Here is a 56,330-nt window from a genome sequence, read left to right on the forward strand (position 1 = left end):
GATGAGCGAGCGCAGCGAGCGAATCATCAGGCTCAGTGCGGTGGTGGCTCATCGCGACGCCGAGCGAAGCGAGGTGGCGCGATGAGCAGGCTGTGGCGGGCGAGCCCGCTGACGTACTTCGCCCTGATCGCCGCCGCGGTCCTGTCGGTCTTCCCGATCTACTGGATGTTCGTGGTGGCCAGCCGGTCCAGCGACGCGATGGGGCAGCTGCCACCCCCGGTGACCCCCGGCGGCAACCTGGGCGCCAACATCTCCCGGCTGTTCGCCAACACCGACGCCTACTTCCTGGCCGGTCTGATCAACTCGGCGATCGTCGCCACGGTGGTCACCATCTCGGTGGTGCTCTTCTCCACACTGGCCGGATTCGCCTTCGCCAAGCTGCGTTTCCGGGGCAGCAACGCACTATTGATGATCATCATCGCGACCATGATGGTGCCCACCCAGCTCGGCATCATCCCGCTGTACATGCTGATGACGAAGCTGGACCTGAACGACCGGCTGCCGGCCGTGATCCTGCCCGCGCTGGTGACCGGGTTCGGGGTGTTCATGATGCGGCAGTACGCCGGGCAGGCGGTCAGCAGCGAGCTGATCGAGGCAGCCCGGGTGGACGGTTGCGGTACCGCCCGCATCTACTGGAACGTGGTGGTGCCGGCATTGCGGCCGGCCGCCGCCGTGCTCGGTCTACTCACCTTCATGACCACCTGGAACGACTTCCTCTGGCCTTACGCGGTACTCAACGACCCGGAGAATCCCACCGTGCAGCTATCGTTGCGGGCCCTGTCCGACGGTTACTACCAGGACATGTCCCAGGTCTTCACCGGCACGGCCATCGCCACACTGCCCCTGCTGCTGGTATTCGTCCTCTTCGGTCGCCAGATCATTGGCGGGATCATGGAAGGTGCGGTCAAGGCGTGACTGAGTTGAGATTTCCGGACAACTTTCTCTGGGGTGCGGCCACCGCGGCGTACCAGATCGAGGGGGCGTCCCGCGACGACGGGCGCGGCGAGTCGATCTGGGACACCTTCAGCCGTACCCCGGGCAAGGTGCACGCCGGCCACACCGGGGACGTCGCCTGCGACCACTACCACAGGTACGCCGAAGACGTCGCGCTGATGGCGGAGCTGGGGTTGCAGGCGTACCGCTTCTCGGTGTCCTGGCCCCGTATCCAGCCCGACGGCAGCGGCCCGATCAACCCACGTGGCCTGGACTTCTACGACCGACTGACGGACGCGCTGCTGGGCCGGGGCATCGACCCGATCATCACGCTCTACCACTGGGACCTGCCGCAGACGTTGCAGGATCGGGGCGGGTGGACCAGCCGTGACACCGCGGAGCACTTCGCCACCTACGCCGCCGCCGTGTACGCCCGACTCGGCGACCGGATCGGCACCTGGACGACGCTCAACGAGCCGTGGTGCTCGGCCTATCTCGGCTACGGCAACGGGGTGCACGCACCCGGGGTGCAGGACCCGGGCGCGGCCTTCGCCGCCGTACACCATCTGCTGCTCGCGCACGGCCTGGCCGCTCAGGCGCTGCGCGCGGGCGGCGCCGGCCGGGTCGGGGTCACCCTCAATCCCGCCGACGTACGCGCCGCCGATCCGAACAGCGCGGCCGACGCCGCCGCCGTACGCCTCGTCGACGGCCTGCACAACCGGATCTTCTTCGATCCGCTGTTGGCCGGGGGGTACCCGGACGACGTCCGCGAGCACGTGGCGCGGATGGTCGAGCCGGTGTTCGTGCAGGACGGCGACGAGAAGATCATCGCGGCGCCGATCGACCTGCTCGGGATCAACTACTACGCGCCGACCTACGTCGCCGGGCGGCCGGACGGTGCCGGTGGTGGCGGGGCGTACCCCGGCACCGAGGGAGTGCAGTTCCTGGCACCGGTCGGGCCATTGACCGACATGGGCTGGATGATCGAACCCGCGGGGCTGACCCGGTTGCTGGAACGCATCGCCACCGACTATCCGGGGGTGCCGCTGCTGATCACCGAGAACGGCGCCGCCTTCCCGGACAAGTCCACCACGGACCTGACCAGCCCGGTTCAGGACACCGACCGGATCGCGTACCTCGACGGCCACCTGCGCGCGGCCCACGAGGCCATCGCCCGGGGCGTCGACCTGCGCGGCTATCTCGTATGGTCATTGCTTGACAACTTCGAGTGGGCCGAGGGGTACCGCAAGCGGTTCGGCATCGTGCACGTCGACTACCTCACTCAGCGGCGTACACCGAAGTCCAGCGCCCGGTGGTACCAGGAGGTGATCTCCCGGAACGGGCTGTGACGAGGTGGTGGTTTCTCCGATGACGGGGGCTCAGCGGCCCACTCTGGAAGCGGTGGCACGACGGGCCGGGGTGTCCCGGGCCACCGTTTCCCGGGTGGTCAACGGCTCGACCACGGTCGCCGAGCCGATCCAGGAGGCCGTCCGCCAGGCGGTCGCCGAACTGGGATACGTACCGAACCTGGCCGCACGCACCCTCGTCACCCAGCGGACCGACTCGATCGCCCTGGTCATGCCGGAGGAGGCCACCCGGGTCTTCTCCGACGACCAGGTGTTCCCCGGGATCATCCGCGGTGCCGCGCAGGAGTTGGAGGCCGCCGACAAGCAGCTGGTGCTGATGCTGGCCGGCTCGCCGGCCGGGCATGAGCGGGTCGCCCGGTACACCACCGGTCGGCACGTCGACGGCGTGCTGTTCGCCTCGCTGCACGGTGCTGATCCGCTGCCCGCCCGACTGGCCGCGCTGGGCATCCCGGTGGTGTGCAGTGGTCGGCCACTCGACGGGGCGGATGTGCCGTACATCGATGTCGACCAGGTCGGCGGGGTCACCCGCGCGGTGCGGCACCTGATCGACAGCGGCCGACGCCGCATCGCCACCATCGCCGGGCCACAGGACATGGTCGCCGGCATCGAGCGGCTGGCCGGCTACCGGGACACCGTCACCGCCGCGGGGCTGCCCGAGATGGTGGCGGTGGGCGACTTCACCCGCGAGTCCGGGGCGGCGGCGATGCGCGAACTGCTCGCCGCCCACCCCGACCTGGACGCCGTCTTCGCCGCGTCGGACCTGATGGCGCACGCCGCCCTGCGTACGCTGCGCGAGGCGGGGCGGCGGGTGCCCGACGATGTGGCGGTGATCGGCTTCGACGACATCGAGACCGCCGCGTACACCGATCCGCCGTTGACCACCGTGCGGCAACCGATCGTCGAGCTGGGCCGGCAGGGCACCCGCCTGCTGCTCCGCCTCGCCGCCGGTGAACAGGTCGAACCGGCCCTGATCCTCCCCACTGAGTTGATCATCCGCGACTCCGCCTGAAGTGTAAGGAAGGGCACCTTGTTAACACCTCCGGTAGAGGAAGGGCCCCTTGTTAACGGCTGCCCGGCTTAGAGCGACCGGCAGTAGGGCGGTGGAGGCGAGGCGGGTCTTGGCCGAGGGTGGCAAGGCGGAGGAGGAGGCCATGCCGGTGTTGCATGGCCGACGACGACAACGCCGCCAGCCGAAGTGCCAGGGCGCGCCGCAGCCCCGCCAGCCCTACTGCCGGTCGCTCTTAATCCGTGGTGCGTAGCGGGCCGGGCTGGCTAGCCTCCGGCGCATGTCCGATCCGATCCGCCTGCTGCCCGTACCCACCCTCAGCGCCGCCCCCTACGCCTACCTGGCCACCGTGGAACCCGGCACCCGTCTGATCTTCACCGCAGGCGCCTGCCCGCTGGATGCCGACGGAGACACCGTCGCTCCCGGCGATCACGCGGCTCAGGCCCGGCAGGTCATGACCAACCTGGAGACCGCCCTGCGCGCCGCCGGTGCCACCCTCGCCGACGTAGTCAAGAGCACCGTGTATGTGGCGTCGTCCGAGCAGGCCGACCTGGTCGCGGTCTGGGAGGTCGTGCGGGCGGCCTTCGGCGACCACGACGCGCCCAGCACCCTGCTCGGCGTGGCGGTGCTCGGCTACCACGACCAGCTCGTCGAGGTCGAGGTGATCGCCGCCGTACCGGCCCGCTGACCGTCCGAGCCCATCCGCCCGGCACAGGCTGACAATCCCGGCGTACGCCCGACACCGGCCGGCACCGCGCCGAGCGCCGCCGGACCCACTCAACCTGCGGCGAACAGAAAGGTGGGTAGATTTATTGTCGTTCCAGCGACAATAAATCTACCCACCTCGCGGTTCAATCGTCTTGTGCGGATGCCCCGAGATGACGCCGACCCGTTGCAGTGGCTGCTGTTCGAGCAGTCGGGGATCCTCACCTGGGCGCAGGCCACGGCCGCGCTGAGCCCCGCCAAGGTGCGCCACCTGCTGGTGTCCGCACGGTGGAGCCGGGTGTGCCGGGGCGTCCTACGGGCCGAGCCACCCGGTGGACCGTACTCCCGGGAACAGGGCTGGTGGGTGGCGGTGCTCGCGGCCGGGGAGGGCGCGGTCCTCGCCGGGCTGGCCTCGGCCACGGCGGGCGGGCTGCGCGGCGCCTGGCGTCACGAGACCGTCGACGTGCTGATCCCGCACCATCGCCACCGCGCCGACCTGCTGCGCCGGCTTCCACTCGGCCTGCCTGCGGTCCGGGTACGCCGGGCTCGCCACCTGCCCGACTCCGACCGCCAGCGGGGCCGCCCCGACCGTACGTCGATGGCACGGTCCCTGGTCGACGCGGCACAGTGGGTGCGTACCGACGAGGAAGCGCAACAGATCCTCGCGGCCGGCTGCCAACAGCGGCGGGTGACCCCGGCGGAGATCGGGGCGGTGCTGGACCGGATGCCTCAGGCCCGCCGGGGCGCGCTGATCCGGGAGACGCTGCACGACATCGCGGGCGGGGCGGAGGCACTCTCCGAGATCGACCTGGCCCGGTTGTGCCGCCGCCACGGGCTGCCGCCGCCGCAGGGACAACATCGGCGGCGGGACTCCGACGGGCGGGTGCGCTACCTGGACGCCTACTGGCCGCGCTGGCGGCTGCACGTGGAGGTCGACGGCGGCCACCACATGGACGTCCGGCACTGGGCCGCTGACCTGCGCCGACAGAACCGAATCTGGATCGAGGGCGACCGCATCCTCCGTTTCACCGCCTTCGACGTGCGCCACCGTCAGGCCGAAGTGGCAGCCCAGCTCCGCGCGGCCCTGGCGGCCGCCGGCTGGCAAGGCTGAGCTGGGGGTACGTCTCGTCCAGCCACCACCCTGTGGCGACGAACCTGACACGGACTCGCTCGTCTCGGCCCGATGCCCGACCCACCGCGCCTCAGCCGGCACCGCCCCGCCGACGTCACCGCCCGCCCGAAGCCGCAGCACCACCCGCCCAAGGCTGCGGCACCACCCCGTCGACATCGCGGCACCACCCGACCAACGTCGCGGCACCACCCGACCGAAGCCGCGGCAGCGCCGCCCCGCAGACGTTGCGAACCGTCGGCAGCAGGGGGTGAACAGGGGAGGTGGGGAGAGTTGTTGTCGCTGGGGCGACAACAACTCTCCCCACCTCGCGCGATAACCCGAGGCGGAGCCGGCGGTGGACCGGCTAACCTCCGCCGGATGCCTGAAGCACCGTTCCTCATCCGCCCGGCCCGGCCCGACGATGCCCCGGCGGTGGTCGCGCTGCGGAGACTCGTGTTTCCCTTCCTGCTCCGGGGTGTCGCGTCCACCCGGCAGTTGATCGCCTCACCGCCCCCGGGTCTGCACTGGACCGGTTTCGTCGCCGAGGTCGACGAGCACATCGTGGGCTGGGTGTGCGCGTCGCGCAACGAGCACACCGCCGAGGCGGTCGGCGAGGTGTCGCTGCTGCACGTCCACCCTGACCAGCGGCGACGCGGGATCGGCAGTGCGCTGCTGGCTCAGGCGGAGACCCACCTCGCCCCGCTCGGTCTGACCCGGCTGCACGGGCGCGCGCTGCCGGAGGCGCTGCCGTTCGCCCGCCGGCACCAGTTCACGCCGAGCCGCGAGGAGCACTTCTCGGCCCTGGACCTGCACACGCTGCCCCCCTTGCCGACACCACCCGACGGCGTCCGGCTGGTCCCGCTGGCGGACGTCGACCCGCGTCGCGTGCACCAGGTGGACGTGGCGTCCAGTGCCGACGAGCCGGGCGACGTCGTGTCCGGCGCGATCGGCTACTCCGACTGGCTCGCCACGACCTGGGACAACGTCGGCCTGGACCGGGAGGCCAGCACCGGGGTCGAGGTCGACGGTGAGCTGGCCGCGATCAGCCTGGTGAAGCGGGACGGTACGCGGATGTGGTCGGATTACACCGGCACGGTGCCGCAGCACCGGGGACGTGGACTGGCCCGGCTGGTCAAGCTGGCCGCGCTGCACCGCGCGGCACAGGGCGGGGTCACCACCGCGTACACCGGGAACGACGCGGCGAACGCGCCGATGCTGGCGGTCAACACCCGGCTCGGTTATCGGCAGGTCGCCACTCAGTGGTCCTGCGTACGAGAGTGCTGAACAGTCGCGTCAGCCTGTCGAGTGGACCCGCTCGGCGACGGCGAAGGTGTCCGGGCCGAACAACACCAGACGTGCCTCGGTGACATGTGTCGGGGTCGCCGCGCGCAGCACCGACAGTGCCTGACCGACCGCGTCGTCGACCGGCCAGCCGTAGATTCCGGCGGAGATCAGCGGGAAGGCGACCGTGGCCGCGCCCAGATCGTCGGCGACGGCGAGGCTGTTGACGTAGCAGGCGCGCAGGAGCGGGGCACGGTCCTCTGTGTCCGACCAGACCGGCCCGACCGTGTGCACCACCCAGCGGGCCGGCAGGTCACCGGCGGTGGTGGCCACCGCCTGCCCGGTCGGCAGGCCCCGGCCGTACCGGGAGGCGCGCAGCGCGCGGCACTCGGCGAGAATGGCCGGTCCGCCCCGGCGGTGGATGGCACCGTCGACTCCCCCGCCGCCGAGCAGCGAGGAGTTGGCGGCGTTGACCACCGCGTCCACCCGCTCGGCCGTGATGTCCCCTTCGACCAGGGTGATGTCCATGATCACGCCTCCACGATGGGTTGGCCGAGCGAGCGGCGGGCCAGCAGGGCGGCGCCGGCCACCGCCGCCGGCATCAGCAGGACGGCACCGAGGGGGATCAGGAAGCAGACGAACACGGCCACGCCGAAGCCGAGCGCGGTGGGACGGTCCGCCTTCAACACGGCCCGACGGTCCCGCAGCCCTCTGCCTCGGCGGTAGAAGGGTGCGCCCACCAGTTCCACGGCGAGCAGCCATCCGCCCACCGCCGCACCGATCACCGGTACGACGGTCTGACCGAGCAGCGGGATGAAACCGGCGGCGAACAGGGGGATGCCCACCAGGACGGCCAGGGCCACCAGGCGGATCGAGTCGGCGGCGCTGCGCCGCAGTGACGCCCAGAAGGGCACCTCCACGGCGTCGGGGGTGCCGCCGTAGCGCTGCTCCACCCGCTCGGAGATCTTCTCGTAGAACGGGTCGCCGATGACCAGCGTGACCGCCGTGAAGGTGAGCACCGTGAGCAGGCCGCCCAGGCCGAGGATCGCCAGGCCGGCGACCGCCCGAACCGCGTTGCGCCCGGTCGTCGTCCAGTCGTCGGCGAACGGGGTCACCAGCCGGGCCAGGTCTCCGACGAAGTACACCAGGATGACGTACGCGGTGAGGAAGATCGCCCCGGAGATCAGTGCGGGCACGATGCCGAGCAGCATCAGGCCAGGGCTGCGGACGTACAGGGCGATGCCGCGCAGCAGCAGCGCGGCGCCGCCGACGAACCGGCGACCGCTGCCGACCGCGGCACCGGGGATCGCGGATGCGTTCACATCGCAGAGCCTAGTGCGGTGTCCAGGGCCGCCTGGACCTCGCCGCGACACCGGCGGCGTTCCTGGACACCGCACCGGTCACCGCCGCCGCATCAACCAGTTGACGGATCCCCGAGATCAACCGGGGCCGACCACGAGCGTCTCCCGTTGGTCGATTCGCCGCCGGCCCGTCGACGCGACGCTGGGCAGGTACGGGAAAGCAGCGGCGAGAGGCGGGGCGATGTCGGTCATCGAGGTGACCAATCTGCACAAGCGGTACGGCGGGACGGTGGCGGTGTCGGACGTGTCCTTCACCGTGGCGGCCGGGGAGATCTTCGGCGTACTCGGCCCGAACGGCGCTGGTAAGACCACCACTGTGGAGTGCCTCGCCGGGCTGCGCGTCCCTGACGGGGGCGAGGTGTCGGTCCTCGGGCTCGACCCTCGCCGGGACGTCACCCGGCTGCGTCAGCAGGTCGGGGTGCAGCTCCAGGAGAGCCAACTGCCGGACCGGTTGCGGGTCACGGAGGCACTGGAACTGTATGCGTCGTTCTACCGCGAACCGGACGACCCGGCCCGGTTGATCGAGGAACTGGGTCTGGGCGAGAAGCGGAAGACCCCGTACGCGAAGCTCTCCGGCGGGCAGAAGCAGCGGTTGTCGATCGCGCTGGCGCTGGTCGGCAACCCGAAGATCGCCATTCTGGACGAGCTGACCACCGGGCTGGACCCGCAGGCCCGACGGGACACGTGGGGCCTGATCGAACGGGTACGGGACCGCGGCGTGACGGTCGTGCTGGTCACCCACTTCATGGAGGAGGCCGAGCGGCTCTGCGACCGGATCGCCGTCATCGACAGGGGACGGGTGGCGGCGCTGGGCAGCCCGGCCGCGCTGGTCGCGGCGGTCGCCCCGGAGCAGCGGATCCGGTTCCGGCCGTCCGTACCGCTCGACGACCAGCTTCTCGCCGACCTGCCGCAGGTGACCGCGGTGACCCGCAGTGGCAGCCAGGTGGTGGTGACCGGCACCGGTGACGTGCTGCACGCGGTCACGTCGGTCCTCGCCCGCAACCAGATCATCGCCGCCGACCTGAGGCTGGAACAGGCCACGCTGGACGACGCCTTCGTCGAGCTGACCGGCCACCGGCTCACCGACTGAGGGGAACAGATGCACGCCTTCGGCCAGATCCTCAAGACCGAGACCAAGCTCTACCTGCGGGACATCCCATCGTTACTGCTCATCCTTCTGCTGCCCACCGTCATCCTGGTGGTGCTCGGGCTGGTTCCGACACTGCGCGTACCCGATCCGAAATTCGGCGGGGTGTCCTTCATCACGTACTTCACTCCCTCGCTGCTGGTGGCGTCGCTGGCGATGGTCGCGGTGAACATCCTGCCGTCGGTACTGGCCACCTACCGGGAGCGCGGCATCCTGCGGCGACTGGCCACCACTCCGATCAACCCGGCGGCCCTGCTGCTCGCCCAGCTCCTCCTCGCCCTCGCCGGGATCGTGGCCAGCGCGGTGCTGCTCGCCCTGGTCGCCCGGCTCGCGTTCGGCTCGCCGCTGCCGCAGCACCCGCTCGGCTTCGCCGCCGCGCTCCTGCTGGGCACCGCGGCCCTGCTCGCGCTGGGACTGCTGGTCGCGGCGGTGGCCCGCACCAACAGGTCGGCCCAGGCCCTGACCGTACCGCTGTTCATGCTGGTCATGTTCTTCGGCGGGGTCTACCTGCCACGGTTCATGTTGCCCGACCTCGTGGCCGACCTCGGCGCCTACACCCCACCCGGTGTGCAGGCACTGCTCGACGCCTGGACCGGCACCGCCCCGCACCCGCTGCACCTGGGGATAATGGCGACGATCGCCCTGGCGGCCGGCGCCGGCGCGGCGAAACTGTTCCGCTGGGAGTGAGCAGGGTCGATGGTCTGCCACCGCGAGCCCGACGATCAGACGGCCACCTGGAGGGTGCAGGAGGCGAAGCTCCACCGCGTGCTGCCCTACATGGGGATGTTCGTCGGGACGCTGCTGGCCGTCACCGTGCCGACACCCCACGACTTTCCCTTGCGGGTCACGCTGGTCATCGCCGCGGCGGCCACCTGCTGGGTCGCCTGGTTCATCACCCTGCACCAGGACTGGCAGGGCCGGCGCACGCTGATGGCGTGCTACTACGTCGGGATGCTGGCGTTCGCCGCCGCGCTGGTGACGGCCAGCCCGTGGTACGGCTTCTTCGCCGGCATCGGCTACGTGCACGCCTTCTTCGCCCTGCAGGGCAGGTGGCGGATGGTGGGCGTGGCCGTCACCGGTGTGCTGGTCGCCACCTCGCAGAGCGGCGGCCTGCCGTTCGTGTCGTCGTCGTGGCCGCTCTGGCTGGTGATGGTGTTGTTCAACCTCGTGGTCGGCGGTGGCGTGACCTGGTTCAGTTCCGTCGCCGAGCGCGACGACGCAAATCGTAAGCGGTTGGTGGCGGAGCTGACCTCGGCCAACGAACGGCTCGCCGAGACCGTACGGGAGAACGAGGGGCTGCACGCGCAGCTCATCACACAGGCCCGGGAGGCCGGTGTGCTGGACGAGCGCCAGCGGATGGCCCGGGAGATCCACGACACCCTGGCTCAGGGGCTGGCCGGCATCATCACCCAGTTGGAGGCGGCCGAGCAGTCCCGGGACCGTTCGGCCGACTGGCTCCGGCACGTGGACAACGCGCTGGACCTGGCTCGGGAAAGCCTCACCGAGGCACGCCGGTCGGTCCGGGCGGTACGTCCGGAGCCGCTGGAGACCGCCCGGCTGCCCGACGCGCTCGCCGAGCTGGGCGGGCGCTGGTCGACCCGGCACCAGGTGCCGGCGAGCGTCCACACCACCGGCACGCCCCGTCCGCTGCACCCGGAGATAGAGGTGACGCTGCTCCGGGCCGCCCAGGAGGCGTTGACCAACGTGGCCCGGCACGCCGACGCGTCGCGGGTCGGGCTCACCCTGTCGTACATGTCGGACGTGGTGACGCTGGACGTCCGCGACGACGGGTCGGGGTTCGACGTCGGCGGTGACGTCGAACCGGATCGGGACGGCGGCTACGGCCTCACCGCGATGCGGCAGCGGGTCACCCGGGTCGGCGGTCAGCTGGCCGTCGAGTCCGAACCGGGCGCCGGCACCGCCGTCTCCGCGTCCGTGCCGGCACTGCCCGGAGCCGCCGCATGACCGACCTGGTACGCCTCCTTATCGTCGACGACCATCCGGTGGTCCGGGACGGGCTGCGGGGCATGTTCACCGGCGACCCCGGGTTCGAGGTGCTCGGCGAGGCGGCCGACGGTGCCGAGGCGCTGGCCCTGGCCGAGGCGCTGCGGCCGGACGTGGTGCTGATGGACCTGCGGATGCCCGGCATGGACGGGGTGACCGCGATCGGGCGGCTGGCGGCCTCCGGCAGCCCGGTGAAGGTACTGGTGCTGACCACCTACGACACGGACGCCGACGTGTTGCCGGCGATCGAGGCGGGCGCCACCGGCTACCTGCTCAAGGACGCGCCCCGCGAGGAGCTGATCCGGGCGGTACGCGCCGCCGCCCGGGGTGAGTCGGTGCTCTCCCCCAGCGTCGCCGGGCGACTGATGGGGCGGCTGCGGACCCCGCGTACGCCGGCCGAGGAGCCGCTGAGCCAACGTGAACTCGAAGTGCTCACCCTGGTGGCCCGAGGATCGTCCAACCGCGAAGCCGCCGCCCGGCTGTTCATCAGCGAGGCCACCGTCAAGACCCATCTGCTGCACGTCTACGCCAAGCTCGGGGTCAACGACCGGGCGGCAGCGGTGGCCGCCGCGTACGACCGGGGACTGCTCACCCCCGGCGGGCGGTGACCGGTGCGCGCCGCACGGCTGCTCTCGTTGCTGCTGTTGTTGCAGGCCAGGGAGGTGATGACGGCGGCGGAACTGGCCCGGGAACTGGAGGTCTCGGAGCGGACGGTCTACCGGGACGTGCTGGCGCTCTCCGCCGCAGGGGTGCCGGTCTACGCCGACCGGGGGCGGGCGGGTGGTTACCGGCTGCTCGGCGGCTACCGGACCCGGCTGACCGGGATGACCCGCGACGAGGCGGAGGCGTTGTTCCTCGCCGGGCTGCCCGGACCGGCTGGTGACATGGGGTTGACCGACGCGGTGGCGGCGGCGCAGCTCAAGGTGCTCGCCGCGCTGCCGCCGAGCCTGCGCGACGCCCCGGTACGCACCGGCCAGCGGTTTCACCTGGACGTGCCGGGCTGGTACCACCACCAGAACGCCCCGCCGCCGTGGCTGACCGAGTTGGCCGGTGCGGTCTGGCGGGACCGGGTCGTGACGCTCCGCTACCGGCGCGGGGAACACGAGGTGACCCGCCGGGTCCACCCGTACGGTCTGGTCCTCAAGAGCGGGACCTGGTACCTCGTCGGTCGGGTCGGCGAGGATGTCCGCACCTACCGGGTGGACCGGGTGATCGCCGTCGAGCAGCACGAGGAGGGTTTCGACCGGGAGCCGGATTTCGACCTGGCCGCCCACTGGCAGCGCCAGGCCGCGTCGTTCCTGCGGAGCATGCTGCGGGCCGAGGCGACGCTCCGGCTGAGCCCCGTCGGCCTGCGCAGGCTCCGACACCTGGTCGACGCACCTTTCGGGTACGACGAGGCGGTCGCCGCCGCGACCGGACCCGACGCGCAGGGCTGGCTGACGATCCGGCTGCCCGTCGAGTCCGTCGAGGTGGCGTACACCCAGTTGCTCGGGCTCGGCCCGGAGGTCGAGGTGCTCGACCCGCCCGAACTGCGGGCGTTGCTGGCCGAGGCGGCCACCCGGGCCGTGGCTCTCTACTCCACCGACCGGAGACCGCCGACCGACGAGGACAGCCGGCCGGCGATCAGCGGTAACCGGTGACGTCGGCGGGACGACCGGCGTCGACCACCTCGCTGATGTAGCGGAAGGCGTCCGGCTGGCTGCCGTCGACATCGGTGAAGCCGTACACCTTGGCCAGTTCTCCGGCGGAGACGGACTGGCCGCTCCAGCGCGCCCGGTCCGGGTCGGCGGCGAGCGCGGCGACGGCCCGCCCGACGAACGCCGGTGTTTCCGAGATCAGGAAGTGCGGGTCCTTGGCCGCGCCGTCGCGCCAGTTGGCCTCGGTGACGCCGAAGTGCTCCAGCATCGCCTCCGACCGCAGCCAGCCCGGGCTGAGCGCCACCGCCGTTCCGCCGTACGGCTTGAGTTCATGCGCCCAGCTGAAGGCGAGCCGGTTGACCGAGGTCTTGGCCAGGTCGTAGAAGACCGAGAGCCGGTAGTTGTCGTCGTTGTACGCCTTCGTGCCGTCCCCGATCTCCACCACCAGCCCTCCGGGCCGGCGGATCAGCAGCGGTAGTGCGAAGTGACTGGTGATCACGTGCGTGTCGACCGCCAGCCGCAGCGTACGGAAACCGGCGTCGAGGGGCTGTTCCCAGACCGGCTTCTCCCAGGTGATCAGCGGATCGGCGCCCCACACGTCGTTGACCAGCACGTCGAGCCGGCCATGCTCGGCGTCGATCCGCTCGACGAGGGCCCGCACCTCGTCGGGCACCAGATGATCGGTGCGGACCGCGATGCCGATGCCGCCGGCTGCGGTGACCAGTTCGGCGGTCTCCTCGATGGTTTCCGGGCGGTCCAGTTCGGAACGGCCGGCGCGGCTGCTGCGGCCGGTCGCGTACACGGTGGCGCCCGCCGCGCCGAGTTGCACGGCGAGCTGCCGGCCAGCGCCCCGGGTCGCCCCGGCGACCAGCGCCACCCGCCCTGTCAGCGATGTCGTCATGACCGCCACGTTGCCAGGAATACCTGACATCCGAGGTCAGGTATTGCGACTCACGTCAAATGGCATGGGCCACCTCTGCTTGCCTAATTGACGCCGTTGAGGAAGTCGGCGATTCGGCCACGCAGGTCGGCGCGATCCGTCCAGAGCACACCGGGACGGTCGTACCGGTGCAGGGTGGCCCGGGGCAGCACGGCCGCGAGCTGCTCGGCCACCTCCACCGGGTGCAGGTCGTCGCCCTCGGCGGCGATCACCAGCGCCGGCGCAGTCACCCGGGCCAGCACGCTGACGTCGGGCAGCGGAGCCTGCTCGGGCAGGTCGACCAGCCCGGCGGCGAGTCCGTCGCGCAGCAGGTGGTCCAGCCGTTGCCGTAGGTAGGCCCAGCCGGCCGGGGTGTTGCGTACGGCCGGCGGCAGTTCGGTGGAGACGACCTCCGCCGCCGCCGACGCGTCCCCACTCTCCACGGCCGACAACAGCTCGATCAGCCGCGCCCGGGCGACCGGTCCGCGCGGCCGGTCGAGCGCGGCGGGAAGGAAGAAGACGAGCCGCTCGAAGCGGTGCGGGCTCTCGGCGAGCAGGCGGCACAGCGCGCCGGCACCGAGGCTGGCCCCGAAGGCGCGGGTCGCGCCGCTGAGATCAGCGATCGCCCGCAGGTCACGGGCCAGGTCGAGGTAGCTCCACGGTCCGTCGGGCGCGTCGGATCGACCGTGGCCCCGGAACTGGAAGAAAACCCGGCGACCGGTGACGCCGCTGCCAAAGGGTCTGGTGGTGGCGATGCCGTTGGCCAGTCCGTGCGCGAAGACGGTGACCGGGTCACCGACGCCGGTCACCAGCCGTTCCAGCCGTACGCCGTGCGGGGTGGCGACCAGTTCGGTTTCCGGGTCGGGCAACGGCGGCCGGCCGGTACGCGGAGCACCCGGGCCGGGGCCCCAGGTGCGTGGCCCGCCGTCCGGTGGTGGTGGCCAGCGGAAGGCTCTCACCAGGACCCTCTGTTGTCGCCCAGGTCGCGTAGCCCGACCCGGACGTCGAGCAGGTAGATCAGACCCGCCGCCACACCGATCAACCCGAAGATGCTGAGGGTGGAGCGGGTGAGCAGGGTCAGCAGGAGCGTGACCGCCAGGATCGCGATCCAGCCGCCCTTCGGCAGGGTACCGATGGCAGGGAAGGCATCGGAGCGCTGCGTCACCGCGTGCACGAGAGCCACCCCCTGCACGATCAGCGCGAAGACGAACAAGATCAGTTCGATCACGAGACGGACGTCGAAGACGAAGATCGGCGCGGCGTTGGCCATGACGGCAAGCTTATGCCGGCGATCCCGGGTCCGTGGCGACAGGACCGTCCCGGGATCGCCGGCTGGTGACTCACTGGCTCCGCTTGGTGCTCCGGGGCAGCTTCGCCGACGGGCTGTCGGTCCGCTTGGTGGCAGTCTGCCGGGTGGTCGACTTCGCCCGGGTGGCCTTCTTCGCAGCAGCCGGCTTGGCCTCCACGATCTCGGCCACCTCGGCCGGGCTGGGCACCTCGGCGGTCGCGGCCTTCCTGACCGGCGCAGCCTTCCTGACCGGCGCAGCCTGCTCGGCGGTTTCCGCCTTCTCGGCAGTTTCCGCCTTCTCGGCGGTTTCGGCCTTCGCGCGGATCGGGGCCGGCTCGGTGGTCGCGGTCGGCGTGGTGGCCTCGGTCGCCTCGATGTCGGCGTTCACCGTGTCTGCGGCCTCCAGCACACCGGTGCCGACGACACGCTCACCCCGGGCCACCAGCGCTCCGTACGCGGCCAGCGCCCGCTCCTGGGCGGCCTGGGCACCGGCAACGACCACTGCTGCGTTGCGGGTGGCCACCTCACGCAGTCGGTCCAGGTCAGTCACTTCCCGCAGCTTGTTCAAGTCGGCGGCCTCACGGAGCTTGTCGAGATCCGCAGCCTCCCGCAGCTTGGTCAGGTCGGCAGCCTCGCGCAGCTTGGCCAGGTCGGCGCGCTCGCGCAGCTTGGCCAGGTCGGCGCGCTCGCGCAGCTTGGCCAGGTCGGCCGTCGGGGCGGCCTTGCGCCGCAGCGACTCGGCCGTCCGGTTGGCGTTGCGCAGGGTGTCGTTGGCCTTCTGGCGCAGCTCGAAGCCGGTGACGACAGCCTTGCCGCCGAGTTCGTTGACGACCCGGCCGCCGTCGGTGACGACGCGGTCACGCAGCTCACCGACCACGGTGGGCAGTCTGCGCAGCTGCTGCAGGGCGAGCTCGCCGGCCCCCGCCGCGGCGTAGATCGGTGCAGGGATGCGATTGGTCTTCGGCTGGGTCATGACTGCTTCTCCTCCTGGACCGCGCTCGCGGTCTTGCGGACCACCTTGCGGGCGGCCTTCCTGGGCTGGGTGTTGTTCGGGGCGGGAGCGGAACCCGCCTCCGTGACGGCGACCGACTCGAGCACCGCCTCGGTCGGGGTTCCCCCCGTGGTGGTGGGTCCGGTCGCGGCCAGATTGGCCACGTCGGGGGCGGTGACGTCATTCGCGTCGGAGGTGCCGGCCGCGCCGCTCGCGACGGAACCGCCGGTGGTGTCCTCGCTCGTCGCCGGAGCGCCGGCCGGTTCACGTGTGGCAGGCGTGCCGGTCTCGCCGCTCGTCGTCGCGGTCGCCTCGGCCAGCCGGGCGTTCTCCCGGCGAAATGTCTCGTAGATCTGGGTAAGGGACTGTTTCTGAGCCATCGTCAGGTCCGGATCGACGGCAATGGCGGCCAGCACACCCTGGCCCTCCTTGTCGTCGAGCAGCCCGGCCCGCAGGTACATCGCCGGGGTGGAGACCCGCAGCGCGCTGGCGAGTTGCTGGAGCACCTCGGCACTCGGCCGGCGCAGGCCGCGCTCGATCTGGCTCAGGTAGGGGTTGCTGACCCCCGCCTGCTCGGCCAGTTGCCGGAGCGAAATCTTCGCGTTCCGCCGCAGGTCACGAATGAACCCGCCGACGTCGGGAAGGTCCTTGGGAGTGGCCATGACTCAACGCTAGCCCGCCCTGCTAGCAGCTGCAAGCGAAGTGCTAGCCAGAGTTAGCGACGTCTCATTAGTTGGTTTGCAAACCCCGAGACCTGGTCGTACCGTCCTGCGGTGACCAAGATCCAGGTAAATGGAGCCCTGCTGGCGTACGACGAGGCTGGCACCGGCTCGCCGGTCGTCCTGCTGCACGCCGGTATCGCCGACCGCCGCATGTGGCGGGCACAGATCGCCCCACTCGCGACCCGACACCGGGTGATCACCGTCGACCTGCGCGGCTACGGCGACTCCGAGTTGCCGCCGACCGCTTTCGCCCACCACGACGACGTGGTCGGCCTGCTCGACGCTCTCGGATTGGCCAGCGCCGCGCTGGTCGGTTGCTCCTTCGGCGGGGCGGTGGCGATCGACACGGCGCTGGCCCACCCGCACCGGGTGAGCGCGCTCGCGCTGCTCGGTACCGCGGTGTCCGGCCACGAATGGTCGGAGCAGACGGACGAGTTGTGGGACGACCTGGTCGGCGAGGTCGACGAGGAGGACTTCGCCGCGATGGCTGCCGGTGAGGTGCGGTTCTGGGTGGTCGGCCCGGAACGGGAGGCCACGGCCGTCGACCCTGAGCTGATCGCCTTCGCCGTCGAGATGGACGAACGCGCACTCGCTGCCGAGTTGGCCCTCAGCGCCGTGGACGTGGCCGAACTCAACCCGCCAGCCATCGGGCGACTCACCGAACTGACCATGCCCGTGCTGGTCGCGTCCGGCGCGCTGGACCTGCCCGACATCCGCCACCTGGCCGACCGCATCGCGGCCGAGGCACCCCACGCGGTACGCCTCCCCGACGTACCGGACGCCGCCCACCTGTTCCCCCTCGAACGTCCCGCCGAAATCAACTCCGCCCTCCTCACCTTCCTCCCCTGACCCCACCCCGCCCTCACGGTCCGTCGATCATGCACTTGTGGCACGTAACAAATGCCATTTTTCGCCGCATACCAGGTGCCACAACTGCATGATCGGCAGGCGGGAGGGTGGGGAGGGAGGGGGGTGGGGAGGGGGTTGGGGGGTTACCAGAGGGGGCGGGTGGCGCCTACGGGGAGGTTGGCGCCGAAGATCGGGATCTCGGCGAACTCGGTCAGCACCGGTGCGTCGACGCCGAGCCTGCGCAGGGCTGAAACCAGGACGGGCATCCGGGCGCGGCTGGCGCCGTCGTCGATCTTCAGCGCCACGGCACCGACGCCGGGCAGCGCCGCGGCGATGACACCCTCCGCACCGATCTTGGCCAGTAGCCCGGGTACGCCACGCATCAGTCGGGTGTCGTCCGCCTGCGTACCGCCGACCACCTCCGGGTGGGCCCGCATCGCGCCGGCCACCATCCCCGCCTCGGTGTCACCGTCGACCACGACCAGCCGCAGGTACGCCGTGGCCAGTCCGGTCAACGACGCCGACAGCACCGGTGCGCCGCACCCGTCGACGCCGACGGCTACCGCCTCCTCGCCGGTGTACTCCTCAATCGTGTCGCGCAGCAACCGCTGGAGCGGGTGGTCGACACGCCAGTAGCCGTCCCACTGCCAGCCGGCGGAGCGGCAGGTCAGCAGCATTCCGGCGTGCTTGCCGGAGCAGTTCATCTGGATTCGGGTCGGCCCGCCGCCGGCCCGCAGCACGGCGATGCGCGCCTGATCGCCCACCGGCAGTTCCGGCGGACAGTGCAGGGCGTTCTCGTCCAACCCGGCCTTCACGAGCAGCGCGGAGACCCGGGCCAGATGGAACTCCTCCCCCGCGTGGCTGGCCGCGACGATGGCCAGATCCGCGGATTCGGTCAGCGACAACCCGGCGCGGAGCATCCCGACCGCCTGCATCGGCTTGTTCGACGAGCGGGGGAAGATCGGCGAGGTGACGTCACCTGCGGCGGCCAGCGGCGCGCCGGTGCTGTCGAGCACCACCACCGACCCACGGTGCACGCCCTCCACGAAGCCGGACCGGACCACCTCGGCGAGCGGCACGCCACCCTCGTACGTCTTACCCACGACGTGGACGGTACCGAGGTGTCCGACGGTCATCAGCCCGGGGTGAGCAGGGAGTCCACCTTCGGGCGTAAAGGATGTACGGCGAGCTGGGACTTACAGGCCGAGCAGTTCACGGGCCTCGGCGGTGTTCAGCGGTGGGCGCTGCGCGAGTTGGGCGAAGCCGACCGCCCGCGCGACCAGTTGCATGTTCGACTCCACCGGGCGGCCCTTCGCGTAGGTGACCGTGTCCTCCATCCCGACCCGCAGGTGACCGCCGGCCGAGAGCGCGGCGAGCAGCACCGGGAGGCTGGTGCGACCGATGCCGGTCGCCGAGAACGTGGTGCCCTCCGGCAGATCCCGGAGCATCTGCGCAGCCGCGACGAGCGTGGCGGTGGTGCCCGGCATACCGCCCGGCACACCCATCACGAAGTCGACGTGGACGTGACCGCCGTGTGGCAGGCCGTACCTGCTCAGCAGGCGCTGGAGGGCGCTGAGGTGGCCGAGATCGAAGATCTCGTACTCCGGCACGATGCCCCGCTCCTGCATTCGGGTGTGCAGGTCGACGATGAACTCCCAGCGGTTGAGGAAGACCTCGTCACCGAAGTTGACCGTACCCATGGTGCAGGAGGCCATGTCCGGGGCCGCGTCCAGCACGGCGAGCCGGTCGGCCTCCGGGTCGGTGACCGCACCCCCGGTGGACAACTGCACGATCAGGTCGGTGCTCTCCCGCAGCGCCGCCACGGTCGCGCGGAGCCGACCCGGGTCCAGGGTGGGCCGCGCCGCGTCGTCCCGGATGTGGACATGGATCACGGAGGCACCCAGCGCCTCGCACTCCTTGGCGGTGAGCAGCAACTCGTCGAGGGTCACCGGCAGCGCCGGCACCTCGGTCTTCGCCGACTCCGCGCCGGTGGGGGCAACCGTGATCAACGTCCCTGTCGTCATGCCGGCGATCCTAGAACGTCTGCTCGGCACCACCGTGATAACAGGGTGCCCTTCCTCTACCGCAGGCGTTAATAAGGTGCCCTTCCTTACACCGGGTCGATGGCGGCGGCGCTGTCGCCGATGCGGAGGGCGGCATCGTCGGGCACCGAGCGCTTGACCACCGCGAGCGCGACCTGACCCAGCTCGTAGTGCAGCACCGCAGTGCCGACGAAGCCGACGGTGCGGCCGTCCAGGGTCACCGGGGTGCCGGCGGCCGGGAGCTGATCGGTGGCGACCCCGTCGAGGTGCAGCAGCACCAGTCGGCGGGGCGGGCGGCCCATGTTGTGCACCCGGGCGACCGTCTCCTGGCCCCGGTAGCAGCCCTTGTCCAGGTGCACCGCCGGGGCGATCAGGTTCACCTCGGCAGGGATCGTCCGGTGGTCCGTGTCGACGCCGACCCGGGCCCGTCGGGCGGCCACCCGCACCGCCTCGTACGCCCACAGCCCCACCGGAGGCACCCCGTTGTCGCGCAGCCGCGCGACAACCTGGTCCATCGCGGACCGGGGAACCAGCAGGTCCACGCCGAGCGGACCGCGTCGGGCCCACCCGCCCTGCGGCAGCGGCTGCACGTCGTAGCGGGCGGTCGGGCGGGGCGGCAGCTCACCCGAGCGGAACTTCGGGCCGGGCACCCCCACCACGTCCGGCTCGGCGAGCGGCGGTACGTCGAGCAGGGCCACCGCCTCGGCGGCCTTCGGCCCGACCAGCGACAGCAACGCGTGCTCGGCGGTGGCGTCACGCGGGTCGACCTGGCTGAAGAACCGCATCTTCTCCAGGTAGCCCAGCAGCCCCTCGGTCGCTCCCGGCTCGGTGTCGAGCCAGGTGGTGTCGCCGTCCTCGGTCACCATGGCGTGCTGCTCGACGTGGCCGTGCGGTGAGAGCACGAGCAGTTCGGTGCCCTGCCCGGGGCCCAGCTCGGCCAGGTGCTGCGTGGTGAGGGTGTGCAGCCAGGACATCCGCTCCACACCCGGCACCGCGATGACGCCCCGGTGGGAACGGTCCACCAGGCCGACCTCGGTGCTGAGCTGGCGCTGCTCGCGCATCGGGTCACCGTAGTGCGCGGCGACGCCCCGCACCCCGGCTGCGACGTGTGCCGGCTCCGGCTGGTCCCGACTGGCTTCGTCGATGCTCTCCACGGCCACCGCGCCCGCGACTTCGATCATGCCTGTTCCCCGCTTCCGCACCGCGCGCACAAGCCGAAGAAGGAGACGTGGCTGATGTCCACCCGGAAGCCCCGTTCCCCGGCCAGTCGATCGGCGAGCGGGCGCATCAGCTCCGGCTCCATCTCGTCGATCGCGCCGCACTCACGGCAGACCAGGTGCACGTGTTGGTCCTCTCCGGCGGCGTGGTAGGTCGGCGACCCGTGTGAGAGGTGGGTGTGGGTGACCAGGCCGAGCCGCTCCAGCAGCTCCAGCGTGCGGTAGATGGTGGTGATGTTGACCCCGGCGGCGACCTCGCGTACCGCAGTGTGCACCTGCTCGGGGGTGGCGTGCCCCAGGTCCAACACCGCTTGGAGGATCAGCTGTCGCTGCGCCGTCAGCCGCAGCCCACGGGCGCGGAGCAGTTCCGCGAGGGAGGATTCGGACACCCCCCGATCATAGTTCGGCCGTGCGCGCACCTCCCCGGGGCGACCAACGCCAGAACTATGCTCGGCGGATGGTGACCTCGCGGATCGGCGTGCTGGGTCGGGGGCGGCTGCTGATCGATGAGCCGGTGCTGCGTGGCGACGATCTCGGCGTACTGCGTGGTGACGGACTCTTCGAGACCATGCACCTACGCGACGGGCGACCCTGGCTGCGCCAGGAACACCTGGCCCGGCTGCGGACCGGCGCGGCGGCTGTGGAGCTGACCCTGCCGACGGATGCCGCCCTGGTCGAGTTGCTGGACGGGGTCGCCGCCGGCTGGCCGACCGAGGTGGAGGGCGCGTTGCGGCTGGTCTGCACCCGGGGACCGGAGAGCGGCGGCCCGCCCACCGTCTACGCCACCCTGTCGGAGGTCGCCCCCGCTGCCCGGCAGGCCCGGCACGACGGGGTGAACGTCGCCACCCTCTCCCTCGGGGTGCCCGCTGCGGCCCGCCCGGAACTGGACTGGCTTCCGGTGGGCATCAAGTCCACGTCGTACGGGGCGAGCAGCGCCGCCCGACGCTGGGCCGCCCGGGCCGGCGTTGACGACGTGCTCTGGATCTCCTCCGACGGGTACGCCCTGGAAGGACCGACCGCCAACCTCGTCTGGCTCACCGGGGAGACGCTGTGCGCGGTGCCCGCCGCACGCACCGGAATCCTGCCCGGCACCACCGTGGCCTGGCTGCTCGCTCACTCCGCCGAGGTCGGCTGCGGGGCTGCCGAACGCATGGTCACTCCGGCGGATCTGCGGGACTCGGACGGGGTCTGGCTCGCCTCGTCGGTGCGCGGCCTGGTCGCGGTGCACACCCTCGACGGCGAGCCATTGCCCCGAAGCCCGCGTACCCGGGCATTGCAGGAGCTGCTCGGTTTTCCGCTGCCATAGACCTCGCCCCGCCGGTGCCCGGTGCGGGTCAGCCAGCGACCCGGATGAGGCGCGCCGACAGGTGCGGGGACAGTGGCTGGCCGACGGCGGCCATGTCCTGCGCGTAGAGCAGGGCACCGTCGACGATGCCGAAAAGGCGGTGCCCGGCAGTGACCTCCTTGGCGGTGGAGGTACGCACGACGGCGTCGGTGACGAACTCCACCTGGGTGCCCTTGCGCCGGCCGATGTGCAGCTCCATCACCCCGGTCGGGGTGGTCAGCAGGGCCTCCAGCTCGTCGGTCGCCCGGCCGCCGTCCAGCACCGGGCGCCACCAGCCGACCTCCCGGCCGGCCGGCCGGACCGGTCGGCTCTGCTCGTCGAGGATCCAGGCCCGCGACTCGTAGTGCAGGAACGGCCGCCCGTCGTGGCTGATCCGGATCTCCTGGGCGAAGTCGAAGTCCTCGATGGTGGGGAAGCCACCTCGTCCCCGCCCCCGCCAGACACCGATGTACGGCAGCAGGCCGTCGAGCGTGGGGTGCAGCTTCGGGCCGACCCGCAGGTCGTGGCTCTCCTCGAAGGGGTACGCCTCGACGGGCGGCGCGTTCAGCCAGGGCGGCGGCGCCAACGGGTTGTCGTCACTCACCGGACCACCCTCGTTCGCGACTGCGGGGTTCGCCGACGCGGCTCACTCCTCGGATCACCACTTGCCTCTCGATATGCGTACAGCCAGGTAGACCAGGCCACCGGCGAGCGCGCCCAAGCCAGCGACCAGCAGGCTGACGAACCCGATCTCGGTGACCATCCGGGCCATCCTATGCTGGCGGGTATGGCCCGCACTCTCGTCGTCAAGGCCACCGCCGGCGCCGATTCGCCGGAACGGTGCGCCCAGGCATTCACCGTGGCAGCCACCGCGGCCGCTGCCGGGGTGGCTGTCTCGCTCTGGCTGACCGGGGAGTCGACGTGGTTCGCGCTGCCCGGCCGGGCGCAGAATTTCGAGCTGCCACACTCGGCCCCCCTGGCTGAGTTGCTGCACGTGATTCTCGCCACCGGCACGGTGACGGCCTGCACCCAGTGCGCGGCTCGGCGCGACATCGACTCGGGTGACGTGATCCCCGGGGTACGGATCGCCGGGGCGGCGGTCTTCGTGGAGGAGACGATGGCCGAGGGCGCGCAGGCGCTCGTCTACTGACCCACGGACGTTCTCCGGGGCAACTCGGCCGACACCTGACAAGGCGACGGAACGCGCCCGCCAAGGCGGGCAAATGCCTACGATTCGGGAGTGACCAAGGCCACCGAGCAGTTCTTCGCGAGCCTACCGGCCCGCGCCCCCGAGGTCCTGCGCACCCCGGTCGCGGGAACGCTGCGAATCGACCTGTCCGAAGGGCACTGCACCGAGCACTGGCTGGTCCGGATGCGACCAGGCGTCGCCGAGGTCGACCAGGGCGCGGAGTCGAGCGACGCGACGTGGTACTGCGGGGTGGATCTCTTCGACCGGCTGGTGACCGGACGGGCGCACGCGATCGCGGCGGTCTTCCGCAACGAGAGCACTTTCCGCGGAAACGTGGTGCTCTTCCTGGCCTTCCGCCGGTTCCTGCCGTCCGCGCCGGCCACCCGGGACCCGCGCGAGGTCGCCCGCGAGCACGCCAGGTGGACCCGGTGACGGAACTGATCAGCATCCTGGACGGCAACACCTTCCTGGTCAGTGATCACCGTGGAGACGTCGAGCCGTCGCTGGACTTCCCCACCGGGCTGTTCGCCTTCGACACCCGTTTCCTCTCCACCTGGCTGCTGCTGATCGACGGTGAGCGGTTGCAGGCCCTTTCCGCCGACCACGCCGGTTGCCACCAGACCCGCTACTTCCTGGTGCCAGGCGAGCCGACCCACCTCCTGGACGCGAAGGTCTCGGTGATCAGGAGTCGGGTGGTCAGCGGGGACCTCACCGAGGACCTGACCGTGCTCAACCACTCCGGGCAGGAGATGAGTTTCACCGTCCGGATGGAGATGGGCTCGGACTTCGCGGACATCTTCGAGATCAAGAACACCAAGAGCAAGAAGGGGCACAACACGGCCACGCCGGGCGAGAACTCGTTGCGGCTGACCTATCGGCGGGACGCCTTTCATCGCGAGACGACGATCCGCAGCAGCTCCGACGCCCAGGTCGACCGCCGGGGGATGACCTTTCCGATTCGGATCGGCCCGCACGGGGAGTGGACGGTCCGCTTGACGGTCGACACCGTGATCTATGGCGCCCGCGGTCAGGATGTCCGCGCCCTGCTTCCCCTCGCGAGCAACCGGACGGCAGCGGGTATCGAGGCCGAGCACGCCGAGTTCGTCGACCGGGCGCCGAAACTGAGCTGCGACTGCCAACCGCTGGCCGGGGCGTACCGACGCAGTCTGGTCGACCTGGCCTCGCTTCGGTACGAGTCGATCACGCTCGGCGTCCGTCTGTTGGCCGCCGGCCTGCCCTGGTTCATGACGCTGTTCGGCCGGGACAGCATCTTCACCGCGCTTCAGGTGCTGCCGTTCGTACCAGACCTGATCCCACCGACGTTGACCATGCTGGCGGGGTTGCAGGGCCACCGGGTGGACGACTTCCGCGACGAGGAGCCGGGCAAGATCCTGCACGAGTTGCGCTACGGCGAGACCGCTGGTTTCGAGGAGCAGCCCCACTCGCCCTACTACGGCTCGGCCGACTCCACCGCCCTGTTCGTGATCCTGCTCGACGAGTACGAACGGTGGACCGGCGACGTCGAGCTGGTCAAACGGTTGGAGTTCGCGACCCGGGCCGCGCTGACCTGGATCGACACCTACGGCGACCTGCTCGGCACCGGATACGTCTGGTACCAGACCCGCAACCCCAAGACCGGCCTGGAAAACCAGTGCTGGAAGGACTCCTGGGACGCGATCTGTTACTCCGACGGTCGGCTGCCGAGCTTCCCCCGGGCCACCTGCGAGTTGCAGGGCTACGCCTACGACGCCAAGTTGCGCGGCGCGCGGATGGCGCGGCTGCACTGGAACGATCCGGCCTACGCGGAGCGGTTGGAGCGGGAGGCCGCCGAGCTGAAGGAGCGGTTCAACCGGGACTTCTGGCTGCCGGACAAGGAGTACTACGCGTTGGCCCTGGACTCCGACGGCACACCGGTAGATGCGCTCAGTTCCAACATCGGGCACCTGCTCTGGAGCGGCATCGTCGACGAATCCCGGGCCCGGCAGGTCGCCGACCACCTGCTCGGCCCGCGCCTCTTCTCCGGCTGGGGGGTTCGTACCCTCGCCGACGACCAGGGCCGCTACAACCCGATCGGCTACCACGTCGGCACCGTCTGGCCGTTCGACAATTCGATCATCGCGTGGGGCCTGTGGAAGTACGGTCTCCGGGATGAGGCGGGACGGATCTGCAATTCGATGTTGCAGGCGTCCCACTACTTCGCCGGCCGGCTACCGGAGGTCTTTGCCGGCTACGAACGTGACCTGACCGACTATCCGGTGGAGTATCCGACCGCGTGCAGCCCACAGGCCTGGTCGGCGGGCACACCAATGCTGCTGTTACGGGTCATGCTCGGACTCGAACCACAGGGCGAGCACCTGATCATCGACCCGCACGTGCCGCCCGGGATGGGCCGGGTGGAACTGCTGGACATCCCCGGCCGGTGGGGCCTCGTGGATGCGCTGGGTCGCAGCCGCGACGAGTAGCCGCGTCGGCCGGACGGTGACTCCCCGGCCATCCGGGCCGCGCGGTCCGCTTCGGCAACGCGTCGCTCAGCTGGTGCAGCCCGTCGTCGCGGAGATGACTACCCGGTCCGGCTGGAAATCGGCCAGCACCGCGACACCGTCGCGCCGGTAGGCGTACACGTCCGGGGTCTCCACCACCGGCGTGCCGCCGGCCAACGGCGCGAGCGCGGCCTGCGGCTCGGTGGCCACCTGGTCGACGACGGACCGGACGGTACGGGCCGCCCCGCCACCGGGGCAGGGAGCGCTCGTCACCGATTCCGGCTCCCCGGCCCGGCCGCCCAGGGCGCGCACCGCCTCGAGCAGCGAGCCGACCTCAGGCCCGGCCGGGGCGGACCCGGCCCGGCCGTAGTCGTCGCCTACCGGCCGGCACCCGGTGTCGACAGTGAACCGGATCCGGCCGTCAGTCGCCGGTCGCCCGGTCACCGTGACGAACTCGCCGGCGTCGCCGCGCAGGCGAGGACCGTCGGGGGTGAGCCGGACACCGGCCCGCCACCGCGCGGGCAGCTGGTCGGCGATTCGCTCCAGCAGGACCTGCTCCTCGCCCACTGGCGCCGCCAGATCGACCGCCCGGGTCAGCGTCGCACCGTCGGCGAGCGGGCTGATCCGGCAGCCCCGGTCGACCTCGGCCGGAATCAGCGCCGGCACACCGCCGTCAACTGCCGCCACCAGCTCACCGATGGCCCCGTCGACTACCGGCCCGGCCTGGCTGAGGGTGCGTTGTTCCCGGACGGTCGGCGGATCCTCGACCGACGAGAACCAGGTGAGGCCGGCCAGCAGCACCGCCCAGGCCACCGTCGCCGCGATCAGCCAACGTGGCCACCGGGAGTCGGTGGCCGGTGGTCGGGGACCGGTCGGCGGAGGGTACCCGGTGCGGACGGCGTTGCTCACCCGGTCATCGTGTCACGCCTGGTGCAACCCTCCGTCGGGACGCCCGTCGCCGCTCTCCGGCGGCGCGCTCAGTCGGTAGCCGACACCGCGTACGGTCTGCACCTGCGGGCCGTCGGACAGCGTCCGCAGCTTGCGGCGCAGCCGCTTCACCGCCGAGTGCAGGATTGCGGTGTCGCCCAGGTAGGCACCGCCCCAGACGGAGGCGAACAGCCGCTCGTAGCTCCACAACGTGATCGGTGGACTGGCCAGCCGGGCCAACAGTTCCCGCTCGGTACGGGTCAGCCCAAGCGGTACGCCACGCCAGGTGACCAGGTGTCCCGCCCGGTCGATTACCAGGTCCCCCCAGGTGGTCGGCCGTTCCGCGGGGCGCTCGGTGGGCACGTCACCCGGCCCGCCCGGCTCGGGCGGTGGGGCGGGAAACATCGCCCGCAGTTGGGCGAGGTCGGCGCAGATCACCACCGGCCCGACACCGTCCAGCCGCTGCACCACCCGCTGCCGGACGGTGGCATCGGAGCTGACGCAGACCAGAATCGGGAACTCTTCACCGGACACGACGCCTCCCCCGAGCGCACCCCCCTGACCTGCGACTTCCACCGATCGCCAATGATGGTCACCGATGACGCCCCGGTTGCAGCCTATCGGTCAGGATCGCGCCTCGTCACTGACCGAGTACTGACCGACGCTGTCCATTGATCACCGACGGTCGGCGCAAGAGCATGACTCTCAGCGGGCGGAGGCACCACCACCGGCCACCCACATCGCCCCGGCCGCTCCGCGCCGCCGCGTCGCGGCGCGCGGATGTGCGGGCCCGAACGGATCGGGACCGACGACGTGGGGAGGAAACTTGTTCACACGACCATCCACCCGGTCGCCACGCTGGCGGGCGGTGGCGGTGCTGACCGCCGCCGTGCTGTGTGTCACCGGTCAGCCCGCGATCGCCGCGCCGGCCCAACCGCCGGCACCGCACCGGGCGGCCGTCGACCCGGCGCTGCTCGACCAGCTCAACACCACGTCGACCGCACCCTTCCTGGTCTATCTGGCCGAGACCGCGCCGCTGGCACAGGCCAGTCGGCTGCGCGACCCCGACGCCCGGGCCGGTGAGGTGCATCGGCTGCTCACCGGCACCGCCACCCGCACCCAACGCGACCTGCGTACGTTGCTCGACGAGCGCAAGGTGCCGCACACGGCGTACTGGATCGCCAATGCAATGCGGGTCGAGGGCGACAAGGCACTGCTCGACGAGATCGTCCGCCGACCAGAGGTGGCCCGGATCGCGCCGAGCCGCAGCTACCCGCTGATCGTGCCGACCTCGACCGACACGGCGCGGGCCCGCACCGCCGCCGTCGAGTGGGGACTGACCAACATCGGCGCCCCCCGGGTGTGGGACGAGTTCGGTGCCCGCGGCGAGAGCGTCGTGGTGGCCAACATCGACAGCGGTGTGCGTTACGACCATGCCGCCCTCGTCGCCTCCTACCGGGGCAACCTCGGCGGCGGCAACTTCGACCACGCGTACAACTGGTTCGACCCGGCCGGCGTGTGCGCCAGCGCCGCTCCCTGCGACAACCACGACCACGGCACCCACACCATGGGCACCATGGTCGGTGACGACGGTGCCGGCAACCAGATCGGCGTCGCCCCCGGTGCCAAGTGGATCGCCGCCAAGGGCTGCGAGTCGAACGACTGCTCGGACGCCTCGCTGCTCGCTGCCGGGCAGTGGGTGCTCGCCCCCACCGACGCCGCCGGCCAGAACCCCCGACCCGATCTTCGCCCGGACATCGTCAACAACTCCTGGGGCGGGGACGGGGGTGACCCCTGGTACCAGCAGACCGTCGCCGCCTGGCGGGCGGCCGGCATGTTCCCCGTCTTCTCCGCCGGCAACGACGGCCCGGCCTGTGGCAGCGCCGGCTCACCCGGTGACTACACCAACGCGTACGCGGTCGGCGCGTACGACGTGAACAACACCATCGCCGGATTCTCCGGGCGCGGCTCCGGCACCGAGGAGCTGAAGCCGAACATCGCCGCGCCCGGCAGTGGCGTCCGATCCAGCGTCCGTAACGGTGGCTACGCCTCGTTCAGCGGTACCTCGATGGCCGCCCCGCACGTGGCCGGCACCGTGGCGCTGCTCTGGGGGGCATCACCCGGTCTGCGCGGGGACATCGCCGCCACCGAGGAGTTGCTGGACCGCACGGCCCGCGACGTCGACGCCACCACCTGCGGAGGCACCCCGGCCGACAACAACGTCTTCGGTGAGGGGCGACTCGACGCGTACGCGGCGGTGCGGGACGCCCCCCGTGGACCGGTCGGTCGGGTCACCGGGGTGGTCACCGACTCCGGTGCCGACGACCCGGTGCCCGGCGCGACGGTGACCGACGGCACCCGCAGCACCACCACCGGCACCGACGGGCGGTACGCGCTCACCGTGCCGGCCGGCGAGACCACGCTCTCGGTCAGCGCCTACGGCTACGCCGGCCAGTCGGCGACCGTCACGGTGTCCGACGGCGGCACCGTCACCCAGGACTTCGCTCTGCTGGCCACCCCGACGGTCACGGTCAGCGGAAAGGTCACCGATGGTTCCGGCCACGGCTGGCCGTTGTACGCCAAGATCGAGGTGACCGGCCGGTCCGGCGATCCGATCTTCACCGACCCGGTGACCGGCCGCTACTCCGTCGCCCTGCCCGGCAACACCTCATACCGGTTGACCGTGACCGCCCAGTACCCGGGCTACCGCACCGTCACCCGCGAGGTAGCCGTGGGCGGCGAGGCCACCACGATCAACCTGGCGGTACCCGTCGACGCCGCCTGCACCGCTGCCGGATACACGGCACGATTCGGCTCGCCGCTGCTGACCGAGAGCTTCGACGGGACGAGCGCGCCATCCGGCTGGACGGTGGCCAACCGCACCGCCTCCGGCGGTTGGGTCTTCAACGACCCGCGCTCCCGGGGCAACCTCACCGGCGGCACCGGCGGCTTCGCCATCATCGACAGCGACGCCCTCGGCTCCGGCAACACGCAGGACACCGACCTGATCGCCCCGCCGGTCGACCTGTCCAGCACGGCGGCACCGGTGCTGCGGTTCCGCAGCGACTGGCGAGCCGTCGGCGTCAGCGACACCGCCGACATCGACGTCTCCACCGACGCCGGGGCGACCTGGACCAACGTCTGGCACCAGACCGCCAGCCGGCGCGGCCCCCGGATCGAGGAGGTACCCCTCGACCCGGCCGCGAACGCCGCGTCCGCGCTGGTCCGCTTCCGGTTCAAGGGCACCTTCGCCTGGTGGTGGCAGGTGGACGACGTGGAGGTGGTCAACCGTGAGTGCGCGCCGGTGCCCGGCGGGTTGGTGGTCGGGACCACCACCGACCGCAACACCGGTGACCCACTCAACGGTGTGACAGTGGTCAGCGACGACCAACCCGAGAACCGGGCGGTCTCGGCGGCCACGCCCGGGGATCCGGCCGAGCCGGACGGCTTCTACTGGTTCTTCTCCGGGCTCACCGGCACCCACCCGGTCACCGCCGAGCGCACCCCGTACGCGCCGGTCACCAAGGAGGTGACGGTCACCGCCGACAAGGTGAAGCGGGCGAACTTCGCCCTCGCCGCCGGCCGGCTGACCGTCAGCCCGACGACGATCGAGTCACATCAGCCGTACGGCAGCAGCCGCACCACCCGGGTTACGGTTCGCAACACCGGCACCGCACCGGCCAGCGTCGACCTGGTGGAACGCGCCGGCCGGTTCGAACTGCTCAGGCGCGACGGCGCACCGCTGCGGGAGCAGAAGGTGAAGGGGATCAGCAAGGCCCGCACCGGCACCGGGTACGGCGGGGCGGCACCGGCGGCCACCACCGCCGAGGACGAGGCGTGGAGCGAGATCGCCAAGCTGCCGGCGTCGATCTTCGACAACGCCGCCGCGTGGCTGGACGGGAAGATCTACTCGGTCGGTGGTGGCGGTGGCACCGGCACCGAACGCAAGGCCTGGGCGTACGACCCGGGGCCTGGCGCCTGGAGCGCCCTGCCCGACCTGCCGACGGTGCGGTCCAAGCCCGCCGCGGCGGCGGTCGGCGGCAAGCTCTACGTGATCGGTGGGTGGGGCGCTGACGACGCCACCGTCGCCACGGTCGACGTCTTCGACCCGGTCGCCGGCACGTGGAGCACCCTGGCGGGAGCGACCAACCCCGCCCCGGTCGCGGCGGCCGGCGCGGCGGTGGTCGGTGGGAAGGTGTATCTGGTGGGTGGCTGCGCCGACGCCACCTGCACCGACAGTGACAAGCTGGTGGTGTTCGATCCGGCCACCGGCTCGTTCAGCACCGGTGCCGCCTACCCGCACCCGGTGTCCTGGTTGGCCTGCGGCGGGATCGGCGCCTCGGTCTACTGTGCCGGCGGCACCGGCAGCACGGAGTACACCGACGCCTACCGGTACGACCCGGCTGCAAACACCTGGAGCCCGCTGCCGGAGCTGCCGCTGGAGCTGTGGGGCTCGCAGTACGCGGCGGCCGGTGGGCTGCTGGTGCTGGCGGGCGGCGTGACCGATGGATCGACCGTGGTGACCAACCGCACCGTCGGCTTCGATCCGGCCACCGGGGCCTGGCGTGACCTGCCCAACGTCCGGTTCGGCCGGTACCGAGGGGCCGCCACCTGCGGCGCGTACAAGATCGGGGGGTCGCCCAGTTCCTTCGTGGGCAGCGCGGACAGCGAACGGCTCGGTGGTCTGGAACTCTGCGCCGCTCAGGCGGACCTGCCCTGGTTGAGCAGTTCCCCGACCACGTTCACCCTCGCGCCGGGTGAGTCGAGGACGGTGACGGTCACCCTCACCGCCACCGAGGCGGCTGGCGTCGCCCAACCTGGTCGGTACGCGGGCGAACTCGCCATCGCCTCCGGCACCCCCTACCCGGTCACCCCGGTCTCGGTGGAGATGAACGTGTCGCCGCCGGCCAGCTGGGGCAAGATCCGGGGCACCGTCACGGGTACCACCTGCGGCGGCGTGACGGTCGGCATCCCCGCGACGGTACGGGTGAACCTGATCTCGGCCGGCACCGGTACGACGTTGACCGCCGACGGGAACGGCCACTACGACCGGTGGTTGCCGAAGGGTCGCTACGAGGTGATCGTGGCCAAGGACGGCTGGGTGCCGCAGGTGCAGCGGCACCGGGTCGAGGCAGGCATCGTCGGCACGCTCGACTTCGCCCTGGAGCCCGCCTCCACCTGCACCAGAGCCACCGGAATCTGATCCTTTCAACCGGCGACCGATACGGCGGGTGGCCCGCATTCCTCCCTCGGGAGGGATGCGGGCCACCCGGCCGATCAGAGCGTGGGTCAGTCGGTGACGGTGACGCCCACTTCGTTGATGCCGCGACCGGCGGTCACGGTGGTGTCCCCGTTGCCCTGACGGGAGAGCGCCCGCAACGTCCAGGCACCCGGCGCGGCGAAGAAGCGGAACTGACCGGCCGGGGAGGTCACCACCTCAGCGGTGAACTCACCGGTCGAGTCGAGCAGCCGGACGTACGCGCCCGGAACCGCTTCGCCCTCCGCAGAGCGAACGACACCGGTGATGACGGTCTCCCGCTCCAGGTCGAGGCCGGCGGGCAGCGGGGCGGCCTGGTCCGGGGCGGCGCAGCCGGCGGCGGCGGTGCTTGCTGCGGTGGGTGCGGTCATCTCAGGCCTCCCCCGGCTCATCGCCGAGTGCCACCGGCACACCGACCAGCGAGCCGTACTCGGTCCAGGATCCGTCGTAGTTCTTCACGTTGCGGTGGCCGAGCAGTTCCTGGAGCACGAACCAGGTGTGCGAGGAGCGCTCGCCGATGCGGCAGTAGGCGATGGTTTCCTTGCTGTCGTCCAGCCCGGCCTCGCCGTAGATCTTGCGCAGTTCGTCGTCGGACTTGAAGGTGCCGTCCTCGTTGGCCGCCTTCGACCACGGCACGCTGATCGCGGTCGGGATGTGGCCGCCGCGCTGTGCCTGCTCCTGCGGCAGGTGAGCGGGGGCGAGCAGGCGGCCGGCGAACTCGTCGGGGCTGCGCACGTCCACCAGGTTCTTCGTGCCGATCGCGGCGACGACCTCGTCGCGGAAGGCCCGGATGCTGGTGTCCGGCTCGCTGGCGGTGTACTGCGTCGCCGGGCGGGTCACCGTGTCGGTGACCAGCGGGCGGGCGTCGAGCTCCCACTTCTTGCGACCACCGTCGAGCAGCTTGACGTCGCCGTGACCGTAGAGCTTGAAGTACCAGTACGCGTACGCCGCGAACCAGTTGTTGTTGCCGCCGTAGAGGATGACGGTGTCGTCGTTGCTGATGCCCCGCTCGGACAGCAGCGCCTCGAACTGGGTCTTGTTGACGAAGTCCCGACGGACCGGGTCCTGAAGGTCGGTCTTCCAGTCGAGCTTGATGGCACCGGCGATGTGGCCGGAGTCATAGGCGGAGGTGTCCTCGTCGACCTCGACGAAGACGACGCCCGGGGCGTCGAGGTTCTTCTCGGCCCACTCGGCCGAAACGAGTGCGGTGTCGCGACTCATCAGATCACTCCCTGGTGAGGATGGATGGTGAGCCAGCGCGCGGAGGTCGTGGGATGTAAGGTGTCGCACCACGCGCGGGACCCATAGCTAGGAACGGATCACGGGTTCGTGCGACGGCGCCGCTGCCGGACGTCCGGTGGGTGCACCGGGAACTAGGTACGCGTACCCCGAGTGCCTTGGCCGCTAGGCGGCCCGAGACAGCCCCGCCGTCAGATGACGGGGCGACACAGGCAGGTGGCCACGCGGCACAGGTCGACCGCGCGCCGTTTGGTGAGGAGCGTCCCCATGACCAGGGAGCCTACCAGCGATCCCAGATATCTCTATCGGGCCGACCAGCATCCGGGACGCCGACCCGGCGGTCAGCCAGCCGAATTGATCGGCACGTCCCGCGCATCGGCGGTCACGGTCAGCCCCTGCGGCTGCGGCCGGACCTCCCGGACGGTGAGCTGGAACGGCAACTCCGGCAGGGGTACGTCGACCGAGATGCTGCGCGCGAAGTTGTTCACCAGGGTGCGCGCCAACGGCACGTCCGGCAGCCCTTCGGCGTTCAGGTCCTCGAACTGCAACGCCACCTGACCCTGCTCGCCGACGACGATGTTGGCGGTGCCGGTGACGGTCAGCCGCTGGCCGAGGATGTCCACCGGGGCGGTGACGGCGAGCTGCCCGTCCTGCTCTCCGAGAGTCAGTCCTTCCCGGTCCAGCAGCGCCGCCAGGCTCTGGTAGCTGATGGTGCCGGTGCCGTTGACCGTCTCAGCCACCACCTCGCCCTGGCCGGTACGCAGGGTGTCGAGTGAGGCCCGGACGTTCCGGGCGTCGACGTCGAGACTGGGCAGCGCGACCGCGTCGCCCTGCACCGAGGCCTGCACGTCCCGCAGCTTGATCGAGATGCGTTCGTACCGGCCGTCGAGCACCTGGGTGAGGAACGGAAAACCGCCCACCTCGACCTCGGGTGGTGCGGACTGCGCGCCCTGCTCGGCGACCTGCTGGCGTACCTCGTCGGCGATGGTGCGCTCGGCCACGCTCGCCGCCACCCGGTCGGCGATGACGATCAGTCCGGCGAGCACGAGCAGCAGGACGACGAACCCGATCAACACCTTGCGCCCGCGTCGCCGTGGCCGCTGTCCGTACGTCTGCTCCTGCTCCACGCCGCCTCCTGTCTTGTCGTACCTCGATGCCGCCAGTGGCGAACCGGTGGTACCCGTGGTCCGGATTTCTCAATCTCGCGTGGTCGGCTCGCACCGCGCGTCGACGGTCAGAGCACCAGCCGACACATCAGGTACGCGGCCGGCGCTGCCATCGCGAAGCCGCCGAGCGGCCCCTGCACGTGCCGTGCGGCCCAGATCGACGGCACCTCGCCGGCCATCAGCCGGCCCGCCTCCGCGTAGCTGACGGCGAGATCGGCCAGCACGGCGACAACCGCCGCCACCAGGCCGATGATCGCGGCCCGGGTCGGGGTGAACGGGGTGACCAGGTAACCGCCGAGAAGCGCGCTGGCCAGGGTGCCGACCATGGCGCCGACGACCACCCCCGCCGCTCCCCGGGGCACCTGGGGGGCCAGGCGCGGCCAGGCCGCGACCGCGTCGATGACTCTCGCGACGGTCAGCGCCACCCCGGCGGCGGTGAGACAGACCGCGATCGCCTGGGTGCCGGACGGGATCCGACTGAGCACGATGAGCGTGGCGAAGGCGACCGATCCGAACACGGTGGTCGCGGTGGTCCGCAGCGAGTCGGTCACCCGGACCCGGTCCACCCGCCGGACCAGTTGACCGAGCACCGCGGCGAGCACCCCACCGACCGCGATGAAGAGGAGCAGCGCCAACCGGGCCTCGGCCGACCGTACCGCCACGACGTCGGCGGCCACCGCGGTCACCACGCCGGCCCCGAGCACGACCGCCAGCGCGGGTGGCCGGGTGACCATGGTCCAGGAGAGCACGAACAACACCTGCACGCTGAGCACCACGAGGGTGAAGGGCAGCCGGTACCCGGGAGCGGAGGTCTGCGCGGCGACGACCAGGCCGAGACCGAGCAGCGCGGCGAAGCCGCCGATGGCGAGGGAGAGCTGCCGGCGTACCTCGACCGGTGGTTCGTCCTCGTCCTCGTCGTCGGCGTCCGCCTCGTCGTCGGGGCGACGGGCCGAACCACCGCGGCGCAGCCGGCGCGGGCCGCCGGAACGTCTCTCCTCGGTCTCCACGCCCGGACCGGTACGCGGTGCCGCGCCTCCCGGGGAGGAGGGTTCCTCGGTCCACGGGTCACGGCCGGTCTCGGGCGAGTTGGAGGGAAACACCCACCGATCGTGCCAGACCAACCTCACATCGCGGGTGCCAGCGTTTCCACGACGTTAAAACCTGAGCCGCGATCAGGGGCAGATAGGGCAAAGAGGAAATCACGCCAAGGTGGTGAGCGAGTAATCCGTTACGCTCAACGGCGAAACCCGCCCGTCAGCGACGCCGGGACCCACGGAAGTTCCCAGCGCACACCCCGCAGGAGTGCCGCTGGTCGCGTGCGGCCGCGACGGCCGCCGGGACGGAGGTAATCGTGGAGATCCTGCTGTTGGTGAGCGCCCGGGCAGGCGAACCATCCGCCGTGTTACCGGCGCTGGACCTGCTACCGCACTCGGTCCGCACCGCGCCCCGCGATGTCCGCACCCTGGTCGCCGGCCCGAGCCCGGACGCCGTGCTGGTCGATGCCCGCTCCGAACTGAGTGAGGCCCGGGCCACCTGCCGGATGCTGCACGCCACCGGGCTCGGCGTACCGCTGGTCGCGGTGGTGACCGAGGCGGGGCTGATCGCACTGAACGCCGACTGGGGCGTCGACGACGTCATCCTCGCCTCCGCCGGCCCGGCCGAGGTGGAGGCCCGGCTGCGGCTCGCGGTCGGCAGGCTGAGCAACGCGACCGCCGGGGCCGGTGGTTCCATCCGGGCCGGTGAACTGATGATCGACCCGGACACCTACGCCGCGAAACTCAAGGGCCGCCCGCTCGACCTCACCTACAAGGAGTTCGAGCTGCTGAAGTTCCTCGCCCAGCACCCGGGACGGGTGTTCACCCGCGACCAGTTGCTGCGCGAGGTGTGGGGCTACGACTACTTCGGCGGTACCCGGACGGTCGACGTGCACGTGCGTCGCCTGCGAGCGAAGCTCGGCTCCGAGTACGAGTCGATGATCGGCACCGTCCGCCAGGTGGGCTACAAGTTCGTGGTGCCGCCGTCGCGGGGCCTGTCGGAGACGGCCGAGCATGCGCCGCTGCCGATGCGAGCCCTCGCGACCGAAAGCTAAAATTCCCATATGCCCTTTTTGGTCGACTTACGCGTCTTATGGTGACTGCCAGTTGACCAGCGGGGGGCATCGGTGGGCGGTAACCACGTGGGGGCGGCCCGGGCCGTCGGAATCATCACGCTCGTGGTGACGGCGGTGCTCGGCTCGGCGTACCTGCTCGGACGAAGCCTGATACCCGACCCGTCGCCCACCGGCACCACCGTCACCGCGACCGGCGCCGACCACCCCGAGTACGCGGACCAGTCCGGGCCCACTGACACCGAGCCCGGCACCACCGGATCCCCGGACACCGGGCCGAACGGATCGCAACGCTCCGACGGGCAGGAGCCGGACGCGAACGTCGGCCCGATGGGTACCCGGGTGAGCACCGGCACCGCCGGTGTCGCGCTCACCTTCGACGACGGACCGCATCCCGACTACACCCCCCAGGTTCTGGCGATCCTGCGCGAGTACCGCGTCACGGCCACCTTCTGCGTGGTCGGCAAGAACGCTCAGGCGTACCCGTGGCTCGTCGAGCAGATCGTCGCCGAGGGGCACACCCTCTGCAACCACAGCTGGGACCATGACGTCGCCCTGGGTGCCAAGTCATCGGAGTGGATCCGGACCGATCTGATGCGGACCAGCGAGGCGATCCGCGCGGCGGCGCCCGACGCGCCGATCGCCTGGTACCGGCAGCCCGGCGGCGCCTGGACCTACTCGGTCGTCTCCGTCTCCCGGGACCTCGGCATGACACCGCTGCACTGGACGCTCGACCCGTCCGACTGGCGGGTGCCCGGGGCGAACCGCATCACCGCCTCGGTGCTCAACGGCATCCGACCCGGCTCGATCGTCCTTCTGCACGACGCGGGTGGCGACCGTCAGGGCACCGTCGACGCGCTGTACCGAATCCTGCCGGAACTGGCCGGGAGGTTCGATGTTCAGGCGTTGCCACCGCGCGGACTGTGACGGCCTCACCCGTCCCTCCGGCCGACATACGTCGCTCCCGCTACGGTGAGGCGATGAGCAGCACCCAGTCGAGCAGCGACCAGGTCAGCCGCGTCGACCGGCTCGGCCCGGCGGAGATCGCCGAGATACTGGCGCTCGCCCGTACCGCCGGTGACGCCGACGGGGCCGACCCGATGGACGAACACGTGTTGCTCCGCCTGCGTGACGGGTACGCCGCCGCGAGCCACCTGGTTGCCCGCGCCGCCGACGGCACGCTCACCGGGTACGCCCACCTCGACACGTCCGACCCGGACCACGGCGTCGGGGTGGAACTGATGGTGCATCCGGCGTACCGGCGGCGGGGCACCGGCCGGATGCTGGCCCGAGGGGTGCTGGCGACCGCCACCGGGCCGTTGCGGGCGTGGGCGCACGGCGACCATCCGTCGGCCGCCGCCCTCGCGGTGGACCTCGGCTTCCAGCGCGCACGGGTCCTCTGGCAACTACGTCGACCGCTCGCCGCCCCGCTGCCCGAACCGCGCCTGCCCGACGGGGTGACCCTGCGCGCGTTTCGTCCCGGCAGCGACGACGAAGCCTGGTTGACGCTCAACGCGCGCGCCTTCGCCGACCATCCGGAGCAGGGCCGGTGGACCGCCGAGGACCTGCGGGTACGCCTCGCCGAACCGTGGTTCGACCCGGCCGGTTTTCTGCTCGCCGTCGAGTCGACGACCGACCGGCTGCTCGGCTTCCACTGGACCAAGGTGCATGAGCGACCAGGTTCCGCTCGCATCGGTGAGGTGTACGTACTCGGCGTGGAGCCGACCGCGCACGGTGGTGGGCTCGGCCGGGCGCTGACCGCGGCCGGGCTGGCGTACCTGCGCGACCAGCGCGGGCTGGACCGGGTGATGCTCTACGTCGACGAGTCGAACACCGGGGCGGTGGCGCTCTACGAGCGGATCGGCTTCGCCCGCTGGGCCGCCCACGTCAACTACCAGCTTGGTTGACCCGTCACCGGCTCAGGTCAGATAGAACCGGGGCCGGTCCACGTCGGACAGATCCAGGCGCGGCGTGATCGGGGTGGCCGCATCGCGGGTCGCCGCAGCCTCCGCCACCGCGGTCAGGTCGGTGCAGGCGGCCACCTCGCCGAGGGTGACCAGGGTCGGCGGGAGCATGGTCAGCTGACCGGTGGCGGCCCGCTCCCCCGCGTCGGCGGGCCGGATCCACAGCGTGTGGTCGGCCTCACCGGAGACGTCGCGGGTCCGCTGTCCCTCGGGCAGCAGCGCCACGAAGAAGTACGTGTCGAACCGGCGCGGCTCGAACTCCGGGGTCACCCACCGACTCCAGGGCAGCAGCAGATCCGACCGGAGGGTGAGCCCTCGCCCGGCGAGCAGGTCGGCGAACCCGGTGCGCCGCTGTTCCAGGTCGGCTCGGGCGGCCTCCCAGCCGTCGTCGCTGACGTCGCCGACGACCCGGGACGGGTCCGGCCCGGCGAGCAGCACACCGGCCTCCTCGAAGACCTCACGGGCCGCCGCGCAGACCACCGCCTGCGCCGCAGCCGGGGCCAGTCCGAGGCGTACGCCCCAGTCCGCCGGTGTCGGCCCGGCCCAGTCAAGATGGGTCGTGGAGTCCGAGGGGTCCACGCCACCGCCCGGGAAGGCGTACATGCCGCCGAACGCCATCGCCGCGACCCGGCGGATCAGGTAGACCTCGAAGCCCTCGCCGGCCGGGCGCAGCAACAGCACGGTGGCGGCCACCTTCGGCACGGCGGGCGCCGCGCCGGAGTCCCGGAACCGGCGGGCGTGCTCCACCAGTGTCGGCGGCGCCGGGAAGCCACGGTCCATCGTCATGCGCCGAGACTAGAGTGCGGTGACCAGCGACATCCGCCGGGTCCGGGCCTCGCCACCAGGCCGCCGACGTTCCTGGCCCCCTACTGTCCCGACCCATGGATGTCCAGTACAGCCCTCTGCTGATCTTCGGTAGCGTCGCGCCATGACTCGTTGGGGCATCCTGGCCACCGGCCACATCGCCGCCCGCTTCGCCGAGGACCTCCGGCTGGTGCCGGGGGCGGAACTTGTCGCGGTCGGCTCACGCACCGCCGAGACCGCGAAACGCTTCGCGGAACGGCACGGTGTACCACAGGCGTACGGCTCCTGGGCGGAACTGGCCACGGACGCCGACGTCGATGTGATCTACGTCGCCACCCCGCACGCCGCCCACCACGAGGCGGCGCTGACCTGCCTCACCGCCGGCCGGCCGGTGCTGCTGGAGAAGCCGTTCACCCTCGACCTGGCCACCAGCACCGAGCTGATCGACACCGCCCGCGCCGCCGGGATCTTCCTCATGGAAGCGATGTGGATGCGGTGCAACCCGCTCATCCGGCGGGTCTGCCAGTTGATCGCCGACGGCGCGATCGGCACGCTGACCGGGGTCCGGGCCGACTTCGGCGTTGCCGGCCCGTTCCCACCCGAACACCGGATGCGCGCCCGGGCACTCGGCGGCGGCGCCCTGCTGGACCTGGGCGTCTACCCGGTCAGCCTGGCGCACCTGCTGCTGGGCGTACCGCAACACGTGCGGTCCTGGGCGAAGCTCGGCCCGGAGGGCACGGACGAGAACACCGGCCTGGTCTTCGGGTACGACTCCGGCGCCGTGGCCACGCTGAGCTGCAGCATGGTGGGGGCCACCGGGCTCACCGCCTCGATCACCGGCAGCACCGGACGGATCGACCTGCCCGAGCCGTTCTTCCGGCCCGACGGGTTCACCCTGTACCGGGCCGGCGCGGAGCCGGAGACGATCACCGAGGAACTGGTGGGTTCGGGCTATCAGCACGAGGCCATCGAGGTGCAGCGGTGTCTGGCCGAGGGGCTGACCGAGAGTCCGCTGGTGCCGCACTCGGCCACCCTGGAGATCATGGGTCTGCTGGACGACATCCGCGCCCAGATCGGCGTCTCCTACATCTGAGGGCCGGTCGAGGGGCCCGGGACATCGGGGCCCCTCGACACAGCTCAGCTCAGCTGAACAGCGGGCGGGCCAGGAAGTACATCAGCGCACCGATCGAGCCGGCGGCGGGGAAGGTCAGGATCCAGGCGCCGACGATGTTGCCGGCCACGCCCCACCGCACGGCGGAGAGCCGCTTGGTGGCACCGACACCCATGATCGCCGAGGTGATCGTGTGGGTGGTCGAGATCGGGGCGCCGAGCACCAGGGCGTTGAAGTAGAGCACGCCGCTGGCCACGGTCTCGGCCGCGAAACCCTCCGGCGGACGCAGGTCGATGATCTTCCGCCCAAGCGTCCGGATGATCCGCCAGCCACCGGCGTAGGTGCCGGCCGCCAGCACCGCCGCCGAGGTCCAGAACGCCCACTCCGGGATGTAGGTCGCGTCGTCCTGGAAGCCACCGACGTAGAGAGCCAGCACCACGATGCCGATGGTCTTGGCGGCGTCCTGCATGCCGTGGCCGACCGACATGGCCGCCGCCGAGGCGGTCTGGGCCCAGCGGAAGCCACGGTTCAACTTGCCCGGTTGCCCGTTGCGGAAGATCCACTGCACCGCGATCATCACGATGTAGCCGAGGAGGAAACCGACCATCGGCGACAGGATCATCGGGATGATCACGCTTTCGCCGATGCCGGTCCAGAGCACGGTGCCGGAGGCGGCGACGGTCGAGCCGACCAGACCACCGATCAGCGCGTGCGAGGACGACGAGGGCAGGCCGAAGTACCAGGTGATGATGTTCCAGGTGATCGCGCCGATCACCCCGGCGAAGACGATGCCGAGGCTGGGGATGCCGGTCGGCAGCTCGACCAGGCCGCTACCGACGGTCTTGGCCACCTCGGCGCCGAAGTGCGCGCCGATGAAGTTGCCGACCGCCGCCATGGCCAGGGCCACCCGGGGTGTCAGCGCCCGGGTGGAGATGCTGGTCGCGATCGCGTTCGCGGCATCGTGGAAGCCGTTGGTGTAGTCGAACACCAGGGCCACCCCGATCACCGCCAGCACGGCGATGAGCTCGGGACTCACAGGCTCAGGACTCCTTGACCGCGATGGTCTCGACGGTGTTGGCCACGTGCTCGAAGGAGTCGCAGGCGGCCTCAAGCTCGTCGGCGACCTCCTTCATCTTCAGCACGGTCAACGCGTCGTACTCGCCGGAGAAGAGGCGTACCAGCAGCATCCGGTAGGCCTGGTCGCCGTGGTTCTCCAGCCGGTTGATCTCGATCCAGTAGTCCTCAAGATCCTTCATCGACTTCAGCCGGGGCATCGCGTCGGCGGTCAGCTTCGCCTGCTGGTCGAGCACGTGCACCAGCTCGTGCATCTCCCGAGGCAGCGACGGCAGCTTGGTCAGCCCGTAGAGGTAGAGCAGGTTGCCCACCGCCTCCAGGTGGTCCATCACGTCGTCCAGCAGCGAGCCGAGCCGATAGATGTCCTCGCGGTCGAAGGGGGTGACGAAGGTGGAGTTGATCTTCTTGTACAAGTCGTGGGTGATCTGGTCACTGTCGTGCTCCACCTCGGTGAGCCGCTCGCTCACCGACTGCACCTCGACGTCAGGCAGGGACAACTCGTTGAGCAGCTCGGTACCCCGGACCAGATTCTGCGCAGCCCTGGTGAAGAGCTCGTAGAAAGCGCCCTCGTTGGGGCGGAAGGAAAACCTCACAGCACGGACCTCGTCGTGTCGGGTGAAAGGGGTGGCAGCCCGCCGCTCCGGCGCCCTGCTGAGGGAATGCTAGGGAACCGTCGGGCCGACCTTTCGCCGGCCCACCTCTGGCCAGCGAGCATTCACCGACCGTTCAACTTCCGTTCACCTTCACCGGCCCCGTGGCTCCCAACTGCCGCTCCTGTCCCCGCTCATGGAGCCGGCTGGGCATACCCCGAATCACGAGTGTCGAACATCTCACCGACCAGGTGCGGTACCGCGGTCCCACGGCCCGTGCCGTCCGATCGCACCAGCTGCCACGCACGACCCGGGCCGGCGACCGCCATGCCCGCGCCCGTCGTCCGGTGGGCAGCGGTCAGACCACCAGGGCCAACCACTTACGGTACGAGGTGGCGAAGGGTTCCGTGCCGTCGCCGAGTGCGCCGAGCAGCCAACGCGCCGCCGCTTCGGCCTCCACCACCACGTCGTCGGGGTATCCGAAACGCGCCCGGTGCTCGGCGAACTCGTCCTCGTCGCGCAGCTCGACCAGGCCGGTCTCGCGACGCCGGACCACGTCCAGGTCGAGGTCGATCAGATGGACGGTGTCCTCGCCCTCCCAGCGGGCCGGGCTGGTGATGTCGCAGTAGACCTCGCTGGTGCGGGGCGGCGGATTGAACATGCCCGTCCACCAGGCGTGGTGCGGCACCAACAGCACGAAGGGAATCTGCTCCACCGAGGGCCGGCCGTGGTAGACCGAGCTGGTGCCGGCCGACACGCCGAGCCAGATGCCGAGGTCGTCCTCCGCCAACCGACGGGCCGGGTAGTCACGGTGGGCGCTGCCGTCGAACTTGCGGTAGATCACACGGATCACGTCGCTCGGCATGAGTCGCACACTAGCCGATTCCGCCCACGCGTCGCCGTCGGGAAGTTACCGGACGCAGTGGCGTCATCTCCGCTCGCCGCGGCCACGACACGGCTGCGCGTACTGACCACGTCCGCCCCGACGGGTACCGTGCCACGGTGACTCCGCCCCGCAGCGCCACCGGCATCACCCGCGACAGGACCCGCCGGCGGGGCGACCGGCCGGGTGTCGCCGAGCTGTTGGCCGCCGCCGTCGGGGCGGTGCCCGGCGGTACGGCTCGTCCGGGTCAGCAGCGGATGGCGACGGCGATCGAGGAGTGCGTCAGCACCGGGGACCACCTGCTGGTGCAGGCTGGCACGGGCACCGGCAAGTCCCTGGCGTACCTCGCTCCGGCATTGACCGTGGACGGCCCCGTGGTGGTCTCCACCGCCACCCTCGCGTTGCAGTCCCAACTGGTGGAGCACGACCTGCCCCGGTTGGCCGACGCCGTCGAGCCACTGCTCGGGCGACGCCCCACGTTCGCCGTGCTCAAGGGCCGGCACCACTACCTCTGCCTGGCCCGGCTGGAGAACTCCACGGCGGACGAACCGGAGGACACCCTCTTCGACGCCCCGGCCGAGCGCCCCGGCGGTACCCGCTGGCTCGGTGAGGCCGGCCGGTTGGGCAAGCAGATCCAGCGCCTGCGGGACTGGGCCCTGGACACCGACACCGGTGACCGCGACGAGTTGGACCCGGGCGTCGACGACCAGACCTGGCGACTGGCCTCCATGCCGGCCCGCGAGTGCGTCGGCGCCGCCCGCTGCCCGTACGGCGCGGAGTGCTTCGCCGAGGCGTCCCGGGCCCGCGCCCGGGAGGCGGACATCGTGGTGACGAATCACAGCCTGCTCGCGGTCGACATGCTCGCCGGCCGGCACATCGTCCCGCCCCACCGGCTGTTGGTCGTCGACGAGGCCCACGAACTGGCTGACCGGGTCTCCTCGGCGGCCCAGGCGGAGCTGACCCCGGAGCTGATCGACCGGTCCGCCCGGCGGGCCCGCCCGCTGCTGCGTCCAGAGACGGCCGAGGCGTTGACCGCGTCCGGCGACGCCCTGGCGGTCGGGCTGGCCGAGGCACCGGTCGGGCGGATCACCAGCGGGCTGCCCGGCCCGCTGCGGGAGGCCTGCACGCTGCTGGACGCCGCCACCCGCACCGCCCTGGACAGCATCGGCGACGTCAAGGCCGACGATCCCGACCCGGTACGCAAGCAGCAGGCCAAATCCGTCCTCGACGAGCTGTCCACCACCGCCCAGCGGTTGCTGGAGGAAGCCGAGCACGACGTGGCCTGGGTGGAACGCAACGACGTCACCGGGCGGCGGGCGCTGGTGGTGGCACCGCTCTCGGTGGCCGGCACCCTCGCCACCCACCTCTACGACGAGCGGACCGTGGTGGCCACCTCGGCCACGCTCGCGCTGGGAGGTCGGTTCGACACGGTCGCCCGGGCCCTGGGACTCGACTCGCCCCCCGCCAGCCCGCCGTCGCCGGCCGCCGCCGCACTCGCCGAGACCACCCGGCGGCCGTCCGGGTCGGACGCTTCGGCGGGGGGTACCGCACCGCCCCGGGCAGACGACGAGGACGGGTTGACCGACTCCGGGCTCGGGTGGCGTTCGCTCGACGTCGGCTCGCCGTTCGACTACCCCCGCCAGGGCATCCTCTACGTGGCCGCCCACCTGCCCCGCCCCGGAGCCTCCGGGCTGCCCGAGGCCGCCGGGGAGGAACTGATCGCACTGGTCACCGCGCTCGGTGGGCGTACGCTCGGGCTCTTCTCCTCCCGGCGGGCCGCGCAGCAGGCCGCGGAGTTGCTGCGCGCCCGGACCGACCTGCCGGTGCTGCTCCAGGGTGAGGAGGCGCTGCCGCTGCTGGTCCGACGCTTCCGGGAGGAACGGTCGAGCTGCCTGTTCGGGGTGATGTCACTGTGGCAGGGCGTCGACGTCCCGGGGGATTCGTGCCAGCTGGTGGTGATCGACCGGCTCCCCTTTCCTCGCCCCGACGAACCACTCGCCGCGGCCCGGGCGGCGGCCGTCGACGCACAGGGCGGCTCGGGCTTCGCGGCGGTGAGCGTCCCGATCGCGGCGGTCCGGCTGGCGCAGGGCGTGGGCCGACTGATCCGGGCCAACGGTGACCGGGGCGTGGTGGCGGTGCTCGACTCCCGGCTGGAGACGGCTCGCAGCTACGGCTCGTTCCTGCGCCGCTCGCTGCCCCCGTTCTGGTACACGACCCGCCCGGAGGTGGCCCGGGGCGCGCTGACCCGTCTCGGGGCGAGCTGAGCGGTCCGGTCGGCCACTGAGGTCAGGGCGCTCGGGAGGCGACGACGACGGCGTCCGGCGGGGTGTCCGGGACACTCCGGGCGGCGAGCCGGCGTATCGCCGTGTTGAGCACCGCGATGATGGGCACCGCGACCAACGCGCCGGTGATCCCGGCGAGCACCACACCGGCCGCCAGACCGATGATCACTGCGAGCGGGTGGATGGCCACCGCCCTGCCCATGATCAACGGCTGGAGAATGTGCCCCTCCACCTGCTGCACGCCGATCACCACGCCAAGGATGATCAACGCGGTCACCGGGCCGCTGTCGACCAGCGCCACCAGCACCGCCACGCCGCCGGAGAGGGTCGCACCGACGATCGGGATGAACGCGCCGAGGAACACCAGGGCGGCCAGCGGGAAGGCGAACGGAATGTCGAAGATCACCAGGAAGATGCCGATGCCGACGGCGTCGATGAAGGCGACCAGCACCGTCGCCCGGACGTAGGCGACCAGCGTCGCCCAGGCTGCCCGGCCGGCGTCGTCGACCTTCCACCGCGCGGCTACGGGCAGCAGCCGGACCAGAAAACGCCAGATCATGCTGCCGTCGCGCAGGAAGAAGAAGGTGGCGAAGAGGACCAGCACGGTGCCGGTCAGCACCTCGGCCAGGGTCGCTGCAGTGGAGAGGGCACCGCTGGTGAACCGCTCGGTGTTGTTGTTGACCCACTGCTGGGTCTCCTCGATGTACCGGTCGAGGTCGTTGTCCGACAGGTGCAGCGGCCCGGTCTTGAGCCACTCCTGGATCTGCTGCAGACCCTGGGTCGACTTCGCGGTCAGTTCCGGAACGCCCTTGATGAACTCGTTGACCACCAGGGTGAGCGTGCCGATCACCGCGGCCAGCCCGGCGACCAGTACCACCGCGGTCGCCAAGGACCTCGGCAGACGGCCCTGTAACAGCCAGCCGACCGCAGGTGCCAGCAGCGCCGACAGCAACAGCGCCACGGCCAACGGAATGATCACGATGCTGATCGTGCCGACGAGCTTCAGCAGCGCCCAGAAGACGATGCCGATCACGATCAGTCGCCAGCACCAGGCGGCGGCGATCCGCAGCGCGTGGGGCACGTCGGCGTCGTCGCGACTGGAGGTGGAGTTGTGCACCGGCGCGGGCGTATCGGCACCGACCACGGTCGCCGCCGGCGCTGCCGCCGGTCCAGGGCTCGACGGTGAGGCCACCCCGGCCGACTCCGCCACGTCGGGGGGCGTCTGGCGGCCCGCTCGGACCGATTCCCGGCCCGACTCGTACGCGCGACGCAGCCGTCCGCGTATCCGCTCGAAGCGGCTCAAGCGCACCTCCCGGCAGAATTGGCCTGCGCCCTGCGTCAGGTCGGACAGGATACGCCCGACCAGCCAACGGTAGGACGAATTCGCCACCCACAGTGCCCCGCCCGGGAACGCGCTAACCCGATGACCACCGACGGTCGGCGAGGAACCGACACGGTAGCGTCTGCGACGTGACCGCCGACCCGAACATCGACACTGGCCTGCCCATCCGGCTGCTGCACGACCGCGTGCTGGTGCGGACGGAGGGTAGCGACGGAGAGCGGCGCTCCAGCGCCGGCATCGTGATTCCCGCTACCGCGGCCGTGGGCAAGCGCCTGGCGTGGGCCACCGCGGTTGGCGTCGGCCCGAACGTGCGCTCCATCGTCTCCGGCGACCGGGTGCTCTTCGACCCCGACGACCGCTCCGAGGTCGAGCTGCACGGCCGAGGCTACGTGCTGCTGCGTGAACGCGACGTGCACGCGGTGGCCGCCGAACGGATCGAGGAGAACGCGACCGGCCTGTACCTCTGAACGATCGGTCGGCAACGCCACCGAGGCGGAGGTGTTCCGACCGCCGCTGAGCGGTGCACGGCGGTTCCCGCAGCCCCCGGCCGGCCAACGCGCCGTTTGCCGCGCTCCCCGACGGGAAGCCAGCCGCACCACCGGCCTGGGGAGGGACGATGCCGGTATTCGTGAAGAAGGTGCTGGCCTGGGGAAGCCTCGCGTTTCTGATCTACTTCATGGCGTTCCGGCCGGAGGGCGCCGCACAGATGTTCAAGGCGATCGGTGCGGCGCTGATGATGATGGCCCAGGGGCTTGGGGATTTCCTCACCGGTTTGATGACCTGAAGAGCCGCCGCCCGGCCGGTCAACGGACCGGCGGCGGTCAGCGGTGGCCCGGAGGCCAGGGGCCGGGACGTGGCCCGTACCAGCCGGGATGGCCGTAGCCAGCGGGGAAGGCGGGCGGAGGCGGCGGAGGCGGCGGGGTGAGCACCACCGGAATCGGGACCACCGGCTCCTCGGGTGCCTCCACCGCCCGCTGCGAACCGTCCGGGAAGCGCAGGTGGTAGCGGTGCCCGTCCCAGACTCCGACCGGCGACTGCGGGTCGCGGCCCACGAAGTACGACCGGTACACGACGATGGAGTGCAGCAACTCCTGTTCCTCCCTGGCCGTCCGCTCCCGGTCGACAGGGCGGCGGTCCAGACCCCGCGTCGCGCCGTCACGCAGCAGCGCCAACCGGGTCGCCGCGAACTGGTAGCCGCGCATCGCCCGTAGACCGGCGTCGCCGGCCACCCGTCGGGCCCACACCCGGGCCGCGTGTCGTCGGCCGAGGCTGCTCAACGCGGCCACCTCCGGTGGCGTGAGCCAGCCGGCCCGGACGTAGTCCGGAAGCACCCGCTCGGTGAGCCGTCCCTCCCAGGCCCGCAGCCACACGGCCAGACCGACCATGCCGAAGAAGATCGGCACCATCACGCCGACGAAGCCGAAGAGTGAGATCAGTACCTCGCCGGTGGCCTGGGTCAGCGTCGGCAGCAGGTTCCACGCCCCGTGCAGCATCATCGCCAACAGCAGACCGGCGAGCGGGGCCAGGAACCGGACCCGCCGATCCGCCGACCGCGCCGCGATGCCGAGCCCGATACCGGCCATCGAGGTGAACAACGGGTGGGCGAACCCGAAGAGCAGAATCCGGACGATGAAGATGGCGATGACCTGCTGCGCCCCGGTCGCCGGCCCGTACTGCTCAACGCCCGAGGCGTATCCGTGCCCGCCCAGGTAGAGGATGTTCTCCACCATCGCGAAGCCGATCGCGGAGAGCCCGCAGTAGACGAGACCGTCGGTGATGCCCGACCACTCCCGCCGGCGGAACACCAGCAGCAGGATCGGTCCCAGGGTCTTGGTCAGTTCCTCGATGAAGGGCGCGACCAGGACGGCGGTGAGCGCGACGGGCAGCCCCTGGTCCTCGAACCAGCCGGCCGCCGTCTCGTTCACCCTCAGCGACGCCGCGGTGGAGACGAAGGCACCCCAGGCGAAGCAGAAGACGAGGTACTTCAGCGGCTCGGGTTCGTAACGGTCGAGCCAGAGGAAACAGGCCACCAGCACCGGAACCGGCAGCACCGCCGCGGCGGCACCGACCAGCAACGCCTCCGAGCCGAGGCTGGTGCCGAGCGTGAAGAGCATGAAGATCGCGCAGGCCGCGATCAGGATGATCACCCCGATCAGCACCAGCGCCCGCCGCCAGCTGAGCCGGCGTCGTGGCATTCCGGGTCCGCCGTCACCCGCGCCTGGTACGGCGGGCGCGGGCGGCGACGGCGGTAGAGCTCCGCCGGACGGGGTGACGGCCATGTGGTCAGCGTAGTCAAGCGTGGCCCGTCGGCTCGGGCGCATGGCCGCTCCGGGAAATCAGCCAACCGGGGGCGCGGTGGGGCGTTGCACGGCCGGTTCCGGTCCGGCCGGCGCCCCGGGCCCGTCCAGCGCACCGAAGGAGCGCCGCACCAGCTGGTTCGCCTCCTCCTGACTGATGCCAGAGGCCACCAGAAGGTCACTGGCGGTGGTACGCACCTGGGCCACCACCACGCTGCCGGAGAACCCGACCCCGTCGCCGTACGCCCGGCCGGCCTCGCTGACCGCGCGCAGCGACCGCTCCCGGGCCTGTTCGGGCTCCTCGCCCTGGGAGAACTCCTTCTGCAGCAGGCGTACCGACTCGGCCAGATGCCCGACCGCGTCCGGCATCGGTCCCGGGACCGGCTCGTCATCCTCCACCAGGGTCACCGCGCGCCGGATCAGGGTTCCGCTGTTGCGCATCGCCCGGTCGATCGGGTCGGCCGCCTCCGCGTAGTGGGTGAGTTCGCTGCGGCGGTGCCATCGGGCCGGGGAGAGCAGCGCCGTCTCCTTGGCGCCCTCGATCGCCTCGGAGAAGGTGGCCAGCTCCTCCTTGTTGTCGCGCAACCGGTGCAGCGCGCCCTGGATCTTCTCCCGGTCCCGCTCGCGGAGTCCGTCCGCGGCGGCGTCGAGCTGATCGGCGAGCAGGTCCAGCGCCGGTCTGGCCGCTCGGTTGAGCACCCGTAGCGGGTTCAGCGGCAGCAGGATCGCGGTGACCAGCAGGGCGATACTGCCGCCGACCAGTGCGTCGATGAACCGGGGTATCTCCAGGTCCTCCACTGACGGACTGAGCGTCACGATCAGCACTGCGGTGGCTGCGGCCTGGATGAGGATGGCGACGCTGCCGCCGGCGAAAACGGTCAGCACGATGGCGGAGGTGACCACGAGTGCGAGCTGCCACGGCCCGGTGCCCAGGAAGTAGACCAGCAGATCACCCACGAACACCCCGACACCGACCCCGAGAATCAGCTCCACCGTCCGGCGGAACCGCTGTCCCACCGAGACGGCCAGGGTGCCGACGGCGGAGATCGGGGCGAAGACCGGCTGCGGGTTGCCCAGCAGCTCGTGCGCGGCTATCCAGGCCAGCCCGGCCGCCAGTCCCGCCTGGGCGGCCAAGCCGAGCGACAGGCGCACCCGGTGCAGTCGATCGCGCAGGGTGGCCTTTCCCCGGTGGTGCAACTGCGCCACCGTCTCGGCGATTCGGGCTGTGTCCATGTCGGACCAGCCGTTGCGCGCGCCTTCGCGGCGCCGCAGCCGAGACAGTCCGTTCCGGGCCGCCGCCATGGCCGGGACTACCCGAGTTACGCCCGGACATTCCCGCCGAAGCGGTACATCCACCCGGCCGGGCGGTAGCAGTTCCCGGCACCTCACCGGATGGGGCAGACTCGACCGGATGACGGCGCTGATCGAACGATGGCGCACCGCCGCCCGCGCGGCCGGAGCGGCCGACCCGGCGTCGATCGACGCCGCCGGCACCGAGTTGCGCGAACGGTGGAAGGAGCCGCACCGGCACTACCACACGCTCACCCACCTGGTCGCCATGCTGGACGTGATCGACAGGTACGCCGCGACCGCGCCGTGCCCCGATCTGGTCCGACTCGCCGCCTGGTGTCACGACGCGGTGTACGACCCGCGCGCGTCCGGCGACCGGAACGAACGCGACAGCGCCGCGCTCGCCGACGCCCTGCTCAGCCGGCTGGGGCTGCCCACCGCCGAGGTGGCCGAGGTGAATCGGCTGGTCCTGCTCACCGCCGGGCACGCGGTGGATCCGTCAGACGCCGACGGGGCGCTGCTCTGCGACGCCGACCTGGCCGTGCTGGCCGCACCAGCACCGGAGTACGACCGGTACGCCGCAGCGATCCGTCAGGAGTACGCCCACGTACCCGAGCCGGACTACCGGGCCGGCCGTGCCCGGGTGCTCTCCGGCCTGCTCGCCCTACCCACCCTGTACCGCATCCCCGCCTTGGCCGCCCGCTGGACCCACCCCGCCCACCGCAACCTAGCCCGCGAACTCGCCACCCTCTCCCCCTGACAGTGATCATGCAGTTGTGGCAGGAGTTATGAGCCTTTTGTCCACGTTGTCAGGTGCCACAACTGCATGATCGGCGGGGAGTGGGGTGGGGTGGGGGGTGGGCGAGAGGTGTTTGGGGCGACGGAGGTTGGCGGCGCGGAGCAGACCGACGATGTGACGGCTGGACACGACCTGTGCGCCCAGCCAGACCGCCACCGGGAAACGCTCCGCAGGGATGTCGTAGTGGTCCCGGTCGAAGCCCCTCCGGGGAGCGCCCAGCATCTCGGCGAAGGCGTGCAGTTCGGCGAGGGAGACGTCACTGATCAGATGCGACCAGAGGCGGCCACGCCCCGGCCAGGACGGCCGGTCCAGGTAGATCACGGCAGCCACCGTACCGGGTGCCAGCCAGGGTTGATGATCACCAGCGGCCGGCCGTAGCCTCGGCCGCATGGCCACCGCCCCGCTCCTCGACGACCTGCGTGCCGCCCTCGGGTCGGACGCGGTACTCACCGATCCGGACCTGCTGCGCGGGTACGAGCGGGACGAGGCCGACCTCTGCGCCTCGGCGACGCCCCTGGTGGTGACCAGGCCACGCAGCACCGAAGAGGTCGTCGCGGTGGTCCGGGCAGCCGGACGGCACGGCGCACCCGTGGTGCCGCAGGGCGCGCGCACCGGGCTGGCGGGCGCGGCGAACGCCGTTGACGGCGCAGTGGTGATCAGCACCACCGCGATGGACGCGATCCTGGAGATCGACCCGGTGAGTCGGATCGCGGTCGTCCAGCCGGGGGTGGTCAACGCCGCGCTCACCGCCGCGGTGGGTGAGCACGGTCTGTGGTATCCGCCGGACCCGGGCTCCTGGGAGTCGTCCACCATCGGCGGCAACGTCGCCACCAACGCGGGCGGCATGTGCTGCGTCAAGTACGGCGTGACCACCGAGTACGTGCTCGGCCTGGAGGTGGTGCTCGCCTCCGGCGAGGTGCTGCGCACCGGACGGCGTACCGCCAAGGGCGTGGCCGGCTACGACCTGACCCGGCTTTTTGTCGGCTCGGAGGGCACTCTCGGAGTGATCACCGAGGTGACCGTGGCGCTGCGGCCCGCTCCGGCGGAGTCGCTGACCCTGGTGGCCGTGTTCGGGTCGACGACGGCGGCGGGCGAGGCGGTGGCCCGGATCGCCGCCCAAGGGCTCTCCCCCAGCCTGCTGGAACTGCTCGACCGCACCCACCTGGTGGCGATCGAGGCGTACCGGCCGATGGGGTTGCGCACCGACGCCGAGGCACTGCTGCTGGCCGCCGCCGACACCGGCCCCCGGGCGGCGGCGGACCTGGCCGAACTCGCCGCAGTTTGCGAGGCGGCCGGCGCCGAGGAGGTGTACGCGGCGAGCGACGCCGTGGAGGCCGCCGCGCTGTTGCAGGCCCGCCGGTTGGCCCACTCAGCCATGGAGAAGTACGCCGCGGACGCGTACCCGGGCGGCAACGGTGGCCTGATCATCGATGACCTGGCGGTGCCCCGGGGAGCGCTCGCCGCCCTGCTCGACGGGGTGACCCGGATCGCCGCCGAATGCCAGGTGCCGGTCGGCGTGGTCGGTCATGCCGGTGACGGCAACATGCACCCCAACATCGTGGTCGACCGAGCTGATCCGGTGAGCCTGGAGCGCGGCCGGCGGGCCTTCGACGAGATCATGCGGTTGGGGCTGGACCTGGGTGGCACGTGCACCGGTGAGCACGGCGTCGGCCTGCTCAAACGGGAGTGGCTGGCTCGGGAGATCGGTCCGGTGGGGGTACGGGTGCACCAGGCGATCAAGGCGGCGCTGGACCCGACCGGCCTGCTCAACCCCGGAAAGGTGCTCTGACCTGACCTACCCGACCATTTCGGCGGGCGTGTTCTGGGTGAGCAGCAGCAGGATCTCCTCGGCCACCGGCGGCCGCTCCTCGCCCGGGCAGTCCTGCGAGGTGATCAGGCCGGCCGCGGTCAGCAGGCTGGAGGTGAGAGCGCCGACGCAGCTGACCCGGTAGCCACGGGCCTCATCGGTCTCCCGGACCAGCTCCGGCTCGGCCAGGAGCTGTTGCAGACGCTCTCGCTGCTCCTCGCTCAACGCGCCGGTCGAGGTGACCCCGTCACCGGCACAGTCGATGCACTCCCAACGCCCGTCCGGTTCCACGTTCAGGGTGCGCAGCGGACCATCCGGCCCGAGATTCTGCAGCAGGCTGACCCGTCCCTTTCCGGTGGTGGCGGCCCCCGCCCCGCCGGGCTGCCCGGCGGCCGAGGCGCCCGCGCCCGCGGGCGGTTCGGAACGATCACCGAAGGGCGCACAGCCGGTGAGGACGATCGCCAGCAGAACGGTGCCGGGGAGCGAGGCCAGTCGTGATCGGGAAAGCGCCATCACTCGCGGAACCTACCCCACCGTAGGTAGGGAACGTAACCCGTCGGATGGATATCCATGTCCGGCGATCTCCAGAGTAGAGCCCGTCAGCGGGCCAGACCCGCCGCGCCGTCGTCCGCGCCCCGATCTGCGGGGTAGCCCCGCACATCGGGCGCGCCGAGTCGCGCAGCGTCGGCGGTCGCGTCGTCCGGCATCTGCTGGGACTGCCGCTCGGCCTCCACCCGGGCCCGGTAGTGGGTCACCTCCCGGGTCCGTCGGGCCGCGTCCCAGCCCAGCACCGCACCCATCAGCTCCGCCGCGTGCTCGGCCGACTCCAGGCCCCGGTGTGCCGTCTCGAACGAGATCCGGGTACGCCGGGTCAGCACGTCCTCCAGGTGCAACGCCCCTTCGGCGCGGGCCGCGTACGTCACCTCGGCGGCGAGGTACTCCGGCGCACCGGCCAGCGGGGAGGCCAACAGCGGATCGGCGTCGATCAGGGCGAGCAGGTCGAGGGTGAGGCTGCCGTAGCGCTCCAGCAGGTGCTCGACCACGCCCACCGGCAACCCGTGACGGCGGGCCAGATCCGCCCGGTCCCGCCACATGGCCGTGTATCCGTCCGCGCCGAGCAGCGGCAGGTCGGCCGTGCGTGACACCCGCTGGCTCCCCAGCCGGCGCACCGCCCGGTCGACCACGTCGGCAGCCATCACCCGGTACGTCGTGTACTTGCCGCCGGCCACCAGCAGGAGCCCGAGCATCGGCTCGATGACGGCGTGCTCCCGGGAGAGCTTCGAGGTGGAGTCCGCCTCGCCGGCCAGCAGTGGACGCAGTCCGGCGTAGACCCCTTCGATGTCAGCGGTGGTCAGCGGGCGGTTCAGCACGGTGTTGACCTGCCGGAGCAGGTAGTCGATGTCGCTGGCGGAAGCCGCCGGGTGCGAGCGGTCCAGCCGCCAGTCGGTGTCGGTGGTGCCGATGATCCAGTGCCCACCCCAGGGAATGACGAACAGGACGCTGGTGGCCGTACGCAGGATGAGCCCGGCCTCACCGGTGATCGCCGAGCGGGGCACCACCAGGTGCACGCCCTTGGACGCCCGGACCCGGATCCCAGGCCGCAGCCCGACGTCGTTGAGCATCCGGGACATGTCGTCGGTCCAGACACCGGTGGCCGCGATGACCGTGCGGGCGCCCACCTCGAACTCGGCCTCGGGTGAGCCGGCGGGCGCCTCCAGGTCGCGGACCCGGACCCCGGTGACCTCTCGCGCCTGGCGGATCAGCCCGACCGCGCGGGCGCTACTCACCACGGTGACGCCGAGGCTGGCCGCGGTGCGGGCCAGGGTGACCACCAGGCGGGCGTCGTCGACCTGCCCGTCGTGGTAGCGGATCGCGCCGGCCAGGGCGTCGGAGCGCAGGCTCGGGAAGACGCGACGGGCACCCTCGCGGCTGAGGTGTCGGTGCAACGGCATGCCCCGGCCGCCGCCGAAGAGGCCGGCGAAGGCGTCGTACGCGGCCACTCCGGCACCGTAGTAGGCGCGACGCAGCAGGCGGGCGGGCAGGTCGCGGAGGCCCTGACCGGCGGGGAGCGGCACCAGGAACGGCACCGGCCGCACCAGGTGTGGCGCCAGCCGGGTGGCCAGCAGGCCGCGCTCGGTCAGTGCCTCGTGCACCAGGCTCAGCTCCAACTGCTCCAGGTAGCGCAGACCACCGTGGATCAGCTTGCTGGACCGGCTGGAGGTGCCGGCGGCGAAGTCGCGCGCCTCCACCAGAGCCACCTTCAGGCCCCGTGACGCGGCGTCGACGGCCGCTCCGGCGCCGGTCACCCCGCCCCCGATCACCAGCACGTCGAACCGCTCGGCACGCAACCGACGCAGGTCGGCGGCGCGGCGGGCGGGCGAGAGCTGCCCGGCAACGGACCGCAGAACGTTCGGATCACGCACCCGTCCACGTTAACCGTCCCGGCCCACCGCCGACACGCGCCGGCAACGGGCACCCGGTCAGCCGCCCGGCAGCCCCGTCCCGTTCGGTGCCGGAGTCGTACTGTGTGCGGATGCGGGCGGAACACACCACACCCGGCTCCACCGGTAGCCCCTGGGCGATCGTCGCGGCAGTTCTCGCCGGCTGTTGGACGGTCGCGGTCACGGTCCTGGCGCAGACCGGCGGCTGGGCCGTCGACCAGGTGGTGCTGATCGGCGGACTGGACCGGCTGGTGCCGCTCTGGCCGGTGGTCTGCCTGTTCACCGTGCTGCTGATCGCCGCTGCGGCGCTGCCGTTGGCCCTCGTTCCCCGCTCGTCGACGGTCCGTGTCACCGGCCGACTCTGGTTGGCCGGTGCGCTCGTGCTCGGTGTGCTGGGGCTGCTGCGGACGATCCCGCCGGTGCACCACGAGGCGTACCTCGCCGCGCTGGCCGTGGTGGCCGTGCTGCTGACGGTGGTGACGACCCGACTGCCGTCCCACGTCCTCGGCCCTGGCCGGCACGGCGGAATGCCCGAGCACACCGCCGGCGGGCCCAGGGACGATCCGGGCGCGAGGGCGACCGAGCAGGGTGGGCGTCCGGACGGGCATCCGTCGGTGGTGACTCTGCTCGCCGTGGCCGCCGGGCTCGCCCTGCTGCTGCCCTGGGTCTGGTTGGGCGCGCTCGGCGGGCTGGTGGAGACCGTTCTCGCCGGGCTGGGCGCGGCGGCGGTCGGCGCGCTGGCCGCCGCACTGCTCGGTGCCCGGTACTGGGCTCGTTTCGAGGTTGGCGAGCCCTCTCGACCGGCCCGCCTGGTGCTGGTGGGCGGGCTCGTCTCCGGGGTGGTGCTGCTGCTGGTGGGTGCCGGCGTCGGTCACTCCGGTGCGCAACTGCCGCTCCTGGTGACGCTACCGCCGGTTGGTTTCGTACTGGCCGCGCTGCGGGCCGTGGCTCGCCGTCCGGCCGGGGCGGGCGGTCCGGCGCCGACCGTCTGGCTGGTCGGGCTGGGCGTGTTCGGCCCGTTGGCCTTCACCGACCCGGAGGAGGTCAGCCTGCTGCTGGTCGGCACCCGGGACGTACCGTTCTGGGTGGCGGCCGCGACCGGTGCCGGACTCGCCGTCGCGGTGGTGCTGGCGATCGGCTACGGCCTGCTGCTGGCGCGCCGCTCGGCCCGCGCGCCCAGCCGGGTGCTCGCCGCGGCGAGCGCACTGACGCTGCTGGTCACGGTCGGCCTGGTCGGCACCACGGTCGGCCAGCCCGGGCTGCACGGGGAGCGGCTCTTCGTGCTGCTGCGGGAACAGGCGGACCTGAGCGGCGTGAGTGGCGGGCCGGGCCGGGCGGGCCGGGACGCCCGCGCCGGGGAGGTCTATCGGCGGCTGG

56 protein-coding genes and 3 pseudogenes (1 of these 59 running past the window's edge) are annotated in these 56,330 nt (G+C 71.5%); 28 read left to right on the plus strand and 31 right to left on the minus strand.

What is annotated here, in order from left to right:
- Positions 1–81 precede the first annotated feature (81 nt).
- From Vlu01_RS11480 to Vlu01_RS11505, 6 genes are all read left to right on the plus strand, one after another.
- Positions 82–915 carry a carbohydrate ABC transporter permease gene (locus Vlu01_RS11480; RefSeq protein ID WP_203997497.1) on the plus strand — a complete coding sequence of 278 codons (834 nt, stop codon included), beginning with the start codon at positions 82–84 and terminating at the stop codon, positions 913–915.
- Positions 912–2,282 (plus strand): GH1 family beta-glucosidase, encoded by a 1,371-nt coding sequence (locus Vlu01_RS11485; protein WP_203997500.1) that lies wholly within the window; start codon positions 912–914, stop codon positions 2,280–2,282. The genes Vlu01_RS11480 and Vlu01_RS11485 overlap by 4 nt, the downstream gene beginning before the upstream one ends.
- 19 nt (positions 2,283–2,301) lie before the next feature.
- A complete protein-coding gene (locus Vlu01_RS11490; RefSeq protein ID WP_203997503.1) occupies positions 2,302–3,309 on the plus strand; it encodes a LacI family DNA-binding transcriptional regulator in 1,008 nt (335 codons plus the stop codon).
- 277 nt (positions 3,310–3,586) lie between these two features.
- Positions 3,587–3,994 carry a RidA family protein gene (locus Vlu01_RS11495; RefSeq protein ID WP_203997506.1) on the plus strand — a complete coding sequence of 136 codons (408 nt, stop codon included), beginning with the start codon at positions 3,587–3,589 and terminating at the stop codon, positions 3,992–3,994.
- A 180-nt stretch (positions 3,995–4,174) separates the two neighbouring features.
- Entirely contained in the window at positions 4,175–5,122 is a 948-nt protein-coding gene (locus Vlu01_RS11500) for a putative endonuclease domain-containing protein (protein ID WP_203997509.1), read from the plus strand.
- A gap of 378 nt (positions 5,123–5,500) precedes the next feature.
- Positions 5,501–6,406, plus strand: coding sequence for a GNAT family N-acetyltransferase (locus Vlu01_RS11505; protein WP_203997513.1), 906 nt, complete (start codon positions 5,501–5,503; stop codon positions 6,404–6,406).
- A gap of 9 nt (positions 6,407–6,415) precedes the next feature.
- Here the strand turns inward: Vlu01_RS11505 and Vlu01_RS11510 are convergent, their stop codons facing one another.
- Positions 6,416–6,931 carry an O-acetyl-ADP-ribose deacetylase gene (locus Vlu01_RS11510; RefSeq protein ID WP_203998213.1) on the minus strand — a complete coding sequence of 172 codons (516 nt, stop codon included), beginning with the start codon at positions 6,929–6,931 and terminating at the stop codon, positions 6,416–6,418.
- 2 nt (positions 6,932–6,933) lie between these two features.
- Positions 6,934–7,725, minus strand: coding sequence for an EI24 domain-containing protein (locus tag Vlu01_RS11515; protein ID WP_203997516.1), 792 nt, complete (start codon positions 7,723–7,725; stop codon positions 6,934–6,936).
- 220 nt (positions 7,726–7,945) lie between these two features.
- Between Vlu01_RS11515 and Vlu01_RS11520 the strand changes: the two genes are divergently transcribed.
- From Vlu01_RS11520 to Vlu01_RS11540, 5 genes are all read left to right on the plus strand, one after another.
- Complete coding sequence (locus tag Vlu01_RS11520) at positions 7,946–8,854, plus strand: ABC transporter ATP-binding protein (RefSeq protein WP_203997519.1); 909 nt, start codon at positions 7,946–7,948, stop codon at positions 8,852–8,854.
- A 9-nt stretch (positions 8,855–8,863) separates the two neighbouring features.
- Positions 8,864–9,598: an ABC transporter permease gene (locus tag Vlu01_RS11525; RefSeq protein ID WP_203997521.1), complete on the plus strand. Its 735-nt coding sequence runs from the start codon at positions 8,864–8,866 to the stop codon at positions 9,596–9,598.
- Between the two features lie 78 nt (positions 9,599–9,676).
- On the plus strand, positions 9,677–10,876 hold the full coding sequence (locus Vlu01_RS11530; protein WP_239095846.1) for a sensor histidine kinase: 1,200 nt from the start codon (positions 9,677–9,679) through the stop codon (positions 10,874–10,876).
- A complete protein-coding gene (locus tag Vlu01_RS11535) occupies positions 10,873–11,523 on the plus strand; it encodes a response regulator (protein ID WP_275409312.1) in 651 nt (216 codons plus the stop codon). Before Vlu01_RS11530 ends, Vlu01_RS11535 begins: the two co-directional genes overlap by 4 nt.
- 3 nt (positions 11,524–11,526) lie before the next feature.
- Positions 11,527–12,555 (plus strand): helix-turn-helix transcriptional regulator, encoded by a 1,029-nt coding sequence (locus tag Vlu01_RS11540; RefSeq protein WP_203997526.1) that lies wholly within the window; start codon positions 11,527–11,529, stop codon positions 12,553–12,555.
- Here the strand turns inward: Vlu01_RS11540 and Vlu01_RS11545 are convergent.
- The 6 genes and pseudogenes from Vlu01_RS11545 to Vlu01_RS11565 all read right to left on the minus strand — a co-directional run bounded on the left by Vlu01_RS11545 (position 12,539) and on the right by Vlu01_RS11565 (position 16,412).
- Entirely contained in the window at positions 12,539–13,453 is a 915-nt protein-coding gene (locus Vlu01_RS11545) for an SDR family oxidoreductase (RefSeq protein WP_203997531.1), read from the minus strand. The genes Vlu01_RS11540 and Vlu01_RS11545 overlap by 17 nt on opposite strands.
- Before the next feature lie 83 nt (positions 13,454–13,536).
- Positions 13,537–14,430, minus strand: coding sequence for an alpha/beta fold hydrolase (locus Vlu01_RS11550; protein WP_203997534.1), 894 nt, complete (start codon positions 14,428–14,430; stop codon positions 13,537–13,539).
- A complete protein-coding gene (locus Vlu01_RS11555; RefSeq protein ID WP_155214466.1) occupies positions 14,427–14,741 on the minus strand; it encodes a DUF2516 family protein in 315 nt (104 codons plus the stop codon). Before Vlu01_RS11555 ends, Vlu01_RS11550 begins: the two co-directional genes overlap by 4 nt.
- A gap of 70 nt (positions 14,742–14,811) precedes the next feature.
- Positions 14,812–15,492: a hypothetical protein gene (locus tag Vlu01_RS11560; protein WP_444543440.1), complete on the minus strand. Its 681-nt coding sequence runs from the start codon at positions 15,490–15,492 to the stop codon at positions 14,812–14,814.
- Positions 15,487–15,732 (minus strand): annotated as a pseudogene (locus tag Vlu01_RS28065) (hypothetical protein); the annotation flags it as partial. The gene Vlu01_RS11560 and the pseudogene Vlu01_RS28065, both read right to left, overlap by 6 nt.
- A complete protein-coding gene (locus Vlu01_RS11565; RefSeq protein ID WP_203997540.1) occupies positions 15,729–16,412 on the minus strand; it encodes a helix-turn-helix domain-containing protein in 684 nt (227 codons plus the stop codon). The pseudogene Vlu01_RS28065 and the gene Vlu01_RS11565, both read right to left, overlap by 4 nt.
- Positions 16,413–16,523: 111 nt before the next feature.
- Here Vlu01_RS11565 and Vlu01_RS11570 point away from each other — a divergent pair, with 111 nt between their 5' ends.
- On the plus strand, positions 16,524–17,321 hold the full coding sequence (locus tag Vlu01_RS11570; RefSeq protein WP_203997543.1) for an alpha/beta fold hydrolase: 798 nt from the start codon (positions 16,524–16,526) through the stop codon (positions 17,319–17,321).
- 143 nt (positions 17,322–17,464) lie between these two features.
- Here the strand turns inward: Vlu01_RS11570 and Vlu01_RS11575 are convergent, their stop codons facing one another.
- From Vlu01_RS11575 to Vlu01_RS11590, 4 genes are all read right to left on the minus strand, one after another.
- The gene (locus Vlu01_RS11575; RefSeq protein WP_203997546.1) at positions 17,465–18,457 is read right to left on the minus strand and encodes an asparaginase; all 993 of its coding nucleotides are present in this window, start codon (positions 18,455–18,457) and stop codon (positions 17,465–17,467) included.
- Between the two features lie 60 nt (positions 18,458–18,517).
- Entirely contained in the window at positions 18,518–19,345 is an 828-nt protein-coding gene (locus tag Vlu01_RS11580; protein ID WP_203997549.1) for a beta-keto acid cleavage family enzyme, read from the minus strand.
- A gap of 86 nt (positions 19,346–19,431) precedes the next feature.
- A complete protein-coding gene (gene ygfZ / locus Vlu01_RS11585) occupies positions 19,432–20,544 on the minus strand; it encodes a CAF17-like 4Fe-4S cluster assembly/insertion protein YgfZ (RefSeq protein WP_203997552.1) in 1,113 nt (370 codons plus the stop codon).
- Positions 20,541–20,969 (minus strand): Fur family transcriptional regulator, encoded by a 429-nt coding sequence (locus Vlu01_RS11590; protein WP_203997555.1) that lies wholly within the window; start codon positions 20,967–20,969, stop codon positions 20,541–20,543. The genes ygfZ and Vlu01_RS11590 overlap by 4 nt, the downstream gene beginning before the upstream one ends.
- Positions 20,970–21,037: 68 nt before the next feature.
- Between Vlu01_RS11590 and Vlu01_RS11595 the strand changes: the two genes are divergently transcribed.
- Positions 21,038–21,886 (plus strand): aminotransferase class IV, encoded by an 849-nt coding sequence (locus tag Vlu01_RS11595; protein WP_203997559.1) that lies wholly within the window; start codon positions 21,038–21,040, stop codon positions 21,884–21,886.
- A 28-nt stretch (positions 21,887–21,914) separates the two neighbouring features.
- Here the strand turns inward: Vlu01_RS11595 and Vlu01_RS11600 are convergent, their stop codons facing one another.
- Positions 21,915–22,508, minus strand: a complete 594-nt coding sequence (locus Vlu01_RS11600; RefSeq protein ID WP_203997562.1) for a heme-binding beta-barrel domain-containing protein — start codon at positions 22,506–22,508, stop codon at positions 21,915–21,917.
- Between the two features lie 54 nt (positions 22,509–22,562).
- Complete coding sequence (gene mtfM / locus Vlu01_RS27780) at positions 22,563–22,667, minus strand: small membrane protein MtfM (protein WP_046570768.1); 105 nt, start codon at positions 22,665–22,667, stop codon at positions 22,563–22,565.
- Between the two features lie 12 nt (positions 22,668–22,679).
- Between mtfM and Vlu01_RS11605 the strand changes: the two genes are divergently transcribed.
- The 3 genes from Vlu01_RS11605 to Vlu01_RS11615 all read left to right on the plus strand — a co-directional run bounded on the left by Vlu01_RS11605 (position 22,680) and on the right by Vlu01_RS11615 (position 25,555).
- Positions 22,680–23,054 (plus strand): DsrE family protein, encoded by a 375-nt coding sequence (locus tag Vlu01_RS11605; RefSeq protein WP_203997566.1) that lies wholly within the window; start codon positions 22,680–22,682, stop codon positions 23,052–23,054.
- A gap of 90 nt (positions 23,055–23,144) precedes the next feature.
- On the plus strand, positions 23,145–23,525 hold the full coding sequence (locus Vlu01_RS11610; protein ID WP_203997569.1) for an SCP2 sterol-binding domain-containing protein: 381 nt from the start codon (positions 23,145–23,147) through the stop codon (positions 23,523–23,525).
- A complete protein-coding gene (locus tag Vlu01_RS11615; RefSeq protein WP_203997573.1) occupies positions 23,522–25,555 on the plus strand; it encodes an amylo-alpha-1,6-glucosidase in 2,034 nt (677 codons plus the stop codon). Before Vlu01_RS11610 ends, Vlu01_RS11615 begins: the two co-directional genes overlap by 4 nt.
- Positions 25,556–25,621: 66 nt before the next feature.
- On the opposite strand, the gene Vlu01_RS11620 is transcribed toward Vlu01_RS11615, so the two are convergent.
- Positions 25,622–26,482 carry a hypothetical protein gene (locus Vlu01_RS11620; RefSeq protein ID WP_203997576.1) on the minus strand — a complete coding sequence of 287 codons (861 nt, stop codon included), beginning with the start codon at positions 26,480–26,482 and terminating at the stop codon, positions 25,622–25,624.
- Between the two features lie 12 nt (positions 26,483–26,494).
- The gene (locus Vlu01_RS11625) at positions 26,495–27,034 is read right to left on the minus strand and encodes a winged helix-turn-helix domain-containing protein (protein ID WP_203997579.1); all 540 of its coding nucleotides are present in this window, start codon (positions 27,032–27,034) and stop codon (positions 26,495–26,497) included.
- Between the two features lie 292 nt (positions 27,035–27,326).
- Between Vlu01_RS11625 and Vlu01_RS11630 the strand changes: the two genes are divergently transcribed.
- Entirely contained in the window at positions 27,327–31,703 is a 4,377-nt protein-coding gene (locus tag Vlu01_RS11630) for a S8 family serine peptidase (RefSeq protein ID WP_239095847.1), read from the plus strand.
- 86 nt (positions 31,704–31,789) lie between these two features.
- Here the strand turns inward: Vlu01_RS11630 and Vlu01_RS11635 are convergent, their stop codons facing one another.
- The 5 genes from Vlu01_RS11635 to Vlu01_RS11650 all read right to left on the minus strand — a co-directional run bounded on the left by Vlu01_RS11635 (position 31,790) and on the right by Vlu01_RS11650 (position 35,262).
- The gene (locus Vlu01_RS11635; RefSeq protein WP_203997581.1) at positions 31,790–32,128 is read right to left on the minus strand and encodes a DUF1416 domain-containing protein; all 339 of its coding nucleotides are present in this window, start codon (positions 32,126–32,128) and stop codon (positions 31,790–31,792) included.
- A 1-nt stretch (position 32,129) separates the two neighbouring features.
- Positions 32,130–32,978: a sulfurtransferase gene (locus tag Vlu01_RS11640; protein WP_203997585.1), complete on the minus strand. Its 849-nt coding sequence runs from the start codon at positions 32,976–32,978 to the stop codon at positions 32,130–32,132.
- 209 nt (positions 32,979–33,187) lie between these two features.
- The gene (locus tag Vlu01_RS27925) at positions 33,188–33,265 is read right to left on the minus strand and encodes an Ms5788A family Cys-rich leader peptide (protein WP_311202345.1); all 78 of its coding nucleotides are present in this window, start codon (positions 33,263–33,265) and stop codon (positions 33,188–33,190) included.
- 72 nt (positions 33,266–33,337) lie between these two features.
- Complete coding sequence (locus Vlu01_RS11645; RefSeq protein WP_203997588.1) at positions 33,338–34,123, minus strand: LmeA family phospholipid-binding protein; 786 nt, start codon at positions 34,121–34,123, stop codon at positions 33,338–33,340.
- A 107-nt stretch (positions 34,124–34,230) separates the two neighbouring features.
- Positions 34,231–35,262 carry a hypothetical protein gene (locus Vlu01_RS11650; protein WP_203997591.1) on the minus strand — a complete coding sequence of 344 codons (1,032 nt, stop codon included), beginning with the start codon at positions 35,260–35,262 and terminating at the stop codon, positions 34,231–34,233.
- Positions 35,263–35,513: 251 nt separating this feature from the next.
- Between Vlu01_RS11650 and Vlu01_RS11655 the strand changes: the two genes are divergently transcribed.
- From Vlu01_RS11655 to mshD, 3 genes are all read left to right on the plus strand, one after another.
- The gene (locus Vlu01_RS11655) at positions 35,514–36,251 is read left to right on the plus strand and encodes a winged helix-turn-helix transcriptional regulator (RefSeq protein WP_275409316.1); all 738 of its coding nucleotides are present in this window, start codon (positions 35,514–35,516) and stop codon (positions 36,249–36,251) included.
- A 72-nt stretch (positions 36,252–36,323) separates the two neighbouring features.
- Positions 36,324–37,196 carry a polysaccharide deacetylase family protein gene (locus Vlu01_RS11660; protein WP_203997594.1) on the plus strand — a complete coding sequence of 291 codons (873 nt, stop codon included), beginning with the start codon at positions 36,324–36,326 and terminating at the stop codon, positions 37,194–37,196.
- 53 nt (positions 37,197–37,249) lie between these two features.
- On the plus strand, positions 37,250–38,176 hold the full coding sequence (gene mshD, locus Vlu01_RS11665; protein ID WP_203997598.1) for a mycothiol synthase: 927 nt from the start codon (positions 37,250–37,252) through the stop codon (positions 38,174–38,176).
- A gap of 12 nt (positions 38,177–38,188) precedes the next feature.
- On the opposite strand, the gene Vlu01_RS11670 is transcribed toward mshD, so the two are convergent.
- Positions 38,189–39,019 (minus strand): NUDIX hydrolase, encoded by an 831-nt coding sequence (locus Vlu01_RS11670; protein ID WP_203997601.1) that lies wholly within the window; start codon positions 39,017–39,019, stop codon positions 38,189–38,191.
- Positions 39,020–39,161: 142 nt separating this feature from the next.
- Between Vlu01_RS11670 and Vlu01_RS11675 the strand changes: the two genes are divergently transcribed.
- On the plus strand, positions 39,162–40,130 hold the full coding sequence (locus tag Vlu01_RS11675; RefSeq protein ID WP_203997604.1) for a Gfo/Idh/MocA family protein: 969 nt from the start codon (positions 39,162–39,164) through the stop codon (positions 40,128–40,130).
- 49 nt (positions 40,131–40,179) lie between these two features.
- On the opposite strand, the gene Vlu01_RS11680 is transcribed toward Vlu01_RS11675, so the two are convergent.
- From Vlu01_RS11680 to Vlu01_RS11690, 3 genes are all read right to left on the minus strand, one after another.
- On the minus strand, positions 40,180–41,184 hold the full coding sequence (locus Vlu01_RS11680; protein ID WP_203997607.1) for an inorganic phosphate transporter: 1,005 nt from the start codon (positions 41,182–41,184) through the stop codon (positions 40,180–40,182).
- 4 nt (positions 41,185–41,188) lie between these two features.
- Positions 41,189–41,815, minus strand: a complete 627-nt coding sequence (locus Vlu01_RS11685) for a DUF47 domain-containing protein (protein WP_203997610.1) — start codon at positions 41,813–41,815, stop codon at positions 41,189–41,191.
- 355 nt (positions 41,816–42,170) lie between these two features.
- Positions 42,171–42,677 carry a DUF402 domain-containing protein gene (locus tag Vlu01_RS11690; RefSeq protein ID WP_203997613.1) on the minus strand — a complete coding sequence of 169 codons (507 nt, stop codon included), beginning with the start codon at positions 42,675–42,677 and terminating at the stop codon, positions 42,171–42,173.
- Between the two features lie 137 nt (positions 42,678–42,814).
- On the opposite strand from Vlu01_RS11690, the pseudogene Vlu01_RS27930 reads away from it, so the two are divergent.
- Positions 42,815–44,167, plus strand: a pseudogene (locus Vlu01_RS27930) (ATP-dependent DNA helicase); the annotation flags it as partial.
- Between the two features lie 108 nt (positions 44,168–44,275).
- A pseudogene (locus Vlu01_RS27935) lies at positions 44,276–44,959 on the plus strand (ATP-dependent DNA helicase); the annotation flags it as partial.
- Between the two features lie 22 nt (positions 44,960–44,981).
- On the opposite strand, the gene Vlu01_RS11700 reads toward Vlu01_RS27935, so the two are convergent.
- The gene (locus Vlu01_RS11700; RefSeq protein ID WP_203998225.1) at positions 44,982–46,373 is read right to left on the minus strand and encodes an AI-2E family transporter; all 1,392 of its coding nucleotides are present in this window, start codon (positions 46,371–46,373) and stop codon (positions 44,982–44,984) included.
- A gap of 74 nt (positions 46,374–46,447) precedes the next feature.
- On the opposite strand from Vlu01_RS11700, the gene Vlu01_RS11705 reads away from it, so the two are divergent.
- Together Vlu01_RS11705 and Vlu01_RS11710 are read left to right on the plus strand one after the other, a co-directional pair.
- Complete coding sequence (locus tag Vlu01_RS11705) at positions 46,448–46,786, plus strand: GroES family chaperonin (protein ID WP_203997620.1); 339 nt, start codon at positions 46,448–46,450, stop codon at positions 46,784–46,786.
- Positions 46,787–46,935: 149 nt separating this feature from the next.
- Entirely contained in the window at positions 46,936–47,103 is a 168-nt protein-coding gene (locus Vlu01_RS11710) for a hypothetical protein (protein ID WP_203997622.1), read from the plus strand.
- A 37-nt stretch (positions 47,104–47,140) separates the two neighbouring features.
- Here Vlu01_RS11710 and Vlu01_RS11715 read toward each other — a convergent pair whose 3' ends face one another.
- A complete protein-coding gene (locus Vlu01_RS11715) occupies positions 47,141–48,640 on the minus strand; it encodes a PrsW family intramembrane metalloprotease (RefSeq protein WP_203997626.1) in 1,500 nt (499 codons plus the stop codon).
- A 15-nt stretch (positions 48,641–48,655) separates the two neighbouring features.
- Positions 48,656–49,849, minus strand: a complete 1,194-nt coding sequence (locus Vlu01_RS11720; protein ID WP_239095849.1) for an FUSC family protein — start codon at positions 49,847–49,849, stop codon at positions 48,656–48,658.
- A 178-nt stretch (positions 49,850–50,027) separates the two neighbouring features.
- On the opposite strand from Vlu01_RS11720, the gene Vlu01_RS11725 reads away from it, so the two are divergent.
- The gene (locus tag Vlu01_RS11725) at positions 50,028–50,666 is read left to right on the plus strand and encodes an HD domain-containing protein (protein WP_203997633.1); all 639 of its coding nucleotides are present in this window, start codon (positions 50,028–50,030) and stop codon (positions 50,664–50,666) included.
- 6 nt (positions 50,667–50,672) lie between these two features.
- Here Vlu01_RS11725 and Vlu01_RS11730 read toward each other — a convergent pair whose 3' ends face one another.
- Positions 50,673–51,026 (minus strand): DUF4031 domain-containing protein, encoded by a 354-nt coding sequence (locus tag Vlu01_RS11730; protein WP_203997636.1) that lies wholly within the window; start codon positions 51,024–51,026, stop codon positions 50,673–50,675.
- Between the two features lie 67 nt (positions 51,027–51,093).
- Here Vlu01_RS11730 and Vlu01_RS11735 point away from each other — a divergent pair, with 67 nt between their 5' ends.
- Positions 51,094–52,494: an FAD-binding oxidoreductase gene (locus Vlu01_RS11735; RefSeq protein WP_203997640.1), complete on the plus strand. Its 1,401-nt coding sequence runs from the start codon at positions 51,094–51,096 to the stop codon at positions 52,492–52,494.
- A 6-nt stretch (positions 52,495–52,500) separates the two neighbouring features.
- Here Vlu01_RS11735 and Vlu01_RS11740 read toward each other — a convergent pair whose 3' ends face one another.
- Both Vlu01_RS11740 and Vlu01_RS11745 read right to left on the minus strand, forming a co-directional pair.
- Positions 52,501–53,025, minus strand: coding sequence for a hypothetical protein (locus tag Vlu01_RS11740; RefSeq protein WP_203997643.1), 525 nt, complete (start codon positions 53,023–53,025; stop codon positions 52,501–52,503).
- A gap of 86 nt (positions 53,026–53,111) precedes the next feature.
- Positions 53,112–54,935, minus strand: a complete 1,824-nt coding sequence (locus Vlu01_RS11745) for a glycerol-3-phosphate dehydrogenase/oxidase (RefSeq protein ID WP_203997648.1) — start codon at positions 54,933–54,935, stop codon at positions 53,112–53,114.
- A gap of 110 nt (positions 54,936–55,045) precedes the next feature.
- Between Vlu01_RS11745 and Vlu01_RS11750 the strand changes: the two genes are divergently transcribed.
- Positions 55,046–56,330 carry the 5' portion of a S8 family serine peptidase gene (locus tag Vlu01_RS11750; protein ID WP_203997651.1) on the plus strand. It continues 1,184 nt past the right edge of the window, so only the first 1,285 of its 2,469 coding nucleotides appear in the window; its start codon is at positions 55,046–55,048; its stop codon lies off the right edge, out of view.

Source organism: Micromonospora lutea (genome assembly GCF_016863535.1).
Taxonomy (GTDB): Bacteria; Actinomycetota; Actinomycetes; order Mycobacteriales; family Micromonosporaceae; genus Micromonospora; species Micromonospora lutea.

Excerpts from the sequence above, each read along its gene's own strand:
- Vlu01_RS11480 (WP_203997497.1), top strand. The coding sequence starts at position 82 with ATGAGCAGGCTGTGGCGGGCGAGCCCGCTGACGTACTTCGCCCTGATC.
- Vlu01_RS11490 (WP_203997503.1), top strand. The coding sequence starts at position 2,302 with ATGACGGGGGCTCAGCGGCCCACTCTGGAAGCGGTGGCACGACGGGCC.
- Vlu01_RS11495 (WP_203997506.1), top strand. The coding sequence starts at position 3,587 with ATGTCCGATCCGATCCGCCTGCTGCCCGTACCCACCCTCAGCGCCGCC.
- Vlu01_RS11500 (WP_203997509.1), top strand. The coding sequence starts at position 4,175 with ATGCCCCGAGATGACGCCGACCCGTTGCAGTGGCTGCTGTTCGAGCAG.
- Vlu01_RS11505 (WP_203997513.1), top strand. The coding sequence starts at position 5,501 with ATGCCTGAAGCACCGTTCCTCATCCGCCCGGCCCGGCCCGACGATGCC.
- Vlu01_RS11510 (WP_203998213.1), bottom strand. The coding sequence starts at position 6,931 with ATGGACATCACCCTGGTCGAAGGGGACATCACGGCCGAGCGGGTGGAC.
- Vlu01_RS11520 (WP_203997519.1), top strand. The coding sequence starts at position 7,946 with ATGTCGGTCATCGAGGTGACCAATCTGCACAAGCGGTACGGCGGGACG.
- Vlu01_RS11525 (WP_203997521.1), top strand. The coding sequence starts at position 8,864 with ATGCACGCCTTCGGCCAGATCCTCAAGACCGAGACCAAGCTCTACCTG.
- Vlu01_RS11535 (WP_275409312.1), top strand. The coding sequence starts at position 10,873 with ATGACCGACCTGGTACGCCTCCTTATCGTCGACGACCATCCGGTGGTC.
- Vlu01_RS11545 (WP_203997531.1), bottom strand. The coding sequence starts at position 13,453 with ATGACGACATCGCTGACAGGGCGGGTGGCGCTGGTCGCCGGGGCGACC.
- Vlu01_RS11555 (WP_155214466.1), bottom strand. The coding sequence starts at position 14,741 with ATGGCCAACGCCGCGCCGATCTTCGTCTTCGACGTCCGTCTCGTGATC.
- Vlu01_RS11565 (WP_203997540.1), bottom strand. The coding sequence starts at position 16,412 with ATGGCCACTCCCAAGGACCTTCCCGACGTCGGCGGGTTCATTCGTGAC.
- Vlu01_RS11575 (WP_203997546.1), bottom strand. The coding sequence starts at position 18,457 with ATGACCGTCGGACACCTCGGTACCGTCCACGTCGTGGGTAAGACGTAC.
- Vlu01_RS11580 (WP_203997549.1), bottom strand. The coding sequence starts at position 19,345 with ATGACGACAGGGACGTTGATCACGGTTGCCCCCACCGGCGCGGAGTCG.
- ygfZ (WP_203997552.1), bottom strand. The coding sequence starts at position 20,544 with ATGATCGAAGTCGCGGGCGCGGTGGCCGTGGAGAGCATCGACGAAGCC.
- Vlu01_RS11595 (WP_203997559.1), top strand. The coding sequence starts at position 21,038 with ATGGTGACCTCGCGGATCGGCGTGCTGGGTCGGGGGCGGCTGCTGATC.
- mtfM (WP_046570768.1), bottom strand. The coding sequence starts at position 22,667 with ATGGTCACCGAGATCGGGTTCGTCAGCCTGCTGGTCGCTGGCTTGGGC.
- Vlu01_RS11605 (WP_203997566.1), top strand. The coding sequence starts at position 22,680 with ATGCTGGCGGGTATGGCCCGCACTCTCGTCGTCAAGGCCACCGCCGGC.
- Vlu01_RS11635 (WP_203997581.1), bottom strand. The coding sequence starts at position 32,128 with ATGACCGCACCCACCGCAGCAAGCACCGCCGCCGCCGGCTGCGCCGCC.
- Vlu01_RS11640 (WP_203997585.1), bottom strand. The coding sequence starts at position 32,978 with ATGAGTCGCGACACCGCACTCGTTTCGGCCGAGTGGGCCGAGAAGAAC.
- Vlu01_RS27925 (WP_311202345.1), bottom strand. The coding sequence starts at position 33,265 with ATGGGGACGCTCCTCACCAAACGGCGCGCGGTCGACCTGTGCCGCGTG.
- mshD (WP_203997598.1), top strand. The coding sequence starts at position 37,250 with ATGAGCAGCACCCAGTCGAGCAGCGACCAGGTCAGCCGCGTCGACCGG.
- Vlu01_RS11670 (WP_203997601.1), bottom strand. The coding sequence starts at position 39,019 with ATGACGATGGACCGTGGCTTCCCGGCGCCGCCGACACTGGTGGAGCAC.
- Vlu01_RS11675 (WP_203997604.1), top strand. The coding sequence starts at position 39,162 with ATGACTCGTTGGGGCATCCTGGCCACCGGCCACATCGCCGCCCGCTTC.
- Vlu01_RS11690 (WP_203997613.1), bottom strand. The coding sequence starts at position 42,677 with ATGCCGAGCGACGTGATCCGTGTGATCTACCGCAAGTTCGACGGCAGC.
- Vlu01_RS11710 (WP_203997622.1), top strand. The coding sequence starts at position 46,936 with ATGCCGGTATTCGTGAAGAAGGTGCTGGCCTGGGGAAGCCTCGCGTTT.
- Vlu01_RS11715 (WP_203997626.1), bottom strand. The coding sequence starts at position 48,640 with ATGCGCCCGAGCCGACGGGCCACGCTTGACTACGCTGACCACATGGCC.
- Vlu01_RS11720 (WP_239095849.1), bottom strand. The coding sequence starts at position 49,849 with ATGGACACAGCCCGAATCGCCGAGACGGTGGCGCAGTTGCACCACCGG.
- Vlu01_RS11725 (WP_203997633.1), top strand. The coding sequence starts at position 50,028 with ATGACGGCGCTGATCGAACGATGGCGCACCGCCGCCCGCGCGGCCGGA.
- Vlu01_RS11735 (WP_203997640.1), top strand. The coding sequence starts at position 51,094 with ATGGCCACCGCCCCGCTCCTCGACGACCTGCGTGCCGCCCTCGGGTCG.
- Vlu01_RS11740 (WP_203997643.1), bottom strand. The coding sequence starts at position 53,025 with ATGGCGCTTTCCCGATCACGACTGGCCTCGCTCCCCGGCACCGTTCTG.